This is a genomic window from Methanolobus sp. (genome assembly GCF_016278385.1).
Lineage (GTDB): Archaea > Halobacteriota > Methanosarcinia > Methanosarcinales > Methanosarcinaceae > Methanolobus.
Window position 1 is genome coordinate 1 of the sequence record NZ_JADQBY010000011.1, and the last position, 56859, is coordinate 56859.

The 56859-nt window shown below is 38.3% G+C and carries 62 protein-coding genes and 2 pseudogenes; 33 read left to right on the forward strand and 31 right to left on the reverse strand.

The window, feature by feature from the left end; all coding sequences use genetic code 11:
- Nucleotides 1–35: 35 nt before the first annotated feature.
- On the reverse strand, nucleotides 36–692 hold the full coding sequence (locus tag QZZ23_RS04800; protein WP_292467319.1) for an HAD family phosphatase: 657 nt from the start codon (nucleotides 690–692) through the stop codon (nucleotides 36–38).
- A gap of 97 nt (nucleotides 693–789) precedes the next feature.
- On the opposite strand from QZZ23_RS04800, the gene QZZ23_RS04805 reads away from it, so the two are divergent.
- Entirely contained in the window at nucleotides 790–1008 is a 219-nt protein-coding gene (locus tag QZZ23_RS04805) for a hypothetical protein (protein ID WP_292467321.1), read from the forward strand.
- Here the strand turns inward: QZZ23_RS04805 and QZZ23_RS04810 are convergent.
- Complete coding sequence (locus tag QZZ23_RS04810) at nucleotides 1005–1901, reverse strand: hypothetical protein (protein WP_292467323.1); 897 nt, start codon at nucleotides 1899–1901, stop codon at nucleotides 1005–1007. The genes QZZ23_RS04805 and QZZ23_RS04810 overlap by 4 nt on opposite strands.
- Nucleotides 1902–2230: 329 nt before the next feature.
- Here QZZ23_RS04810 and mbhE point away from each other — a divergent pair, with 329 nt between their 5' ends.
- From mbhE to QZZ23_RS04905, 19 genes are all read left to right on the forward strand, one after another.
- Nucleotides 2231–4600, forward strand: a complete 2370-nt coding sequence (gene mbhE, locus QZZ23_RS04815) for a hydrogen gas-evolving membrane-bound hydrogenase subunit E (RefSeq protein ID WP_292467325.1) — start codon at nucleotides 2231–2233, stop codon at nucleotides 4598–4600.
- Nucleotides 4597–5013 carry a monovalent cation/H+ antiporter subunit B gene (locus QZZ23_RS04820; RefSeq protein WP_292467327.1) on the forward strand — a complete coding sequence of 139 codons (417 nt, stop codon included), beginning with the start codon at nucleotides 4597–4599 and terminating at the stop codon, nucleotides 5011–5013. Before mbhE ends, QZZ23_RS04820 begins: the two co-directional genes overlap by 4 nt.
- Entirely contained in the window at nucleotides 5010–5438 is a 429-nt protein-coding gene (locus tag QZZ23_RS04825) for an NADH-quinone oxidoreductase subunit K (RefSeq protein ID WP_292467329.1), read from the forward strand. Before QZZ23_RS04820 ends, QZZ23_RS04825 begins: the two co-directional genes overlap by 4 nt.
- Nucleotides 5435–6976 (forward strand): NADH-quinone oxidoreductase subunit M, encoded by a 1542-nt coding sequence (locus QZZ23_RS04830; protein ID WP_292467331.1) that lies wholly within the window; start codon nucleotides 5435–5437, stop codon nucleotides 6974–6976. The genes QZZ23_RS04825 and QZZ23_RS04830 overlap by 4 nt, the downstream gene beginning before the upstream one ends.
- Nucleotides 6973–7467, forward strand: coding sequence for a Na+/H+ antiporter subunit E (locus QZZ23_RS04835; protein WP_292467333.1), 495 nt, complete (start codon nucleotides 6973–6975; stop codon nucleotides 7465–7467). The genes QZZ23_RS04830 and QZZ23_RS04835 overlap by 4 nt, the downstream gene beginning before the upstream one ends.
- On the forward strand, nucleotides 7464–7724 hold the full coding sequence (locus tag QZZ23_RS04840; RefSeq protein ID WP_292467335.1) for a cation:proton antiporter: 261 nt from the start codon (nucleotides 7464–7466) through the stop codon (nucleotides 7722–7724). The genes QZZ23_RS04835 and QZZ23_RS04840 overlap by 4 nt, the downstream gene beginning before the upstream one ends.
- Nucleotides 7725–7735: 11 nt before the next feature.
- Entirely contained in the window at nucleotides 7736–8092 is a 357-nt protein-coding gene (gene mnhG / locus QZZ23_RS04845) for a monovalent cation/H(+) antiporter subunit G (protein WP_292467428.1), read from the forward strand.
- A 451-nt stretch (nucleotides 8093–8543) separates the two neighbouring features.
- The gene (locus QZZ23_RS04850; RefSeq protein ID WP_292467338.1) at nucleotides 8544–9596 is read left to right on the forward strand and encodes an L-threonylcarbamoyladenylate synthase; all 1053 of its coding nucleotides are present in this window, start codon (nucleotides 8544–8546) and stop codon (nucleotides 9594–9596) included.
- A 7-nt stretch (nucleotides 9597–9603) separates the two neighbouring features.
- A complete protein-coding gene (locus QZZ23_RS04855) occupies nucleotides 9604–9831 on the forward strand; it encodes a hypothetical protein (protein WP_292467340.1) in 228 nt (75 codons plus the stop codon).
- 266 nt (nucleotides 9832–10097) lie between these two features.
- The gene (tnpB, locus tag QZZ23_RS04860; protein WP_292467343.1) at nucleotides 10098–11210 is read left to right on the forward strand and encodes an IS200/IS605 family element RNA-guided endonuclease TnpB; all 1113 of its coding nucleotides are present in this window, start codon (nucleotides 10098–10100) and stop codon (nucleotides 11208–11210) included.
- A gap of 231 nt (nucleotides 11211–11441) precedes the next feature.
- Entirely contained in the window at nucleotides 11442–12188 is a 747-nt protein-coding gene (locus QZZ23_RS04865; RefSeq protein ID WP_292467345.1) for an ABC transporter ATP-binding protein, read from the forward strand.
- Nucleotides 12167–13390, forward strand: a complete 1224-nt coding sequence (locus tag QZZ23_RS04870; protein WP_292467347.1) for a SufD family Fe-S cluster assembly protein — start codon at nucleotides 12167–12169, stop codon at nucleotides 13388–13390. Before QZZ23_RS04865 ends, QZZ23_RS04870 begins: the two co-directional genes overlap by 22 nt.
- Before the next feature lie 56 nt (nucleotides 13391–13446).
- Entirely contained in the window at nucleotides 13447–14328 is an 882-nt protein-coding gene (locus tag QZZ23_RS04875) for a hypothetical protein (RefSeq protein WP_292467348.1), read from the forward strand.
- A gap of 278 nt (nucleotides 14329–14606) precedes the next feature.
- Nucleotides 14607–14963, forward strand: coding sequence for a 50S ribosomal protein L7Ae (gene rpl7ae, locus QZZ23_RS04880; RefSeq protein WP_292467350.1), 357 nt, complete (start codon nucleotides 14607–14609; stop codon nucleotides 14961–14963).
- Between the two features lie 22 nt (nucleotides 14964–14985).
- Nucleotides 14986–15201 (forward strand): 30S ribosomal protein S28e, encoded by a 216-nt coding sequence (locus tag QZZ23_RS04885; protein ID WP_094228185.1) that lies wholly within the window; start codon nucleotides 14986–14988, stop codon nucleotides 15199–15201.
- A gap of 10 nt (nucleotides 15202–15211) precedes the next feature.
- Nucleotides 15212–15400, forward strand: a complete 189-nt coding sequence (locus QZZ23_RS04890; protein WP_292467353.1) for a 50S ribosomal protein L24e — start codon at nucleotides 15212–15214, stop codon at nucleotides 15398–15400.
- Nucleotides 15401–15413: 13 nt separating this feature from the next.
- Nucleotides 15414–15863 carry a nucleoside-diphosphate kinase gene (gene ndk / locus QZZ23_RS04895; RefSeq protein WP_292467355.1) on the forward strand — a complete coding sequence of 150 codons (450 nt, stop codon included), beginning with the start codon at nucleotides 15414–15416 and terminating at the stop codon, nucleotides 15861–15863.
- 101 nt (nucleotides 15864–15964) lie between these two features.
- Nucleotides 15965–17740 carry a translation initiation factor IF-2 gene (infB, locus tag QZZ23_RS04900; RefSeq protein ID WP_292467356.1) on the forward strand — a complete coding sequence of 592 codons (1776 nt, stop codon included), beginning with the start codon at nucleotides 15965–15967 and terminating at the stop codon, nucleotides 17738–17740.
- A gap of 71 nt (nucleotides 17741–17811) precedes the next feature.
- Complete coding sequence (locus QZZ23_RS04905) at nucleotides 17812–18231, forward strand: 30S ribosomal protein S6e (protein ID WP_292467357.1); 420 nt, start codon at nucleotides 17812–17814, stop codon at nucleotides 18229–18231.
- A 24-nt stretch (nucleotides 18232–18255) separates the two neighbouring features.
- On the opposite strand, the gene QZZ23_RS04910 is transcribed toward QZZ23_RS04905, so the two are convergent.
- From QZZ23_RS04910 to QZZ23_RS04935, 6 genes are all read right to left on the reverse strand, one after another.
- Nucleotides 18256–18456, reverse strand: coding sequence for a hypothetical protein (locus QZZ23_RS04910; RefSeq protein ID WP_292467359.1), 201 nt, complete (start codon nucleotides 18454–18456; stop codon nucleotides 18256–18258).
- A gap of 168 nt (nucleotides 18457–18624) precedes the next feature.
- Entirely contained in the window at nucleotides 18625–19074 is a 450-nt protein-coding gene (locus tag QZZ23_RS04915; protein ID WP_366931317.1) for a transposase, read from the reverse strand.
- Entirely contained in the window at nucleotides 19071–19439 is a 369-nt protein-coding gene (locus QZZ23_RS04920; protein WP_292467360.1) for a transposase, read from the reverse strand. Before QZZ23_RS04920 ends, QZZ23_RS04915 begins: the two co-directional genes overlap by 4 nt.
- A gap of 75 nt (nucleotides 19440–19514) precedes the next feature.
- A complete protein-coding gene (locus tag QZZ23_RS04925; RefSeq protein ID WP_292467361.1) occupies nucleotides 19515–20777 on the reverse strand; it encodes a hypothetical protein in 1263 nt (420 codons plus the stop codon).
- Nucleotides 20778–20889: 112 nt separating this feature from the next.
- Nucleotides 20890–21537, reverse strand: a complete 648-nt coding sequence (locus QZZ23_RS04930) for a zinc ribbon domain-containing protein (protein ID WP_292467362.1) — start codon at nucleotides 21535–21537, stop codon at nucleotides 20890–20892.
- 234 nt (nucleotides 21538–21771) lie between these two features.
- On the reverse strand, nucleotides 21772–22500 hold the full coding sequence (locus tag QZZ23_RS04935) for a hypothetical protein (RefSeq protein ID WP_292467364.1): 729 nt from the start codon (nucleotides 22498–22500) through the stop codon (nucleotides 21772–21774).
- A 174-nt stretch (nucleotides 22501–22674) separates the two neighbouring features.
- Between QZZ23_RS04935 and tnpB (QZZ23_RS04940) the strand changes: the two are divergent.
- From tnpB (QZZ23_RS04940) to QZZ23_RS04950, 3 genes and pseudogenes are all read left to right on the forward strand, one after another.
- A pseudogene (gene tnpB / locus QZZ23_RS04940) lies at nucleotides 22675–23793 on the forward strand (IS200/IS605 family element RNA-guided endonuclease TnpB).
- A gap of 384 nt (nucleotides 23794–24177) precedes the next feature.
- Nucleotides 24178–24627, forward strand: a complete 450-nt coding sequence (locus QZZ23_RS04945; RefSeq protein WP_292467366.1) for a hypothetical protein — start codon at nucleotides 24178–24180, stop codon at nucleotides 24625–24627.
- 16 nt (nucleotides 24628–24643) lie between these two features.
- Nucleotides 24644–24925 (forward strand): TOBE domain-containing protein, encoded by a 282-nt coding sequence (locus QZZ23_RS04950; RefSeq protein WP_292467368.1) that lies wholly within the window; start codon nucleotides 24644–24646, stop codon nucleotides 24923–24925.
- On the opposite strand, the gene QZZ23_RS04955 is transcribed toward QZZ23_RS04950, so the two are convergent.
- Together QZZ23_RS04955 and QZZ23_RS04960 are read right to left on the reverse strand one after the other, a co-directional pair.
- Nucleotides 24922–25329: a pyridoxamine 5'-phosphate oxidase family protein gene (locus QZZ23_RS04955; RefSeq protein ID WP_292467370.1), complete on the reverse strand. Its 408-nt coding sequence runs from the start codon at nucleotides 25327–25329 to the stop codon at nucleotides 24922–24924. The genes QZZ23_RS04950 and QZZ23_RS04955 overlap by 4 nt on opposite strands.
- Before the next feature lie 283 nt (nucleotides 25330–25612).
- Nucleotides 25613–27031 carry a transposase gene (locus tag QZZ23_RS04960; protein ID WP_292467432.1) on the reverse strand — a complete coding sequence of 473 codons (1419 nt, stop codon included), beginning with the start codon at nucleotides 27029–27031 and terminating at the stop codon, nucleotides 25613–25615.
- Between the two features lie 70 nt (nucleotides 27032–27101).
- On the opposite strand from QZZ23_RS04960, the gene QZZ23_RS04965 reads away from it, so the two are divergent.
- Complete coding sequence (locus QZZ23_RS04965) at nucleotides 27102–27254, forward strand: hypothetical protein (RefSeq protein WP_292467372.1); 153 nt, start codon at nucleotides 27102–27104, stop codon at nucleotides 27252–27254.
- Nucleotides 27255–28133: 879 nt separating this feature from the next.
- Nucleotides 28134–28361 carry a hypothetical protein gene (locus QZZ23_RS04970; protein ID WP_292467434.1) on the forward strand — a complete coding sequence of 76 codons (228 nt, stop codon included), beginning with the start codon at nucleotides 28134–28136 and terminating at the stop codon, nucleotides 28359–28361.
- Nucleotides 28362–28495: 134 nt separating this feature from the next.
- Here the strand turns inward: QZZ23_RS04970 and QZZ23_RS04980 are convergent, their stop codons facing one another.
- Nucleotides 28496–28981 (reverse strand): hypothetical protein, encoded by a 486-nt coding sequence (locus QZZ23_RS04980; RefSeq protein WP_292467374.1) that lies wholly within the window; start codon nucleotides 28979–28981, stop codon nucleotides 28496–28498.
- Between the two features lie 87 nt (nucleotides 28982–29068).
- Here QZZ23_RS04980 and QZZ23_RS04985 point away from each other — a divergent pair, with 87 nt between their 5' ends.
- The 3 genes from QZZ23_RS04985 to QZZ23_RS04995 all read left to right on the forward strand — a co-directional run bounded on the left by QZZ23_RS04985 (nucleotide 29069) and on the right by QZZ23_RS04995 (nucleotide 30391).
- Nucleotides 29069–29296 (forward strand): hypothetical protein, encoded by a 228-nt coding sequence (locus tag QZZ23_RS04985; RefSeq protein WP_292467376.1) that lies wholly within the window; start codon nucleotides 29069–29071, stop codon nucleotides 29294–29296.
- Nucleotides 29297–29562: 266 nt separating this feature from the next.
- Nucleotides 29563–30045, forward strand: coding sequence for a hypothetical protein (locus QZZ23_RS04990; protein ID WP_292467378.1), 483 nt, complete (start codon nucleotides 29563–29565; stop codon nucleotides 30043–30045).
- Nucleotides 30046–30049: 4 nt separating this feature from the next.
- Nucleotides 30050–30391 (forward strand): hypothetical protein, encoded by a 342-nt coding sequence (locus QZZ23_RS04995; RefSeq protein ID WP_292467380.1) that lies wholly within the window; start codon nucleotides 30050–30052, stop codon nucleotides 30389–30391.
- Between the two features lie 396 nt (nucleotides 30392–30787).
- On the opposite strand, the gene QZZ23_RS05000 is transcribed toward QZZ23_RS04995, so the two are convergent.
- On the reverse strand, nucleotides 30788–31426 hold the full coding sequence (locus tag QZZ23_RS05000) for a hypothetical protein (protein WP_292467381.1): 639 nt from the start codon (nucleotides 31424–31426) through the stop codon (nucleotides 30788–30790).
- 627 nt (nucleotides 31427–32053) lie between these two features.
- Nucleotides 32054–32350: a hypothetical protein gene (locus tag QZZ23_RS05005; protein WP_292467383.1), complete on the reverse strand. Its 297-nt coding sequence runs from the start codon at nucleotides 32348–32350 to the stop codon at nucleotides 32054–32056.
- Nucleotides 32351–32841: 491 nt separating this feature from the next.
- Here QZZ23_RS05005 and QZZ23_RS05010 point away from each other — a divergent pair, with 491 nt between their 5' ends.
- Nucleotides 32842–33582, forward strand: coding sequence for an STING domain-containing protein (locus QZZ23_RS05010; RefSeq protein WP_292467385.1), 741 nt, complete (start codon nucleotides 32842–32844; stop codon nucleotides 33580–33582).
- 272 nt (nucleotides 33583–33854) lie between these two features.
- Here the strand turns inward: QZZ23_RS05010 and QZZ23_RS05015 are convergent, their stop codons facing one another.
- The 13 genes from QZZ23_RS05015 to gyrB form a co-directional block, all read right to left on the reverse strand.
- Nucleotides 33855–34493 (reverse strand): DUF998 domain-containing protein, encoded by a 639-nt coding sequence (locus QZZ23_RS05015; RefSeq protein ID WP_292467387.1) that lies wholly within the window; start codon nucleotides 34491–34493, stop codon nucleotides 33855–33857.
- Between the two features lie 254 nt (nucleotides 34494–34747).
- Nucleotides 34748–36199 carry a hypothetical protein gene (locus QZZ23_RS05020; RefSeq protein WP_292467389.1) on the reverse strand — a complete coding sequence of 484 codons (1452 nt, stop codon included), beginning with the start codon at nucleotides 36197–36199 and terminating at the stop codon, nucleotides 34748–34750.
- 1455 nt (nucleotides 36200–37654) lie between these two features.
- A complete protein-coding gene (locus QZZ23_RS05025) occupies nucleotides 37655–39904 on the reverse strand; it encodes a bifunctional DNA primase/polymerase (protein ID WP_292467391.1) in 2250 nt (749 codons plus the stop codon).
- On the reverse strand, nucleotides 39901–40176 hold the full coding sequence (locus QZZ23_RS05030) for a hypothetical protein (protein ID WP_292467393.1): 276 nt from the start codon (nucleotides 40174–40176) through the stop codon (nucleotides 39901–39903). The genes QZZ23_RS05025 and QZZ23_RS05030 overlap by 4 nt, the downstream gene beginning before the upstream one ends.
- A gap of 1 nt (nucleotide 40177) precedes the next feature.
- Entirely contained in the window at nucleotides 40178–40627 is a 450-nt protein-coding gene (locus QZZ23_RS05035) for a hypothetical protein (protein ID WP_292467395.1), read from the reverse strand.
- Nucleotides 40620–40820: a hypothetical protein gene (locus QZZ23_RS05040; protein ID WP_292467397.1), complete on the reverse strand. Its 201-nt coding sequence runs from the start codon at nucleotides 40818–40820 to the stop codon at nucleotides 40620–40622. The genes QZZ23_RS05035 and QZZ23_RS05040 overlap by 8 nt, the downstream gene beginning before the upstream one ends.
- A gap of 164 nt (nucleotides 40821–40984) precedes the next feature.
- Nucleotides 40985–41110 (reverse strand): hypothetical protein, encoded by a 126-nt coding sequence (locus tag QZZ23_RS05045; protein ID WP_292467399.1) that lies wholly within the window; start codon nucleotides 41108–41110, stop codon nucleotides 40985–40987.
- Nucleotides 41111–41152: 42 nt separating this feature from the next.
- Nucleotides 41153–41287: a hypothetical protein gene (locus QZZ23_RS05050; RefSeq protein WP_292467401.1), complete on the reverse strand. Its 135-nt coding sequence runs from the start codon at nucleotides 41285–41287 to the stop codon at nucleotides 41153–41155.
- A 361-nt stretch (nucleotides 41288–41648) separates the two neighbouring features.
- Complete coding sequence (locus tag QZZ23_RS05055; protein ID WP_292467403.1) at nucleotides 41649–42920, reverse strand: tyrosine-type recombinase/integrase; 1272 nt, start codon at nucleotides 42918–42920, stop codon at nucleotides 41649–41651.
- A gap of 449 nt (nucleotides 42921–43369) precedes the next feature.
- A complete protein-coding gene (pdxT, locus tag QZZ23_RS05060) occupies nucleotides 43370–43963 on the reverse strand; it encodes a pyridoxal 5'-phosphate synthase glutaminase subunit PdxT (protein WP_292467405.1) in 594 nt (197 codons plus the stop codon).
- A gap of 51 nt (nucleotides 43964–44014) precedes the next feature.
- Nucleotides 44015–44911: a pyridoxal 5'-phosphate synthase lyase subunit PdxS gene (pdxS, locus tag QZZ23_RS05065; RefSeq protein WP_292467407.1), complete on the reverse strand. Its 897-nt coding sequence runs from the start codon at nucleotides 44909–44911 to the stop codon at nucleotides 44015–44017.
- An 84-nt stretch (nucleotides 44912–44995) separates the two neighbouring features.
- A complete protein-coding gene (gyrA, locus tag QZZ23_RS05070; protein ID WP_292467409.1) occupies nucleotides 44996–47509 on the reverse strand; it encodes a DNA gyrase subunit A in 2514 nt (837 codons plus the stop codon).
- An 11-nt stretch (nucleotides 47510–47520) separates the two neighbouring features.
- Nucleotides 47521–49425, reverse strand: coding sequence for a DNA topoisomerase (ATP-hydrolyzing) subunit B (gene gyrB / locus QZZ23_RS05075; RefSeq protein ID WP_292467411.1), 1905 nt, complete (start codon nucleotides 49423–49425; stop codon nucleotides 47521–47523).
- Nucleotides 49426–49870: 445 nt separating this feature from the next.
- Here gyrB and QZZ23_RS05080 point away from each other — a divergent pair, with 445 nt between their 5' ends.
- Nucleotides 49871–50527, forward strand: coding sequence for a hypothetical protein (locus QZZ23_RS05080; RefSeq protein ID WP_292467413.1), 657 nt, complete (start codon nucleotides 49871–49873; stop codon nucleotides 50525–50527).
- 219 nt (nucleotides 50528–50746) lie between these two features.
- Here QZZ23_RS05080 and QZZ23_RS05085 read toward each other — a convergent pair.
- Nucleotides 50747–51124, reverse strand: a pseudogene (locus QZZ23_RS05085) (transposase); the annotation flags it as partial.
- Nucleotides 51125–51349: 225 nt separating this feature from the next.
- On the opposite strand from QZZ23_RS05085, the gene QZZ23_RS05090 reads away from it, so the two are divergent.
- Nucleotides 51350–52195 carry a hypothetical protein gene (locus tag QZZ23_RS05090; protein ID WP_292467415.1) on the forward strand — a complete coding sequence of 282 codons (846 nt, stop codon included), beginning with the start codon at nucleotides 51350–51352 and terminating at the stop codon, nucleotides 52193–52195.
- 99 nt (nucleotides 52196–52294) lie between these two features.
- Here the strand turns inward: QZZ23_RS05090 and QZZ23_RS05095 are convergent, their stop codons facing one another.
- Both QZZ23_RS05095 and QZZ23_RS05100 read right to left on the reverse strand, forming a co-directional pair.
- Nucleotides 52295–53185 carry a hypothetical protein gene (locus QZZ23_RS05095; RefSeq protein WP_292467417.1) on the reverse strand — a complete coding sequence of 297 codons (891 nt, stop codon included), beginning with the start codon at nucleotides 53183–53185 and terminating at the stop codon, nucleotides 52295–52297.
- Nucleotides 53186–53283: 98 nt separating this feature from the next.
- Nucleotides 53284–53973: a Yip1 family protein gene (locus tag QZZ23_RS05100; RefSeq protein ID WP_292467419.1), complete on the reverse strand. Its 690-nt coding sequence runs from the start codon at nucleotides 53971–53973 to the stop codon at nucleotides 53284–53286.
- A gap of 235 nt (nucleotides 53974–54208) precedes the next feature.
- Here QZZ23_RS05100 and QZZ23_RS05105 point away from each other — a divergent pair, with 235 nt between their 5' ends.
- Complete coding sequence (locus QZZ23_RS05105; RefSeq protein ID WP_292467421.1) at nucleotides 54209–54694, forward strand: hypothetical protein; 486 nt, start codon at nucleotides 54209–54211, stop codon at nucleotides 54692–54694.
- Nucleotides 54695–54712: 18 nt separating this feature from the next.
- Here the strand turns inward: QZZ23_RS05105 and QZZ23_RS05110 are convergent, their stop codons facing one another.
- Nucleotides 54713–55363, reverse strand: coding sequence for a YggS family pyridoxal phosphate-dependent enzyme (locus QZZ23_RS05110; protein WP_292467423.1), 651 nt, complete (start codon nucleotides 55361–55363; stop codon nucleotides 54713–54715).
- 355 nt (nucleotides 55364–55718) lie between these two features.
- Between QZZ23_RS05110 and QZZ23_RS05115 the strand changes: the two genes are divergently transcribed.
- Nucleotides 55719–55910 (forward strand): TRAM domain-containing protein, encoded by a 192-nt coding sequence (locus QZZ23_RS05115; protein ID WP_292467425.1) that lies wholly within the window; start codon nucleotides 55719–55721, stop codon nucleotides 55908–55910.
- A 509-nt stretch (nucleotides 55911–56419) separates the two neighbouring features.
- Here QZZ23_RS05115 and QZZ23_RS05120 read toward each other — a convergent pair.
- Nucleotides 56420–56859: PKD domain-containing protein (locus QZZ23_RS05120; protein WP_292467426.1), on the reverse strand; the 440-nt coding region annotated here is incomplete at its 5' end.

Genomic DNA, 56859 nt, shown 5'->3' on the forward strand with positions numbered 1-56859 from the left:
TGGGAAGGGGAATGAAGCAGGAAGCCACGAAGTCTTTAGCTTCGGGGTAGTTCACCAAGTTTAATCAGGTAGTCCATTAGTTCTGGATGGTCTTTGAACACAATGTCTGCTTCCCGAAGTTTTGATGCATCAATGTAGGTGGGTATTCCCACACAAAAAAGACCGGCATTCTTGGCGGATTGAACTCCAAGAGGTGCATTCTCAACAACCAGACATTCGTTTTTTTCAAGAGCAAGCTTCTGAACTGCTCTATTGTATGGTTCCGGGTCAGGTTTGCCGTTCTGTACATCCTCGCCGGAGATGATGGCATCAAAAATTTCCGGATAGAACTTATCCATTAATGAGGTGACAATTGTTCTGTCAGCACCGGATGCAACGGCAAGTTTGAATTTACCCTTTAGGATATTAAGACACTCGTACATACCTTCAAAAATTTCTGCACGGTTATTCTTGAGGAAATGTTCCCTTTTCTTTTCCAGTATCGTGTCGTATATGTCCTGCTCTGGATTCCTGCCAGCTTTTTCAAAAAAGATATTTATGACTCCTACGTGGTTTGATCCTTCGATCTCATAGATCTCTTCCTCTGTGACTTCAATGCCAAAATCTTTAAAAACCTCAACCCATGCCTTTGCATGATATGGCATTGAGTTGACGAGCACTCCGTCAGAGTCAAAAATGATTCCTTTGAACATATGGCATTCTTACAGGTATTTTCTGATAAACATTGTGGACAAAGCAGCCAATTAGTGATATCGACAATGATTTATTCCAGTATATCGATTTTTAATTATGGACTCAAAAGATGATAAAGGTTCATTCAGGGTATGTCTTAACTGCGGATATCAGCGTGGTTTCCATGTTCATTTTAAGGAAATATCCGGTGGAAAAGCAAGGCTTGGACTCATATGCCCGAGTTGCGGGCAAAGTTACGATATAGGGTGGCTTACTGCAAACATCACGGAAATGCAACCTAAAATGGAAGATAGATATGGCGAACTGGACCATTAGATATTTTCCAGTTTCTCCATTTTTCTTTTGATACTTGAAGCATTATCGCTGTGCTTTTTAAGGATGCTTTCGAACTCATCCTTGCTGAGCTTGTTCTTTTTGTAGTCTTCTTCGATCTTTGCAATGACTGCAAGTTCTGCCTCGTATCTGTCCCTGAGTTCATCCATGTCCTCTGAATTTCCTTTCCTGTAGTATATGATTGCAGTGGCTATGATAATGACAACCAGTATTCCGGAGATTATGAATGGATTGATTGTGGTTTTAGAGGTCTCATGGTAGTTTTCCTCTTCAAGAGTGACCATGAATTCTGTGAACTGCGGGGCTGACCAGATATAGGATGTCTGGTTTGATTCACTCATGGATTCATCAGCTATGATGGGAGTACCGTCTGCTGAAGTAACAGCAGGCACTTCGTTTTCTCCATGATTGACAATGATTATGAGCCTTGAAACGGGATAACCGAAGACATTTTCTTCCCTGAGGACCTTGTTGAATGTAGTGACTTCTTCATGGCTGTGTACTGAATATCTGATTCCGTAAAGCAAAGGCATATTAGTGGAATTTGAAATATCTGGTGAGTTGAAGTAAAGTAAATTGCCATTCCTTGAGTAATTAACAGCCGTGCTGGCCACGGTTGCCATCATGTCTGTTGTTTGGAATTGCATAATATCAGCATTTTCAGGTATCCATAAAGCAAGTTCTTCACTTTTATTTTGCGAATCTGTTGAGTAAACTAAGGCTTCACCTGCAACAATGTAGTTATTCTCGTCGAATGATAATTCAATCAGGTGACTGTATTCTGAGATACCTGCCTGATGTGCGGGGGTAAGAACTGAAGATGAATTATTTGTAATATCCGGAGTATCTGACATTGCCAGGACAGGGTTCTGCAAAAAGAAACAGCAAATGCATAGTACCAGAAATGCAGGAATATATCTTAATATGTGACTTTTTGTCTTCATATCGTTGAAAGTTGTTTGCTTTTTCATTCTATCAAAGAAATAACTGTATAGCAAATAATAATATGCATTATATATCTCTTTATTCTGTTCGTTTTTCTGGAATTATTGTTGGCGTATATTTCTTTATATATAAGTGTTTTGTATTTTTGTGCAATCTTTCTTTTTATAAAAATAACATCAATATAATGCCGGAATAATCCTTCATAAATAATAATTCACATTAACAAACATTATATATAGGAACTTAAATTTAAGGTGACATGGATTCGTTTACAGCAATTACTCTAGCGGTTTTTTTGCCATTCATTTTGGCCGGTATATTGCCTGCCGTTGAAAAACTTCTAAAGGATAAAATAGGATGGTACGCGTCCGCAGTTGCATTTCTGAGTTTATTATTGGTTGCTCAGGCTGCACCGGAAATAATACACGGGGGAACTATTCAGAAATCCATTGAATGGATTCCTTCATTGGGTATAAACTTCTCTTTCTACGTTGATGGCCTGAGTGTCATGTTCGGTTTCATTGTATCTGGAATTGGTGTGATAATCATGTCATATTCCAACGGGTACATGTCAAAGAAAGAGGACCTTCCCAGATACTACCAGCAACTCCTCTTCTTCATGGGATCCATGCTTGGTATGGTATTCTCAGCAAACACAATTCAGTTATTCATTTTCTGGGAACTTACAAGTATCACATCATTCATGCTTATCGGGTACTGGCGAAACAGGCCCATGTCAGTATACGGTGCAACAAAATCATTGCTTATAACCGCAACAGGCGGTTTATTCATGCTCGCCGGATTTCTGGTGTTGCATGCTATTACCGGCACCTTTGACATTCCCACTATAATGCATAGCGAATCCATAAAAGAAATATTACATGGTCATGATCTCTTCCTGGCTGCACTTATTCTCATATTCATAGGTGCTGCTTCTAAATCAGCACAGGGTCCTTTCTACATTTGGCTTCCAAATGCTATGGAAGCTCCAACGCCGGTCAGTGCTTTCCTGCACTCTGCAACAATGGTCAAGGCCGGTATTTATCTAATTGCAAGGATACACCCCATATTCTCAGGTACTGAAGCCTGGTTCATCCTTGTAAGTGGTATTGGCATATTCACAATGCTTCTGGCAGGTTTCCTTGCGTTCAGGCAGACTGATATCAAGGGAATACTTGCATATTCCACCATAAGTCAGCTTGCTTATCTTATGACAATGTACGGTTACACTACACATCACGAACCTGGAATTGGTGTGGCTGCTGCAACTTTCCATCTTCTAAACCATGCAACCTTCAAGGCCTGTCTTTTCCTTGTAGCGGGTATAGTGGCACATGAAACTGCCACAAGGGACATCACGAAGATGGGTGGTTTACGCAAGGAGATGCCCATCACTTTTATCGTAGCTGTCATCGGAGCACTCTCTATGGCAGGAATACCGCCTTTGAACGGTTTCTTAAGTAAGGAGATGTTCTACGAGTCATCCGTTGAAATGGGACACCTTCTTGGAGGACCATGGAGTATACTCATCCCGGCACTTGCAGTGCTTGGCGGTGTGTTCACATTTGCTTATTCAATTAAACTTATAGACGGTATATTCCTTGGAAAGAGACCTTCAAAGGGATTACCTGACCATATACATGACCCTTCTATGATAATGCTTGCACCTGCTATTTTTCTAGCAGGCCTTATAATATTGTTCGGACTTGTACCTTCAATTCCGGTACATTATTTCGTTGGTCCTACAGTTTCAGGTATCCTTCTTGAGGAAACACATCTGCACGTTAAGCTCTGGCATGGAATTACCACACCATTGATAATGACAATCGTTACCTTTGCACTAGGTATCCTGACATACACACAGTATAGTAAGATAGCAGACTGGCAGGACAGGTTCAATGCAAGATTCCCATGGATAAGTGTCAACTACTATTATGATGCAACCGTGGAGAACGCAAAAAACATAACATCCAAATTCTCTAACAGGATGCAACCAGGTCCTGTGAAGAACTATGTGGTAGCACTCTTGTTACTTTTCATTGCAATGTTTGCAATACCTGTAATTTTGCTGGCATCAAGTCTGGTACCACATAACCTGAATTTCGATGTCCCTCTATACGAAAGTATCATCTTCTTATTCATGATAGTTTCAGCACTTGGAGCTGCATTACTCCCAAGGTACATACCTGCAATAATATCTCTTTCAGGCCTGGGCTACCTTGTAGCTCTCCTATTTATATATCTGCAGGCACCAGACCTTGCTCTAACACAGGTGCTGGTAGAAACACTTTCAACTATAATCTTCCTGCTGGCTATAGTAAAGATCCCACAGAAGTTCAGGGAGCATGTCCCGAGTACAACACTTGTCAGGGACCTTCTAATATCCGTGACAATAGCCGCAATAATATTCATTATGCTGATAAACGCAACACCGGGAATAGTCCCACCATTCGAGTCCCTTTCACATTACTTCGTCGAGAAGAGCCTTTCACTTGCAGGAGGTCACAACATTGTGAATGTAATAATTGTGGACTTCAGAGGATATGATACACTTGGTGAGATATCAGTTCTCTGTCTTGCAGCATTTGGTGTTTATAACCTGATTAACAGCAGGGGTGATGACGAATGACAACTCTGATTACAAAAACAATAACAAAGATATGTTTGCCTTTGGTCATCCTTTTTTCAATATCTCTCTTACTTGCGGGACACAACAACCCGGGAGGAGGATTCATTGGCGGTGTCCTGTTTGCCTCAGTGATAGCACTGACATATGTGGCATATGGTCTGGATTATATCAAATCATTCTTCGATCCCGATTGGGGTAACTGGTTTGGATTCGGCTTGCTGCTGGCTTCAGTCACAGCTTTTGGAGCAATTGCCTTTTCGCATAACTTCTTCAGGAGTGCAGTGGAATTTGTCCACCTGCCATTCTTCGGAGAGATCGAGCTGGTATCGGCAGGATTATTCGATATTGGTGTCTACTTCGTGGTAATTGGTGGACTGCTTTCCATTTTCAAAAACGTAGGTGATGATAAATGAACAATACACTGCTTTCCCTTACCATAGCTATACTGTTTGGTATCGGTACATTCCTCATCCTTCGTCGTGATATCGTCAGGCTGATCATAGGGTTGGGTGTACTTTCACACGCTGTCAACCTTCTGATTGTCTCAACAGGGGTATTTGACGGGACAAAGGTCCCTATCATTACAGATGATGGGGGACATGGGGCTGCTGAAGTAACCGGTACCATCTTTACTGATTCATTGTCACAGGGTATCCTTGCACCTGTGGTCGAAGCCGGTCATCAGGTACAGTATGTTGATCCTCTTGTACAGGCACTGGTACTCACGGCCATTGTTATCAGTCTGGCAACAACTGCGTTTATACTGATACTTGCATACCGTATTTATGAGGAATATGGAACAACTGATATCAGGGAACTCAGGAGGCTCTGGGGATGATATCGCTGGAAACTCACCTTCCCATAATACTGATAGCAACGCCCATACTTATGGCTTCTATCATGGTGCTTTTAAGAAAGTATCCTGGAATCCAGAAAGTGCTGAGTGTTTCTGTTTCATTCATACTCGCAATATTAAGTGTATTCTTGTTACTGCAGGTCTGGTCTGGAGGTATACAGGCCTATGAAGTAGGAGAATGGGGCAAATATGGTATCATACTGGTTGCCGACCTGCTGAGTTCTGGAATGGTTGTATTGACATCGTTTGTATCATTTCTGGCACTCGTATACTCACTTGATTATATAGAAGAGAAGTCACTGAACGCATCATATTATCCGCTATTTAGTCTGCTTGTGGCAGGACTAAATGGTTCTTTCCTCACAGGTGACATATTCAATCTCTTCGTATTCTTTGAGATTCTCTTGCTCTCATCCTGCGGACTTGTAATAGCCAACGAGAAAGGTGGAGTTACAAAAAGCTCTGACAAGATGGAAGCCACATTCAAGTATCTTGTACTGAACATGGTAAGCTCTATTGTGATGCTTATTGCAGTAGCTTCTCTTTATGCCACAACAGGTACATTGAACATGGCAGACATCTCTGTTAAGCTAAGCGCAATGAGTGCAGCAGGAACACTTCCATGGCATGTGTTCGCGATTGCCCTGATGTTTGTCGTGGTATTCGGTAACAAGGCTGCAATTTTCCCGCTTCACTACTGGCTTCCTGATGTGCACCCAACCGCACCGTCTCCGATAAGCGCAATGCTTAGTGGTGTGCTGATAAAGGTAGGTGCGTACGGAATGCTCAGGGTATTCTTCCTTATATTTATTGACACGCTTTACATATTTAAGCCAGTGATTATTTATCTTGCACTAGCAACTATCGTTGTAGGAGCAATATCAGCTGTGGCACAGACTGATGTAAAACGTCTTCTGGCTTATTCAAGTGTCAGTCAGATAGGATATGTTTTCCTGGGTATCGGTTTTGGTAGTGTATATGGTCTCACAGCAGCGCTTGTATATCTTGTTAATCACGCAATCGCAAAGTCAATGCTTTTCCTGATCTCCGGTGGAATAATACATCACGCAGGTACAAGGGATATGAGAAAGATGGGTGGAATGGTTGACAGTGCACCATTTATGTCGCTTATGTTCCTTACCGGTGCAATGTCCATTGCAGGACTGCCTCCAATGGGTGGGTTCATAGCCAAATTACAGCTCTTTGATGCGGGTATCAGTGAGCAATATTACTTTGCGATAGCTATTGCACTTATATTTGCAGTATTCACTTTGTTCTACATGTTCAGGGCAATGCTGCTTATGTTCTGGGGCGAGAAAAGAGATGTTAGTGAATATGGGGAATATTCCTCACATGGTAATTCCCTGATGATAGCTCTTCCAATTTTCGTTCTTGCATTATTGATCGTTGTTTTCGGACTTTATGCAGAACCCCTGGTTTCCCTTGCAAATGCAACAGCAAACCAGATACTAGATCCACAGGCGTATATTGATGCTGTAATGACGAGGGTGGTAAGATGAAGAGATATATTGCCTATTCAGCTATACTCGGTCTTGTATGGTGTTTTGTTCACGGTACTGTAAATGTGAACAACTTCGTGCTGGGAGTTATCATTGCACCATTCATTATCAGGCCTTTCAAGACCCTGTTCCCCTTTGACCAGGATTTCTCCTTTGTTAATGCGATAAAGAAGATACCGGCACAGATCACGTTCCTGTACGTGCTTATCAAGGAGATCATAAAGGCAAACGTTATGGTGGCAAAGATAGTATTGCAGCCAAAGATAGACATCAAACCGGGTATTATTGCAGTACCAATAGACTCCAAGACAGATCTTGGTATTACTGCTATTGCAAACACAATTACCCTTACACCCGGAACACTGACCATCGATGTATCTGATGACAGGTCTATCCTATACGTACACGCTATAGATGCAACTGATCCGGAAGGTGTAGCCCAGTCCATAAAGGATGACCTGGAAAAATACACAATGGAGGCATTCGAATGAACCTGCTTGAATATTCACTTATCTTCATGGTGATCACTTTTATACCCTGTATCTACAGGGTTATTAAAGGACCAACCATTCCTGACAGGGTCGTGGCCCTGGATGCAATGACAACAGTCATTGTTGTCATGCTCGGTATCTACTCATTTGTAAAAGAGTCAGTTTTCTTCATGGATGTGGCACTTGTTCTTGCTATTATATCCTTCGTTGGAACGGTCACAATTGCAAAGTATCTTGATGAAGGGGTGGTATTTTGAGTACAGTTTCAATGGCTCTGGAAATGCTGAGCAACGGTATTCTTATTATAGGACTTTTCTTTGTGTTCCTTGCAATGCTTGGACTTGCACGTCTTCCTGATGTGTATAACAGGTTGCATGCAACCACTAAGATAGGAACACTGGGTGCATTTAGTGTCATGCTCAGTATACTGCTTAAAGTGGGCTTTTCCCCCATGGGTGTAAAGGCAATTACGGTGGCACTTTTCATTCTGATCACATCTCCTGTGGCAGCTCATATGATAAGTCGTGCAGCTCACCGTCATGGGGTAGGTCTCTGCAAGGAGTCTGTAATTGATGAATATGGTAAAGCATGCTCAGCTGCGTGCTCAGTAGATGAGGATGAGTAAATTTAATAATATAGGTTCCAGTGAGGGTACTGGGACTACTCTTTTTTATAAAATTAGATTAAAATCACATCGCAGCGATATGTTTAGTCGTGTGCTACAATATGTTTTCCCATTAACCAGAATTCCGACTTCCTTTATTGTAAACGTGAGCGGGCAGGGGAGTGGGGGTTAGTGTGGGAGTGGGGTTAAAAATAGGCCCGCTCACAGCGTGAATAGAAGAAATAATCATATATAAGTATTGTCTTTATCGGAGTATCAGTCTAAATATGTGTCGTATCAGGATAAAATATAAATCCATCTAACTTCATTGTCATATTAAAATTATATGTATTGATGTCATATGTGAACAAAAAAACTTATGAGCTTAATCATCTAATATGGCTTTACTCTATTGTATTGTCTGTAAAAAACACACTTTTAATACAATATCAGTTTTTAATACAACAGGGTTATGAATAAAAACACAAGAGTATTTCATGTAAACGGAAAAGCTCATGAAGAGCAGATACGTGAAGCTGCCCGGATATTGAAGGAAGGTGGGCTTGTTGCTTTCCCGACTGAAACAGTCTATGGGCTTGGGGCTGATGCTCTTAATGAAAAAGCTGTAATGCAGATATTTGAGGCAAAGGGCAGGCCTGCTGATAATCCGCTTATAGTTCATGTAGATTCCAGGGAAAATTGCATGAAGCTTGTCAGAAACATACCAGAAAAAGCATTATTACTGATGGATGAATTCTGGCCAGGTCCTCTGACTATAATAATGAAAAGAAAGGAAATAGTTCCCGATGTTACTACGGGAGGACTGGATACTGTAGCGGTCAGAATTCCTGAGAATAGTGTTGCCATAGCATTAATAAAATATTCAGGGAAACCTATTGCTGCTCCCAGTGCTAATCTATCAGGAAAACCTAGTCCTACAACTGCAGGTCATGTATTACGTGATCTTTCCGGAAGGATCGATGCAATCATTGACGGCGGGGACGTTACCATTGGGCTTGAATCTACAGTTATTGACATGACTTCTGAAGTTCCTGCAATATTAAGGCCTGGGAAAGTAAGTAAAGAAGAGATTGAGGGTTGCATTGGGGAAGTAAAAATAGGGTATGATGACAAAGTTCACCCGGAAAGTGAAACTGTCCGCTCTCCCGGGATGAAATATACTCATTATTCTCCTGAATCTAATGTTGTTCTGGTTGAAGGAGAACATGATCCAGTAGTTTCCAGAACAAAAGAACTGATTGCTGATTTTAATCTGAGAAATGCTAAAATAGGACTCTTGCTTACAGAAGAAAGTAGATCCAGCTTTCCGGGAATTTTATCATATTCCCTTGGTAATAAAAATGAACCTGAGCAGGCAGCAAAGAATTTATTTTTTGGACTTCGATATCTTGATGAACAAAAAGTTGATATTATAATTGTAGATGGCTCTTTCAGGAAGGATGGGATCGGAATGGCTGTTTTTAACAGGGTACGTAAGGCTGCTGATATGATAATTAAGGTATAGTGATTTTATGAGTAATAACAAGAAACAGATCATCCACGAAAGGCAAAAGAATATTGCTATTATCCGCCGCAACAAACAACTGCTCAAGGTCAATGTATTGATTCTCAGTATAGGTCTTGCACTTTCTTACCTGGGATATGATGGCATAGGAGAACCTGTAATATGGCTAGGTATCATCATATTTGGTTACACGACGTTTACAAGTATGGTGGCTAAAAAGCAGTTAAAACAATAATTATAAACTAAAATTGTGTAATTTTGACTAATATGATTTACTAAACAATATTAAGCAAACGAGTTTAGGAAATTGCCATGTAACTGGGTTTATCATGTTGGAGTAAGAAGACCACCGTTTTCAAACTCCCATTAAATCTGAGATTTAATGGGAGTTTCATTTCTTCGAAATGAAACAGGTGGATGAATTACGTCTATTCTACAAAATATGTTTTTGTTTAACTTAACACAAGCCATACATGATGTTAAGCACATATAAAAGTGTGTATGTCAAAAGCCTACAAATATAGAATGCATCCTACAAAAGAGCAGGAAGAAATGTTCTTTCAACACTTCGGTTCATGTAGGTTTGTCTATAATTGGGTTTTAGAGCAGAAAATAAAAACCTATGAACAGGACGGAAAATCAGTATCTAGGTTCACTTTGAATACTATGATAACAAAGTTGAAAGAAGAACACGAATGGTTGAAGGATATTAATTCACAATCATTGCAGGGTGCTACACTTAACCTTGAAAATGCATTCACTAAGTTTTTCAGAGAGAAGAAAGGATTTCCAAAATTCAAATCACGTAGGAATCCAGTACAATCCTTTTCAGTTCCACAATTCTATAAAATGAATTACGATAATAACAAAGTAAAATTACCTAAAATTGGATGGATAAATACAAAAATACATCGTAGATTTACTGGAATCGGAAAAACTGCCAATGTATCCAGAACACCGACTGGAAAATTCTATATAAGTATTCTTGTTGATGATGAACAGGAGCTGCCTGTTAAACCCATCTTTAACGAAAAAGTGACTGTTGGTATTGATGTAGGTATCAAAGACTTTGCAGTTCTCTCCAACGGGGAGAAAATAGAGAATCCTAAATATCTCAGACATTCAACGAAAAGCCTTGCATTTCTTCAAAGAAGATTATCAAAAAAACAAAAAGGTTCAAAGAACAAGGCAAAGGCTAGATTCGCAGTATCAAAACTTCATGAGAAAATAAGTAATCAACGACATGATTTTCAACATACGTTATCCACTAAGCTCATAAGCGAGAATCAAGCGGTAGCATTGGAAACTTTAAACATTAGCGGTATGTTAAAAAATCATTGTCTTGCACAAAGCATAGTAGATGCTTCATGGAGTTCTTTCGTAAATAAACTTGAATATAAAGTCGAATGGTATGGAAAAACCATTCTTCGTATTGGTCAATTTGAGCCATCTACAAAAATCTGTAATGTGTGCGGATTTCATAACGGAAAATTAACACTTGCAGACAGAGAATGGAAATGTCCTGATTGTAATACCAATCATAACAGAGATATTAATGCCGCTATCAATATCAAAAAATTTGCTCTTAATAAGCAAAACTTAATCGGAATTTAGCACCGTAGGAACTACGGAAAGAGCTTGTGGACTTACTGACAGTGGTTAGGAGAATGAAGCAGGAAGCCACCCTATTCATAGGATGGTAGTTCACATCTTTACATGGTATTGAATTTAATGCTATTTTTTCAAATCTCAATAACTTTTTAACCGATAACCCATATAATAAAGCAAGATTTTCATGAACTTTAAGTGTCATGGATGTTGATATCATAAAAAGGAGGCCATATTATGCTGGAGATCAATAATCTAACAGTTGAAATCGGCGGCCGAAGGATACTGAAAGGTGTCGACCTTAATGTCGAAGCCGGTTACACTAATGTTCTTTTCGGACCAAACGGAGCAGGTAAATCTGCACTTCTGATGACCTTGATGGGTTTTAGCGGTTATAATGTTGTAGAAGGAGAAATTATTTTCAAAGGAGAAGACATAACCAACATGTCGGTCTATGAAAGGGCGCAGATGGGTATGGGTATCATGACGCAGAGACCTCCTAATATGAGCGGTGTCAAACTTTATGACCTCCTGAATGTGATTTCAAATGACATGAAAGATACGGAAGTTCTTGCTGAAACCCTGGATATGGTCAGGTTCTTTGAAAGGGATGTCAATGTAGGTTTCTCCGGTGGGGAGATCAAGAGATCAGAGCTTCTCCAGCTTTCTGCACAGAATCCGGATTTTATTCTTCTTGATGAACCAGAGTCTGGTGTTGACCTTGTAAGCATTGAACAGATTGGTAATACCATCAATGAACTCCTGCAGAAAGACTGTAAATGTGCAGGCGACAGGTGTAAAAATGGCAAATCTGCATTGGTTATCACACATACAGGTCAGGTCATGGACTATATCCAGGCTGATAGAGGATACATTCTATGTAACGGAACAGTCATGTGTTCAGGAAACCCCCGTGAAATGCTGACAGAGATAAAGGAACAGGGATATGAGGAGTGTATCAAATGCAAGCTGATGAAGATATGAGGAAGAGGGCAGAAGCAGCTCTTAAGAAGACTGCCGAATACGGTGAGGATTTCGATCTTGATGAATACGGGCTTGCATCTGAGGAAGCAGAACAAACTGCTGATCTCGAAGAACTCAGCGAAGAAGATCAGAGAACACTCCTGAATGTGGGATTCACACCTTCCGAAGATAACAGGGCTGGCAGTTTCATTATGCTTAACAATGCTGTTACGCATTCATCCCTGCGTGACAAGGATGTTGTGGAACTGATGTCTCTGCGTGATGCTATGAAAACTCATGAATGGGTTAAGGATTATTCATGGAAGCTTGTGAAGCCTGATACGGATAAGTATACTGCAATGAGTTATCTGCAGGATGCAAACGGTTATTTCATCAGGGCTCCTGCAGGCAAGAAATCAAAGATGCCTGTGCAGACATGCCTGCTCATAGGTTCAAAGGATGTATCCCAAACTGTTCACAATATTGTTATTGTTGAAGAGGGAGCTGAACTTGATGTTATTACAGGTTGCTCTACAAAACATGGTATCGAAAAGGGTCTTCATCTTGGTATCTCCGAAATGTATGTGAAAAAGGGTGCAACACTTAATTTCACAATGATACACAACTGGGGTGAAGAGATAGGCGTCAGACCAAGAACTGTTGTCCATGTGGAAGAAGGTGGCTCATACATCAGTAACTATATAACCCTGAAACCGGTGAAATCAGTTCAGGCATATCCGACCGTTCTCCTTGAAGGCAAGGGTGCCTTTACAAGGTTGAATACTATAGCTGTGGCACATCCGGGTTCAGAGCTTGACCTTGGAAGCAGGGTGATATTTAATGCAGAGGACACTAAGGCTGAGCTTATATCCAGGACAATTACCACAGGTGGCAAGGCTATTGCCCGTGGTGAGATGATAGGCAACGCAAATAATGCCAAAGGACATCTTGAATGCCACGGACTTGTGCTTGGTGGCGGAATGCAGAGGGCCATTCCTATTCTAGAGGCAAATGTTGAGGATATCGAACTGTCACACGAGGCTGCTGTGGGAAGAATTGCACGGGAGCAGATCGAATATCTAATGGCAAGAGGTCTTGCTGAAGAAGATGCTGTGGGCATGATTGTAAGAGGCTTCCTTGATGTTGGTATACAGGGCATTCCAGATGAGCTGAAAGCTGATATCGATGCTACAATTGCAAAGATTGGAGAGAATGCGATCTGATATTAATCTCAAATTTTATTTATTTTAATAACAAACAATTATCTGAGGGAGAATGAATGAATCAAAAATATGCAGCAATATTTCTTGTTGTTATTATGTTAATGTCTGTTTTTTCATACTTCGTTGCCAGCTTTATAGGAGATTCCAACAACGATGATGTAAATAATGGTACACAAGACATGACTGACCTGCAGACACAACTGGCAAACGCACCAAAATTTGATACGATTGCAGGAACACACTTTAATTCCACTATGAGCTCTGTTTCAGACGGACTTGCGTTCAGTCCGGATGGTATGGAATATGCTATATACAATGATTATTCTAGGACGTACGGGACACCGCTTCAGGATTATAATGTGAGTGACCTGTACATGTATTACAATACAATGACAGTCAGCAGGTTCTCAGCATATAACATCACAGGTAATTATGGATTTGAAGCACACATGTTAAACCCTGAGGTTGTGAACTTTAATTATACAATAACTGATTCTTACAATGGTTACTCTCTTATGTTCAGGGGTACAGGCATTTATAGTGTAATTGGAACTCCAGCACTTATAAGTGACAGGGATACTATTGAGGATGTTATAGATGTTGCATCAGGCACAAGTCCTGCATCGGATGATTTCACTGAAATACTGAGTTATGTGGATTCAGGAGCTGAATACCAGATAGTGACCTCTACAGATCCACTTGCAGACCAGCATTACATAGAGTACAGAAATATGGATGATGGGAACTACTCCAGGACTGAGATATTCCTTAATCCACAGGACAGTACGGTTGCTACTATTTCAGGACTTGAAGCTAATAGTACTGAAAGAGGTCTGACCTACAATACCAGTACATTTGAAGATGGAAAGATTGTAAAGGTTGTTGTCACAACCAATACAACAAATTTCATAAATCTTGTAACAGAACAGTACTATTAAATAAGAGATGAGATACGCTCTCATCTTTTTTGTTTTTCCTGCCACAAGGTTTATACCTGAACAGGTTATTGAATGACTCCAATTGCGTATTCTGCAATATCTTATAGATGCAAATACAGTAATTTACAGCCGTTACTTTGGCATATAACTTTGTGTCAGTGAATTTATTGATAAACATTGTTACAATCGTAATTGGTCAAATTAGCCGGTGTTTCCGGCATACAATGAATAATGAAAAACCATGAGTACACAGCCATGGTTTCGAAGGAGAAAATAATATGGCAGCTAAATTTGATGTTCCAGAAGAACTCGTTAATAAAGCACTCGAGAGTGTTGAACTTGCAAGAGACACAGGCAAATTGAAGAAGGGAATCAATGAAGTGACAAAAGCTATAGAGAGAGGCATTACAAAGCTTGCAGTAATTGCAGAAGATGTCGATCCTGCTGAAGTCATTGCACACATTGCACCTCTCTGTGAAGAGAAGAACACTGCATACATTTATGTGAAGGAGCAGAAAGAGCTCGGTGCAGCTTGTGGAATCGGTGTTGCTTGCTCAGCTGTCGCTATTATTGACGCTGGTAAGGGCGGAGAACTTGTTGAAGACATTGCACAGAAAGTAAGTGCACTTAAATAATTCAGATACGTGAGGTATCGCTATGGCAGATGAAGATACAGGCTATGCGGCTGAGGTCATCGATGTTATCGGTAATACCGGTATGCATGGTGAAGCCAGCCAGATCCAGTGCCGCGTGCTTGAAGGGCGCGATAAGGGCCGTATAATCACCCGTAATTGTGTTGGTCCTATAAGAATCGGTGACATCATGATGTTGATCGAAACTTCCAGAGAGGCCAAGAAACTTACTACCAGATGAGGTGACTAGAATGGAACAAAGGAAATGTTCTTTTTGCGGTGAATTCCTTGAGCCAGGAACAGGTAAGCTCTTTGTAAAGAAAGATGGTTCTACCTATTATTTCTGCTCATCAAAATGTGAAAGCAATTTCAAACTTGGAAGATTACCAAGGCGTACAGTCTGGACCGAACAGGGCAGAATATACTTGAAGAAAGCATAATTGGGTGTTCTCAATGGAACAGACATATATTATGATCAAACCCGACGCATTACAGCGTAGTTTGATGGGCGAGATCATTTCAAGAATAGAGAAACGTGGTCTCAAGATCGCAGCCATGAGACTTGGTGTCATGAGTGAGGAGAGTGCAAAAGAGCACTACAAAGAACATGCTGAAAGGCCTTTCTTTGCTTCACTTATTGAGTATGTGACATCCGGTCCATCAGTATCCCTGGTTGTGGAAGGAAAGAATTCTATTGCTATTATGCGTGCAGTGAACGGTGCAACAAATCCTGTAGATGCCCTTCCGGGTACCATTAGGGGTGACTTTGCAATCGAGACTGGCAGGAATGTAGTACATGCTTCCGATTCAACAGAATCCGCACAGCGTGAGATAGCTATCCACTTCAAGGATTCAGAAATAGTTAACTATTCAAAGATCGATGAGGTATGTCTCTACGAGTAAGTAGGGACATTCGGGATATTTGTAATTGATTACAAATATCCTGGTATCCTTTACCACAAATTATTTTCCAATCAGTTAAATATCTCTGAAGAGGCTTGTGCATGGCTGTAAATGAAGATCTACGTACACCAATAGTTTCTGTGATGGGACATGTCGATCACGGAAAAACGACTTTGCTTGATATGATCAGGGGAAGTGCTGTTGCCGAAGGAGAGGCAGGTGCCATTACTCAGCACATAGGTGCAACTGAGGTTCCGATTGACAATATTGTCAGTAAATGTGGGGATCCGTCGCTTAAAGATAGGTTTATTGTCCCGGGGCTTTTGTTCATTGACACGCCCGGACATCATGCATTCACTTCCCTGAGAAGCAGGGGTGGCGCACTTGCAGACCTTGCTATTGTGATAGTTGACGTCAATGAGGGATTTATGCCTCAGACGATTGAAAGCCTTCACATACTTAAGAGATTCAAGACTCCTTTTGTAGTTGTTGCAAATAAGATCGACAGGATACACGGTTGGGAGCCCCATAAGAATTCACCTTTCATTGCTACGTACAACAAGCAGAGTGAACGTGTCAGGAATGATCTTGACAACAAATTCTATGAAATTGTTGGCGAACTGTACAATCTTGGATTCAATTCTGAAAGATATGACCGGGTCAATGACTTCCAGCGCAATATAGGTGTTATCCCGATTAGTGCGGTAACTGGCGAGGGTGTTGCTGATGTTCTCATGGTCCTTCTCGGACTTGCTCAAAAATTCCTGGAGGGAAGCCTGCATTATACTGCAAAGAGCCCCGGGGTAGGTACAGTTCTTGAAGTGAAAGAGGAGAAAGGTCTTGGAACAACTATTGATACTATACTTTATGATGGAACCATCAAAAAAGGTGACATTATAGTTGTGGGAAGTCTTGGCGACCCTATCCAGACAAAAATAAGGGCACTATTGAAACCACGTCCGCTTTCAGAGATCAAAGCTGAGGAAAGATTCCAGCAGGTATCTGAAGTCACAGCTGCGGTTGGTGTGAAGATATCGGCTCCGAATCTTGAAGGTGCACTTGCAGGAGCTCCTGTAAGGGTTGTAAGCCCGGAGACCATCGACGCTATTACTGCAGAAGTAAAAAGCGAGATTGCAGATGTCCAGATAGATACCGATTCTGTTGGTGTCACAATTAAAGCTGATACCATAGGCTCTCTTGAAGCTCTTGTAAATGAGCTCAAAAAAGAAGAGATCCCTATAAGAAAAGCACATGTAGGTGACGTCAGCCACAGGGATATTGTGGAAGTTTCAGCAATTGAGGATCCATTCTATTCGGTCATTATCGGATTCAACGTAAAGGTTCTCCCTGATGCAAAAGAAAAGCTCCAGACTGCCGAAGTAACACTTTTCAGGAACGATGTGATATATCGTCTGATAGATGATTACAAGGACTGGGCAAAAAAGCAGAAGGAACTTGCGGAGAAGGAGATATCCGACACCATTATCAAACCAGGAAGATTCCAGATCATGCCTGATTGTATATTCCGCCAAAGCAAGCCAGCTGTTGTTGGTGTTAAGATCGTTAGCGGAACGGTGAGGACCAACGTAGATGTGGTAAACACAAATGGTGAAGTCGTTGGTAAGGTCAAAGGTCTCCAGCTGCGGGGTGAGAACATCTCTGAGGCAAAGATTGGCATGGAAGTTGCAATGGCTCTTGAAGGACCAACGGTTGGAAGGCAGATAAAGGAAGAGGATACACTTTTTGTGAATGTCCCGGAAAGACATGCAAAGAGGATAGAACATGATATTTACGACTCAATGACGGCAGATGAATTAGAAGCACTTGATGCGTTCCTTGCCATTAAAAGAAGGGACAATCCTTTCTGGGCAAAATAATGCGAATGCATAATTCATTTTGGCAGATCATAACAAACAGGAACAATAAAAACCAATAAGGAGGAAAATATATGGCAGACTTTAAAGTAGTGGTTGCAGATCCTAAGACAAAATCATACCAGTTTGATGTCGCAGGCGCTGAAGCCAACAAGTTCATTGGGAAATCAATCGGGGAAACCATAGATGGGTCAACCGTCGGTTTAGCAGGATATACTCTGAAAATAACCGGAGGAAGCGACAAGAGCGGACTGGTCATGAGACCAGATCTCCCTGGGCCAAGAAGGCAGAGAATACTTGTTGCAGCCGGAATAGGCTATTCACCGGTAGCAAAAGGAGTACGCCGCAGAAAGATGATGCGCGGGAAAGAAATCGCACCAGACATCGTCCAGATAAACACTGTTGTTACAGAATATGGTGCTAAGACCATAGAAAAGATCCTTGGCGGCGACGAAGAGCCAGCTGAGGAAGTTGAAGCAGCAGCAGAAGAGTGAGTTTCTCACTCTCTGATTACTTTTTTACTTATTTTTGATTCCTGGATATCGGGATGTCCTGAATCCCACATCGATTATCTTCTTCATGGATAGCATCGTGACGATGAATTTTTGTGTTCCCTCTGTATCAAGACCTGCCATTTCAGCTACATCCGATGCATTGAAAGTTTTATCCTGTTCGATAAGAGGGATTATCTCGTTCTCAAGAGGTACATATGTTTCCATATCATGCCATATACTGAGCCTGTCAGCATTTTTCGCATAAGTTCTCTGAATGAGTTTTTGAACTGAATTATAAACGTCATCCAGCTTTGATTATGCATTTAAATCCATTTTGAGTGTAACATCTATAATTATCAATTAGATGTTTTATGATTTAACAATGAGCCTATTTCAAAACGTCTCTTGAATCTTTTTCCAACACAACATAAAACATGCAATATCTAATAGCCCCTTGAAAACCACGTTAAGTCTTTCATATCTACTTGTTATTCTTCTAAATCCCATCTTCAGCCAGGCAAAGAATCGTTCTATAGTTCCTCTTTTACGATATGAATCATACTCAAATCTAGTAGGTCTTCCTCTTTTTGGATTTTTCTGATTCCTGATATTAACAGGAATGTTACTTTTGATCGCCCTTTGTCTCAAGTATTTCCTGATTTGCCTATCGTCATAAGCAGAATCTGCAAGTACTTCCAATGGTCTTGTTCTTGGTTTTCCAGTAGTTTTGACCTTGATACTTTCCATGACCTCAACAAAATGTTGTCTGTCATGTGTCTTTCCAGAAGCTATTTGGATGGTCAAAGGAAAACCTTCACAACTTACACAAACATGTATTTTTATTCCATTCCTTTTTTTGTGACCATTGTATGCGGAATCTTGTCCCCTTTTTTAGTTTCAATGAAGCTGCTATCAACACATACAATATCCATAGAGAACTTACCTTTCTGGTAAGCGGAATCCCGAAGGGATTCCATAATCTCATTCCACACTCCTTCTTCTGACCATCTTTTCAGCCTTCTCCATGCAGTTGCCTGAGAACCATAAATAGCTGGCATATCTCCCCATCTGCAACCAGTTATTAGAACAAAGAGAATGCCATTGATGACCTTACGGTCATCAGCTCTCTTCCTTCCAGTTATTGGTTGTGGTGGTAAATGTAGTCGAATAAATTTCCATTGTTCATCAGAAAGTTCCCTGAATTCCATTAATATCCCCATAATAAAATTCGACGAAGTAGTATTTATAGTTTTGATATAGGTTCAATTAGTAAGCAGTACTTTTCAGGCAACGCCGTGTGTTCCAAGATCAATAGGTTCTTTCTGGAAAACGACATCATTAACTTCAAAGGAATAATTGAGGTTCCCAAGATCTATCCTGCCGGAGTTAACTGGTTTTATAACAAGGGATACATATCCGGATGAATAAGGCTGGATGGCAGGGATACAAACATTTGGCTTATGGCATTCTATAAAGGAAGTGAAACAGCTATTGAAACAAACGTTGGATATAACTTCACTAGATTTGTTCCCTACATGGATGCCTATTGTGTTTCCTACTTCGCTGTATAGTATCTCTGGCATATTGATTTTGATATCGATTTCAGGTATCTGTATATAGTGTTCACCAAAAGCTACATCTCCTATCATACAACTGTTTCCTTCTATCTCAAACATCACATCAAAATGTCCAAGGTCAGGCATACCTCCAATAGTTGGTGTAACTTCATGTAGTACCTCATAAGATGATCCCGGCAACAGTGTCGTTGTCTCGGAAAATGCTGTGTCGTAGTTAAAACCTTTTGCAAAAAAGCATTTTACATGAAGTTTATCCAGATTTCTATTTGAATAGTTTTTCATTCGTATTGATAATGCAGAACTGTGACCGAATTTAAAAGGTTCATGGAGTTCAAAATCCAGGGCCAGATATGAATGAACACTATTGACATTTCCAAAAAAGATCGGTGGTTTCTGGTGTTCGTGGTTACTTATCTCAAAGTAAAGTTCATAGTAACCCATGGATAAACTTCCTGCTACAAGTGGAACAAAAGAAAAAGAAGCAGTTAAAGAAGACACGGGTTCAAGGGAACCAAGATTTAAAACCGGCTTATCACAGCGTATTGTTGCAGGGAATACTGCTCTTATCCATATATTTTCAATTGGTTTTTCTGTAGGATTATTCAATCTTAAATAGAGAAAGTTACTGAATCCCATTTCAGCAGGTTCGGTAAATTTATACTCGATATTTACAGAGTCAACAAGTTGCATTTCTTTTACTCTTCTTCTTTCAATGCCGACGTTTTTCTCATAGGTCCAGAAAACATGTATAGGAGCATAAAGAAGAATGATATATACTGGTGCACTGGCAATGTATATCGGGTCAGGTCTTTCGCTGACGGAAAGTATGCGGGTCACAGCAAAAAAAGAAGTGACCACTATCCATAAAAAAACATAAAACTGAAAAAACAGTCCGCTTCTGCCGCCTGCCTCATTCTGCAGGGAGTAGACAATTGCTTTTACAATACCATCCAGAGGTCCCAGTTTCATATGACCCACCTTCAAAGGGATATCTAATTAGTTATAATTATCTTATGCAATTCAGGTTATAAATATATTAGTTATAATATTAACTATTCGATTACTTATAATATTAATTAATTTATAATGTTTGTGTAACTTTTGTACCGCATTCACTACAGAAATTTACACCCATGGTCAGTTTAGTACCACATGAAGGACAAAAATTAGTCATGGATTCTGTTCTCTGTATAGAATCCTTGATCGTTACATTTACAATCTGGTTCAAATCACTTTTTCCCCTGGTATTCGTTTTCAGTTCTGTGGAAAGTTCATGCCCAAATTCGGTAAGCATGCTAACAAGTGATTCTGTAGTCTGTAAAGCACCAAAAAGCTCAATACTGTCTGTATCTTTAGAAATTGTAATATTCAGCACAATATCATGGGAATTAACTTTTGCCTTACCGCGATACCAGGTTTCATAATTTTTGCCGTCTTTGGTTTTCAAAGTTCTTATATGTTTGATATCATGCCGCTGCACCATTTCATGGCAAATATTCATAAGGGTTTCAGCATCAAGATAGGAGTTAATCCGATAAACCTTACTGTCTCTGAAAGGGAGCGATGCCACAAGTTCCCGAAGGATACCAATATTTATATCAGAATCAGTTTTCAATATTGGGAATGCCACTTCGATTCTTTTAGGCTTCATTTCAGTGTTCAGAAGTTTTCCCTGTGCATCCTTGTAGAATACCCTACACTTTATCTCTGAGGATTTTGAACACAACATGGGATCAAAATAAACCATGAAGGATCTTGAATTATTGCCATGTATGTTCCCCATCACAGAAGGATATTTTTTATAGAATATGCTGGTTCGAATCGGTCTATCCTGAAAAGATGCTCATCAAAATCAAATTCTTATGCCACGTCATTAATCATCATGGATGAGGAATTATTCTATCAGGAAAATCATGGTAACCTGAATATTGAGAATTCCTATAGGGCCTGCGTATTAGAATAACTAATTAAAACCAGAGATTATCTTTTTAATATCCGTTGCATTTTTGCCAGGTATCGGAACATTTACAGTGTAGCTTCTAGGTCCTGTCCGATCAATGAAATCATAGGTTATCGCCAGATGGTGATACGGTTCTTCTTTAAACTCTGCGGAATTGAATTTTGACAGAGGAAAGTCCCATGTATGAAATTCTTTATTCAAAAGAACTCCTTTCTCAAGCAAAATAACCTCTCCGACACTTTTTCTTTTGAGATAGAACAGGATTGAAGGAAAGATGTACCCCATAAAAAAATAAAGCCCATATAAACCTAACATAACCATAAACATGAAAAATTTACCTTCAGGTATAAGCAAGATAAACGGAATAAATATTATTGCAGTTATCACTGATAGAACAATAGCTATTAAAATTCCCTGATTGCTCCGATAATCCTCTTCATGTGATAAATAATCCGACCATTCTTCGTTCGTGTATTTCCAATGGACAATCATCTTTTTCCGATTGATAGCCTCATCCAGAACTTTTATGTTTTTCATAGTTGTCTTTATAAAAAATAATGAAGTCAGCACAACAGTCATAGACACTAAAATAAACATACCATCATATGAGTTTATATCAAAAGTAATATAGCTTTGTAAACCAAGAACTATAAAAAAGAAATCTGCAAAAATCCACCTAAACAAAGTTACTCTTTGAGGATTTTTAATTTTTGGAATTGCGTCTTGTTCCATACTATTAAAGATGATTTCTTTTATGGTTTAAAAAGCAACCTGTTTTTAACTTGTAAGCCGAGAAGTCTCCTTTCGTAAGATGGGAGATGAAAGGCGTACTATCCGCATATAACATGTGTATAATCTTATGATTTTACAAAAACTAGATATATTGTTAAAACATACTAACTACTAATGCTTAAAGCTTACAAATATCGTTTATATCCAAATAAAGAGCAACAAGAGCTTTTTATGAAACATATTGGCGCATGTAGGTTTACGTATAATTGGGCTTTAGATTACAAAATTAGAGCCTATGAAACAGAAAAAAAGCATTTATCTAGGTTTGATTTACAAGAAATGTTAGTTCATGATTTGAAAAAAGAACATGTGTGGTTGAATGATGTAAACTCACAATCACTGTTAAATTCACTTATCAATCTTGAATCTGCATTTACACGGTTTTTTAGAGAGAAAAAGGGTTTTCCAAACTTCAAATCTAAAAAGAATCCTTTACAATCATTCCAGATACCACAACATTATACTGTGGATTTTGAAACAAATACTATTAAACTTCCAAAAATAAAACAACCAATAAAAGCAAAATTACATAGGAAGTTTGAAGGCACCCTTAAAACCGCCACAGTATCCCGAAATTCAACAGGAAAGTTCTATATCAGTATTCTTGTAGATGATGGTAAATAATTACTCAATAAAACATCATTCGATGAAAATTCTACATTAGGTATAGATGTTGGTCTTACTCATTTTGCCATATCATCAAATGGTGAAAAAATAGATAATCCAAAATATCTAAAAAACAGTATGCAACGTCTAAATATCTTACAAAAAAGAATGAGTAAGAAACAAAAAGGTTCAAAGAATAGGGCAAAGGCTAGATTAGCAGTATCAAAACTTCATGAAAAAATAAGTAATCAGAGAGTAGACTTTTTGCACAAAACATCTTCTAAAATTATAAGCGAAAATCAAGCAGTTGCAATAGAATCTCTCAACATATCAGATATGCTTAAAAATCATTGCCTAGCTCAATCAATTAGTGATGTTTCGTGGAATACATTCTTCAATCAATTAACATATAAAGCCGAATGGTACGGAAAAACCCTATTGAAAATAGGTCAATTCGAGCCATCTACTAAAATTTGCAATAATTGTGGTTTTCATAATAAAGAGTTGACCTTAAAAGATAGAGAATGGAAATGTCCTGAATGTAATATCACTCACGATAGAGATATAAATGCATCAATCAATATCAAAAAGTTTGCACTTCAAAATCAAAATCTAATTATTATTTGACACCTTCGGAACGAGGGGAAGAGCTTGTGGACTTGTGAACGATGGTTCAAAGAATGAAGCAAGAAGCTCCATGCGTAAGCGTGGAGTAGTTCACAGAACTAACACAATAAATAGTACCATCACTATGCAGGATAGTGTTATCCGGCGTTCTATATGTGATGCCAAAAGGAAATGTCCTCAGTGTGGAAGGGAAACAGAAGGCACTGAAAGTTCTGTATTAATTGCGGGCAGAAATTTGACTGGGTTTTATATGTGTGCTATCAGCCTTTTTTTCATTATTCAAAACATCCATGCAAATATTTAAGTATAATTGTAAGGAAGTAGTATTCCGTGCATACTGCAAGAATGCATATTCTTTATTGTATCAACAAAAGAGGTTACCAGATGAGACTGGAATTTATGGAAAAAAAGTCGAGATTTGATGAATTTGAACAAGAATACCGGGACTCAAAGGCATACTTTCGCAGAGCAAGACAGTTCCAGTCAGAAGGACAAGACCACAATGTGGTATTCAATGTGGCCTCACTTGCACTTGAACGCTATCTTGTTGCTTTAGCATATTTACATGATATGGAGCCATATAATCATAATTATACCTGTCTAATGGATACTGTGGAAATGGTCATTGATGTACCGGAGGAGCTAAATAAAGAGATCAGATCCCTGGATGAGATATTTGGTATTTGTTCCATTGACGATTATTATCATGGTGAACCTGAGCACAAAGATACAGATCGAATTCTATCAATGTGTGATGCAGTTGAGGAATTGTTTGATCAGGAAATGATTTCATCGACCAGTGAATCTTTGAAGGTAATGGAAGCTGAGTTATAAGATCAGAAGATATCATTTGCCGGAAGATATCCTTATATCAAAAGATTCTATTGATTCAAGTGCCAGGAATTCATTTAGCGGTGTACTTGCTGAAGTTACTAGAATAAAATCAACTGTCAAGCTGATAATCGATACTGGGATACCTTTCCATGTTGTGCTTACAAAAAGAGCCCATGATGATATGGGGCTTTTCCCTGGTTCTGAAATATATCTTACCTTCAAAGCATCAGCAACGCATACTGTCCAAAATGATGCCAGGCAAGGATCAAAAAAATTAAAAAAGGATGAAGCTACTTAAAGTAACTTCTTTCCGGCATTAGGTCCGGGGCCACATTCAAAGATATCTGTTATCTTCATTTTGACAAGGAACTTTGCAGGGAAATGCTCACCCTTTGCTTTTACTATTTTACGCATCTCATCAAAGTCCTCTCCACGGTCAATGATCCTGATGTTTCCTTTGATCTGGAAGCATCCCTTTATCTCGGGTCCCCATACGTAAAGAGCACCGTTTGGATTTTCCCTGAGATTTTCGATTGTCTTAAGGAAGAAGTTATCTACGATCCAGATCGTCTCTGCGTCTTCCTGAAGGAAGCACATACCGATTGGGATTACATTTGGAACACCATCTTTTGATGCTGTTGCGAATGGGAATATCTTCATCTTTGCGAATTCTTCTTTCATCTCATCTGATAATTTAACCATTGATGTCACCTCATAATAACTAAAAGCACAGGATAATCGGAGCCAATGGAGTTTAAAGCTTTTCGTTTAATATTGAAAGACGGGATGCGGATGAGATAAGAAAGAGATATTAGGTATTTCTCATTTAGAATGGAAGAGCATGGGGTTTTCAAAGTTTACTCTGCATCCCAAGTTTGACAGTTTTCACTTTTAGTTAAAGAGAATGTCTTCTCTTTCAATCCAATTTTCTCGTTTTTTTGTCAGGAAAACCTATTTGACAGTTCACCCAATTTCATGCAAAATTCTACGATTTCACCCATTTTTGCCTTAAAATCAGTGTGTTTATGGCATCAAAATTGGCGTAAATGTACTTTTTAGACCTACTTTTCATGAAATCCACGGTAACTGTCAAATTCAATAAGCTTTTTTTAATGAATTTTGTAGACTTATGCTTGAGTTCATTGAACTCATATCGCATCAGCGATATGAACAGTTGTGCAATGAACCCAATGATTACAGCTCCATAAACACTAGCATCAGACCACACTCTTAACGGTTTAATCTCAATCTCATTCTTCAGGGAATTGATAATCTTCTCTACCGAGTCTTTTTTCCTGTATATTTGAAGAGCTTCCTTGAGTGTCAAATTCTTACTGGATTTCAGGCAGAAAAATCCTTCTCTGCCTGTTATAAGATGTTCTTCGAGAAGTTTTATGGCTTCTTGCTCATCAAGATCCGTCAGTTTTGTCTGCAGGGAATAAACAACATCAACAAGGACATTATTGATCCTGAACTTTTTAGGCAGCTTCTTGTTCTTGTCAATCGATTTCTGTATCTCCTTTGCTTCCTCTACCTGCCTCATTATCTTCCTTGATCTTGATTCAAGTTGTTCCATCTGGAGCTTTTCAGAAAAGTAGAAGTAATTGACACTACTTGGTTTAACGATTTTCAGACCATAGATACCATCTTCTGGATCAACAATCTCAAGAGAATAGTTCCAGAAGTTTGCGATTATCTTGTCATCACTCTTGTTGAGCTTTCTTGCAGTCAAATACTGCATATCATCTGCCCTTATCATGGCAGTATTCCCTATGCTGTGAGCTCCTTTATCAAAAACAACCAGTGACCCCTGCTGAAGCCTCTTGTTAACCTGTTGATACGTCTTCATGAAGTGTTTTTGATCATGTAAATTCCCGTGTTCAACAGTAATGCCAATAGGGACATTGATGGGATCTGCAAGTTCAGTAATGCCTAAGGTGATCTGTTTCTTGTCTGGTCTGTGATCTCTGCTATATCCATATTTGCCTAATGGCGATTTATCACCATAAAGGACAATACTGGTCCAGTCTATGTTGATATTGGTATGCTCAAAATCATATCGGGTAAACAATCTGTCCTGGATATCGGAAATAATCGTTTCACGATTATTTCCCAGGATTTCAAGAACCCTGTAAAGTGTCCTTTCACTGAATTCTTCAAGATTGAAAATATCAAGCACTTCGTCACGATTGATCCATTCATGAGCTTTATTTATGCTGAAATTATCTGTAAGCTTGTAGCTTACAAGAGCTTTCAGCAAGTCGTTGATATCAAATCCATTCTTTTTGTGTTTGCCAAAAACAGTGGAAAAGTCAAGGACATCATAAAGTCCATTTACAGCCAGAATAGTTCCGATAGTAATATAAACCTTATTGTATGCTTTCTTTTTTTTTAAACCTTGAATTCGCCTCACAGCGGTTAAATAGTAGTAATTAGAGTATTTTAATTAATGTTTAAATTAATACGGTGACAAAATGTCAAAACTGCAATACTCAAAAAATCAATACACTTTGACTATCCCGAAAGATATAGTTGAGCTCGAAGGCTGGTCAAAAGGTCAAGAGATAAAGTTCAGACGCATCTCTGCAAAAGGTGAAGAGTATATTGCGCTGATACCTGTTGAGTAGTTGTGCTTGAACCTGTACATTGAGGGTTCAGGAGGGCTTGAGGGCAGGGCTTTCTTTGGTGGTTTGATGGTAGTGTATGGTTTGAACTATTAGTCGCTTGTAGGGTATGTGAGATTTCTAAATCTAAAAAAGACACGTAATGTATTGTTTTTCATTTATTTTTTAAATATTTCGGGCTGAGTCTATGAAAATAATTCTTTTCTTTTTTGGGCCAAACTTGTTGACTAGTTACTGGTTATAAATTATGCTTCCATTCCATGTGATTTTTCAGACTTTTTTCTGACACTAATACAAAGCCACAAATACTACATGTATATCCAATCTTATGAACCATTGCCAGATGGTTTTTTTGATCTAGTTGTTTTAAGAATTTCTTTGAACAATGGGGGCAAGGAACTCTTTTAGGTAGTGGATTCACATTTTTTGCATTAGGAGTATCCTTAGTAACAATGGTAGTCTTTCGATTACATCCTCTACAAAAAGAACCGTATCCGTAATCTACAACATCTTGGCTGTCACAATATTTGCAATGTTTTCCCATTATATCCCTTTGACCGAATGCTTTGAAAGGCTTTATTAAGCTTTTTCTTTACAAAAAGATTTTGATTTTGTATTGAATTCTATGAATTCAAGAAGACTGGTTAAGATTAGTTCTAAAGGTACGACTTAGATTAAGCTCATTAATACTTTTCAGGGTCACAGGAGGGCTTGAGGCAGGGTTTTCTTAGACTCGTTAAGATGTTTGTCTTAGATTTTCAACCCTTTGTAGGGCTTCTACAGGGGTGCAGGGTGTGGAAAGAGATGTTTGTAATCTAATCTACACATCACTTTCACCTTACTTGGCTTATTCAGTTATATGCTGAAGACTAACTATTGTTCATGAACACAACCGAACATGATAATACATTTTTCGTTGATAACTGGAAACCACGTTTGAAGAAGTCAACCCGTGAGAAAAGCAAACAAGCTACTTGGGTTAAAGCAAGTAAACAGCTTATTCAAAAAACTGATGTACCTGTACAGAAGCCTTCAAAATGTCTGACCTGCGATAAGCTTAATGTATGTCAGCTCGTTGAACAGGGATGCACTGATATCTGCAGATACTAATACAAAGTACCTTTTGCATTATATGAAGAAGAATGCTGAAGCTGATAAGCCATTTACTCTAAACTCTCACGTAAGGGAAAGGTTGGATATGTGGGAAGGATGTTGATATTTTATCGAACTTCCCAGTTTATATTTTAAGCATTTGAGTCTCTCCATAGCAGTGTTTCTTTGAGTTTGCTCTGGAATAATTGAGGATAAGCTTCAGAAACAGAAATTAAATGAACCGTTTCAGGATATCTGGGGTCTTCTCCGATACCCAAACAGATGTATACTTTTTTTCCACTAGTTTTTTCCACTTCTTTATACCTATCCAATTGCCACGGTTTACAAATCTCACAAACAAGCTGACCCCTAGTATTTTTGAAAAGCCCGTTTCGATATTTAGCTTCTATCCAGAATTCCTCTTTAGTTCTTTTATCTCTAAAAAGAAAATCAGGGTTCATGCTCCGTTCTTCAAATCTTTCCTTATTTGAATCAAAATCTTGTGTCATTTCTACAAGATCAAATAGCATATCTGTAAATATCTCTTTAGAAACAAAGTTTTCAAATCTTCCACCTTTTATTTCAGGTCTTTTACTTTTCCCAGTTACATCTTCTAATAATTCACCAAAAAATCCCATGTTTTTCACCTACGTTTTTAAATCACTAAATTAATATTTAATTTAATAGTATATTATTTTGACGATACAACATAATTTTCTACTGATTTGTGGAAAGAAGCCAATAACATAGATGAGCAGGCTCTTGATGTGAAGAAGGCTCAGGAGTTCATCAACAAACAAGAGATAATGAGCAATATTCTCCAAATGTCACAATCTGAAGCGGAAGCTCTCGGAGTTTCTAGGAGCAGGTTTCAGGGGATGAAGAAGAGGATTAAGGAAAATGGGGATTTGAATTTGAATACTCCGGCAGTTAAAAGATTAATTCCTAGTTAACAGAACAAACTTTAACTGCTCAAAGATACTTTTGATAATGGATAAAAAACTATACCCAATATCTGAAAGGTGATTTTATTTCAAAGACTGAGAACTCATACATTTGTCCTGTTTGTGGTTATGCTGGTTTAAATGAACCACCTTATGACGAATACGAGAATCCATCTTATGAAATATGTTCTTGTTGTGGATTTGAATTTGGTTTTGATGACCTAAGCTGTAAAAAGACATATGAAGAGTATCGTAATGAATGGATAAAAGAGGGTATGAAGTGGTTTAATCCTAGCAAAAAACCAGATAATTGGGACTATACAAAGCAATTTTCAAATATTGAAAGAGCTATTTTGATAGCTAATACAAATATTATTCAAATGATTAAGCAGTATAGGGATTTAACTATTTCACTTGAAGAGTTATCTAAGGTTATTGAGGTGAATTCTTTTGCTCCGCCTGATTATTCCTATTCAGTGATTGTTTGTAAAGAACATGTAATAAATATTTTAGAGAAATACAAGCTAAATAAAACTTCAGAATTAGAGTTAGCAAGATGGGCTAAATTCATCATGTTTTCTGAATGGTATGATTACTGTGAAGAAAACTCAGAGTTAATTGCAAGCGTGTTAGCAGAATTAGAAGCTCCTTTGTTATGGAGCAACTATACTGATGGAGACAATGGAGAACTTGCAGAATTTATGGGTAAACTATCATCTGAAAAAGTAGAAATGTACATAAAAGCTTTTGAAGAATAATAACATGGGCGATTCAATGTTTGAGGATATAGATTTCAAATCAAAAAGTCGTATGTACGACCCACAAAAGATTATTCCTGGAAGGAAACTCGAAGAACAAGAATTGGATGAGGATATTTTTCAAGTGAACTATGATATTGGAGATATCCACTATACAATTGATGTGGGGTGGTATCCTTCCCATAGACTTAATGGTTCTTTCATGATTGTAATTGTCAAGAATTGTGATTGGGATAATTATCTCTATGAGAAAAGGACTAGAGACTATAATCAATTACACAAATACATGGAAGAGTGTGTTACTATTGTTAAGCAATTGTTAGAACCAACTGGATATTTTGACTAGAAAAATAGATTAATTCTTTTTTTGAATTGGTAATCTAAAATCACTTAGTTTTTTGAAAGTTCCGTTTTTTCTTGTTAACTATATCCCGACTCTGTCGTGCGATGGGTGTGATTTGAACTGAATTTGAATCTCTGACAGATTTCTGGCATAACAATACATCTCTTCATATCTATTCTGTTTTCAAGAATCCCTATGTTGAGAAGTATTGTTAGTTAAAGGTTCTAATACATCTACATCAAATAGACCCTACCAAGAAGCTTCTTATCATTCTGACAGCGTTTCAACACGTAACATGAAGACCAAGATGCTCGGACAATCCACACCCTGCCTGTTCGGTGCTTGCGCTTCCTGAATACAATACTGTTCTGCAAGATGCCACTATAAAAAAAGAAAAGGTCAAAATTCATAAATGCTCAGCATCTTGTCATATTTTCCAGTTATCCCGGCATACAAGAGCTCAATTTCATCATCGGTATATTCTTCATTCTCCAATCTGGATATAACTTCTTTGCTGACAACAAGCGGCATAATCTCCGAATTGTAATAAGACTCGATGATAAAATCCCTCATTGCTGTAATGCTAGGATTTGACATGTCATCGTCAAATTCAACTGCTTGTGGATACTTTGCCCCAATTGCAGCAAAATCCCCCTGAGTAAATTCATACCCATTCGACCTCTTGCATTTTTCCACCATCGATGCCAACTCAGGATTCACTTTTATGCAGCAACCATTCAGCCGACAATCATTACAATTTTCATCGGTCTCAGGTGTCCCTGCAGTCAGACACATTGCAACTCGAATCCTGTTCTTCATGCTCATCATTGAACCATAATCCTCATTATCAAATTCAGCAATCTGCGGGTATTTATCCTTAATAATTGCCATATCATCAAGACTCAAAAGATCCCCTGCGTTCTCCACCATCAATGCTAATTTCGGTTTAACCGTCAAGCAACGGTCATTATCCCTGCACATTAAGCATTCTTCATTTGTCCCAATTACTTCCGAAGAAATACATTGCACGATTCTCATTCTTTCAGTTGAATTATTCTTGTTTTCCATGTTATCTTTGTCCTTTATTTTAAATCACATTTACTTACTAATAAGCCGGAGCATACCGATATATGCACAATATACTATGCATTCAACATTTATAAAGGTTTTAGCCAAAATCAGCATGCAGCGCCTGCATTATAAAAAAGTCCCCTGAGTATATGTCCGCTGTAAAATGGTCACTTGAACCACATATTTATAACAAAATTTAAGCAGTATTAATTAGCAACACCCACAGGTCCTGCTGGTTGCATGCCTGATTACGAAAACCCACAACAACACACTGGCAGGGAGTGTGGGGAAAGCGGTACTTTCTTTCTACCCTGACCTGCTCTTTCGAGAATCCCCTGCCTCGAACCTTTAATCAAGTCGAGGTATATCTATGTCTTAACCAAATGAACCCTACAGCAAAGCTCCTCAACATTCTGACAGCACCTCAATATAAAGAATGAAGACCTTGATGCAATCTACACGATGTCAATTTTTAAATCTCTGTAGTTACTGTCACCTTATTTGAACCCCTTCATTTCGAGTGCAATTGTGCATAAATAAATATATTTGTTAAAATAAATAAAATAAAGACCATTAAAACATGAAAGATGCGTATCATTTCCGCACGCTGAGATTATAATTCGGATAAATCCCCTCAAGAAGCTCTTCAAATAGAGTAAGTTCATTATTGTTCAATGGAATACCATATCTCCGCTTCCTATCTGCAACCCAAGCTGAAAGTCGTTCCTGAAGCTCTGGTTCATATTCATTCTCCTTAATAAAATGCAAGCAATCACGCACAAAATATCGCTGTTCTGTTCTGGAAAAACTCTTCAGCGTCACTTGCTCTTCAGGATTATGTCTACAATTACGGTCAATAATATCTTTGAAATCTCGAAGTCTTGTTTGCATAGCATAAGCTCCCTTGTTAGTGTTGTTTAAATATTCCAGCGACATTGCATATAAGCTTATGCGGCTCTTGCCATCGATATTATTGTATGTGCTCAGCCTGAATACTTTTATGTTGCTTAACAAACGTTGTCTATTTGAAATCTATTCTGTAAGAAGTTCAGTAAAACACTATTGATTCAAGTGAATTTGCCAGTGATTATTGTAGTTATTACTGATTAGTATGGAGGAGGAAAGAAAGAAAGAAAGAAAGAAAGAAAGAAAATTCTCTGCTTTGCTATAGGCTCAACAATTAAGTCCCAAAGTGTCTATAAATAGATTTTTGAAATAAGCACACTAAATATAGTTATCCAAATATATTATTAATGAATGATTTTGTGCAAAACATTTAATCGTTCGTAAAGTGTGTATATTTAATTATTTCAACATTTCCCTTCATTTTAATTAGAAGCATTTATATTATTTTATGTAATGGATTCATTTGTGATTATTCAATGAAAATGTCCTTATTTGGTATTATTTCTCCTGTTACCCTGCTGAAGGTCAGTTCATTAGATGAACTGATTTTTGTGTTTTTTCCGACCGTTATTGGTTATTTCAGTGGAATTTCAATATTCTTTCCCATTCCCCTAGGTTGGAAGTATCTTATCTTTGTAATTATTTTCATACCACTTTTTGTGATATTTATGTGGTGTAGGAAACGAAATTATGAACGAGCAATTGCTGAAGCTCTTGAAACAGGATATTTCATGAACTTCATAGAGGGGACAGCTTCATTTATCAGCTCAAGAAAAATACAAAATAAATCTATAGTTATTAATTCTGCAGATGGTAAATCCATAACCGTAGACAGCGATAAAATCAATGTAAAAGTAATTCTGCCAGAATCCCTTTCAAAATTGAATGATACAATAGCAGTAGTAGAAGAATTGACTAATCGAGGTAGCCTCGAGAACGGTACGTGGATACTTTATGAGAAAAATATAGGTGAGAAGTTAACTATCTACGATTATCCTCGAACAATGACATCAATGGGTAAATATCTTAAAGACATGCCAGGGAAATATGATGAGCTGAAATCCAAAACACTGCACAAGTATTTCAATGCAAGATTTAAAGATGACTGGGATACTGCAGCAGAAACAATTAGCAAAAACACCTTTATGATTATCAAAGTGCCTCCGAATTTTACAAAAGACGAACTTATGTCTCAACTAATTAAATTGGTGCCATAAGAGTCTGATAATCTATCGTTTTTGGGCATCACAAATTACAAGTAATGATTTATTCTCGATTTTCTTTTTATTCCTTTTTAGTATGTAGATATCTTTATTTGAACAACAAATATAGCCTTGACAGGTACGTAAAGCTTCTATTTTTTATTTAATCGAGGATTTCTAAAGAGCCCTATAGACCCTACTACTAAAATAGAATAAGGTATCTCTAATTAATATTACGTTTATGGTCAAGTGACATACATTCTTTATCCCTCTGGATTCATAATCGTTTACTTTTCTAATTTTAATGTATTATAACCAATTAACCCCATCCAAATCAATCCACTGAGAACTGCTAACCACTCTAAAAGTGGCATATGCACTCCCACTGTAGAAGCTAAAATAAAGAGGAAATTAATCATAATTGTTATTAAAGCATAGTACCAAACAAATTTAAGATAGTGTAGATGGGTCTTTAGTGCAATATTTGTGAGAATCATAAAAATGAAAAATAGGATAAAAAAGATTGATGCCCAAAAATAATGGATTGCACCATAATCTTCTGAAAATATGCCTACCATAATAAGAGCAAGCGCCATTAACAACCCACAAAATTGTGAAAAGAGAAGAATATTATTTTGTTTACAACTAGGAGTCTTCCATTTTTCTAGGCCGATAGTTGATATTATAATGGCCATTCCTACAAAAATGCACCCAATATCAAAGTAAATATGCCCAGCTGGGTTTTTATTTGAACTTCCTAAATCGCTAATCCAATTATTAAATATTGAATATGATCCATTGTATAGCATTGATGAAGCAAGTGCACTCATGAATGAAATAACGATGATTATAAAGCTCCCCATGCTAGTCAAAGGCATTTTTTTAGTATTCAAGAGTCTCATTAAGCATCCCATTCCATAAATCATATAAAACTCTTTTTTAGAGTCGTATTGACAATTCCAGCTTATCCCAAAAAGGTTCGACTTTTTTAATCAATCAATTATATCAGGGTATCATGAAAATATTTTAGGTTAGTATCCGAAGATATTAACGCTTAGTTATGTCGGTTTATCTTCACATAATTTGATTATTATAACTAAGTGAAACTATAAAAATGGCTAGGTGATGAAGATTTAACAGAACCCTAAATCATTATATTCATGAAAGACATGTCTATGCCTTATGTATTCTTATTCAATGAAATCAGCTGGAAGAACAAGCTAAAGACAGGTATCCCGTAAGTTATAATGCTTGGTATGGAAATTACATTACTTGATAGTATCGGCAAATATTCAGAGAAGTAGGGTATAAAAATCAATAGAAACAAAGGTACGATACATGATATAAAGAGTTTCATAATAATTCCCATGTTGAGAGGTAATATGGGGAGTTTGTTATTACGCGTGTAAACCTGTTTTCTCCCCTCTAGCTCTATTTGGATACTTTCAAAATCGGTTGAGCCAAGTTTTCCTGCCTCACTCAATAGTCTAGATTCCAATTCGTTAATCGAGTGTTCAATTTGATATAATAGTTCTTGTTTAATCTTCCTCCATTTACTCATTTGTTGATGTACTTTTTGTACAGGCCATATGAAAAATAGTACAAGTGGAAAAATACCTAATATGATAAATAATAGTGAAAACTCGAAAACAAAGTAGTATGGCACAGGGTAATCACATTGAACTGTCGTAAGAGCTCCTAGAAGCAAACCGAAACTTAAATAAATTATCGGTATATCGGCAATAATTAGGCTCCATAGGCACAGATTGCCTATGGGAGAGAGTCCACCTGCCATATCTGGATGTCCAAGTTTTGGTTCTATTTCGAATTCATTCATCATTTTGGATATATATATAGAGGATATAAGCATCCTCCAAATCATAAGTCCAATAGCAAAAGAAATTAATGAAACTGGCAATTCATTTAACATGTGCCAATTATTCTGAATAAATGTTTGCCACGCTACCCTCTGATCCAAATTCATAAGTAAGTAACTAAATTCTCTTCCAAGTTCAGGGTTACGTAAAGTACTCAATGGATTCCAGAGAAACGTCAGCCCGAGAACAAATAAACCCATGCCATATTGTGGCCAGTGAGTTAACCACTTTTGCATATTTGACATAAACCCACTGAATCTTTCTTCAACCGATACAAAACCTTTGATATTCATATCGTTTAGATTTAAACCCAAACTAAGGACCCAGACGATATTCTTTATAACTTTATTGTAAATCCTTGAAATCCATTTATTATTTGAATCAGGAATAGAAACCCCTACAATAATCTTTCGATACCATAAGATACGAAAAGTTTCTGGTATTTTTTCTACAAATTTGCGCTGAGTATAGAGACACAGGCCAGCTGAACAGTAACCAGATATAATTATTGGCAACCATTCATTAATATAACTCTCTTCTTCATATAATTCTATATGTTGTGTAATAAAGATAAGGATTGCAATGAAAAAACAAAGACCTGGCAAACAGTACAGAATATATTTCAAAAGGGTGCTTTTGATGGGTTTCAAATCATCAAAAATTTCAGGCACTATTTTTCCACGTGGTGTATCTTCTTTATTATTCGGTCCCTTTTTGTCTTCAAACTTAACACCTCGGGCCCATATTATAGTCATTCTAAAATACCGTTTATATTTATTTAATCTTTGTATTTAAGGTAACGTATCTAAAATGCTGTAAAATATGATAGTTCTGTGTTTTATTAGGACAATTCCTAATATTGGTAATGTTCCCATATCCTGTCATTCTGTCCATCTGATTATAACCGAAATTAATTTGAAGAACCTAGCAATAAATGTTTCTATTTTATTCAAGCAATGTATATTAAACGTATATTATTTGGACCAGTATTATCCTTTTTAGAAATCTCAAAAGAACCCTATAGTGCTCTGTATGAGTGCCTTTATAACGCATTTTGGCAAACCAGCACTTTTCTTTTTACCCTGACCTGCCTTCTCTACAATGCCCTGTGTCGGGTTATTTCATCAGGTCAATACATAATTCATCTGCGTGAAATTGCCCCTACCAAGAAGCTCTTCAGAATTCTGACAGTATCAGCAGCATGCAAGATGAAGGTCAGATAACAGGTCAGACAATCCACAACCCTGCCTGACGTTTGCTATGCGATGTATTTTTTGGTATTTGATATTTTAGGAGAGGGGGTGACTGCGCTTCGGTGCACCGAGTCAAAGACTGTGCACGCTGAGGCGCAGCCGAAGCGCAGTCACTAACATTACGTTGGGTTAAAAAGGGTGAGTAGCTTGATAATAATTAGTAATACTGCTCCGTTTTGGATATAAATCCAGTTTTAATAGCTTCATCCGCAGGTGCCTGCCTGTGTTTGGAGGTGGATTTGGATTGGATTTGGAAGCTAAATTATTGGATAATATAAAGGTCGGGACGTGTTATTGGGTCTAAAAACGCTAAAAGCCCCCTTCCAGTCCACGCGTCCTCGGAGAGTACGCTCCTTCTCAGCATACGAAGTAAGTAGGATAAATGTATAATACGTAGCGGGAAGCGTTATTGTACTGGCAGCGATACCAAAAACATATATGGTAGAACGACGGAATTATAATTTACAGGTTCGAGAGCAGCCTTCCTTTATAATGCGGTAAAAAATATTGTCTCTGCGAAATGTCAAAAAATGTATTCTTTCCATACTCGAACCTGCATGATTTTCAATAACCATCAACACTCAATGCCCTCAGAATGCCCGACATTGAACGATTAAGAAGCAGTTAAGGTGTTTCTACCTTTGAAATCTAATAAAGCTTCCAATTATCAGCATCAATGTACCTTTTAATAAGCAACTCACAGGCAGGGACTGTGGATGAAGACGATTTTAAAGTATTTCACTAAATTCACTGAATTCCCCGATTTCACCTATTCTCTCAAAGAATCAAAAATCATCTTAATAAAGATAATAAAAGTACGTATATGTATAGGATATAATTTATTACATTTAATTTATATTATTTGTTTGTTTATTATGCTTCTCTTTTGCAAGAGAACTGGTGAATTTGGTGAATCGAGTGAATCGAGTGAAAATAAAAAAAGTGAGAAGATTGTAGTCACAACTTCTCAATTGCGGAATCTTTTTTGAGCACATAGTACTTTGCACCAGTTTTCTTCTCAGTATATTCTTCGATAACACCTGATTCTTTCAAAGTCGATATTACTCTATTAAAGTCATCGGACAATAGTTTGGAACTTTTGAGAAGCATAGAATGCTGGCAAGTCCCTCCTTTTCTCCTCAATACATTCACTACCTTTTCGACCTTATTGCGCTGTTCATCCTCCTGTAATTGCTCAAGAGTTTCTATGCATGTTGGGAAAAAGTACTCCTTAACAATCCTACAAGCTTCCTTCATGGTATCAAGAGTGATGGTGAAGTTTGGATGTGGTGCTTTTCCTATCTCGATAAGCATGCACAATTTAAGGATATGGTCGACATTGCGGCCCCATGCAGAAGCCATATCATCTTCGTTTAATTTGATGATTTTCTCCTGCATTTCCTTATCAACTTTATCGAGGTATTCCATAGCATCGGGGTTTACTTTGACACCAATCTCCTTTCTAATATTGCCAATTATTTCATATATGTGCCTGTAGGCTTTTGAGACATCTGCGTGTGCTTTGACATCTATTATTTCTTCGAGTGCAAGGGGCATTCGGTCTTTTTTGTATTGTGGATGACAATATAGATGCCGGAACCCATACCCGGTTCTGAAATTGGCTACAGTCATGCATGAAGAATAATTATGACCTGTTGTACCGGAGAGGCGTGTGACATATGGATCTTTAACAACATCATCATCCTTTTTGTCGTCATCTTTAGATTTCCGACTGCTGCTCGCAAGGGTCTTGCGTACAGATTGGCAATCATATATTGAATTCTCAAGCTCATATATTCCATCATTGTAACTTTTGTTGTATTTCTGTAAGAGACCTACAACTTCATCTCGTACAAAATTAGATATTGGCTTTGATTGCAACAGGTTTAGGTATCCTTCTAACGAATAGTCGTCATTGAAGAGCTTTTCTTCAGTGATCAATTCCCAGAAACTCTTTGCCTTGTTGATGGATGTACTTTTTCTGGAAATTGTAGATAGTCCAAATAGCATGATGTACAGGTTTGGATATATCACTCCTTGCTTAAGCTTCAAACTGACTTTTTTCCTACATGCTGCTGAAAGCAACCACATAGCACACATTATATTGTAGTCTTCGTATGCATCAGTTATTCCACTCATGTAGCGACAGTACTTGCTTATAAAGTGGTCATCTGGTAGGTTAATTTCCAACTTTCGACTCCGTGACTTTGTACCCTTTGCACGTATGTCCTCAAGTGACATCGTATTCGTTTCACAAGAAGAGTTAGGTGGCAATGTCGTGGGCTTCTCACCGTCCTTGTGGAATTGTGCGAGTACGGAGTCGGCCTTGATGGCTTCAGTTGTTGCAGGTGTTGGCTTGATATGACTGAGTTCAGTAAGCGACTGATTTTCATTGTAGTCTTCTTCAAAGGCCAGCATGCAGACCAAGAGCATTTCCTCGTGAGTTGCACCATTGACCTTCAATTCTGCCATCAAATGAAGCATCCGTTGCCGACTTTCCATCCCCCGGAATACTTTTAAATCGTGGTATTGGGGATGTTTGTCGTCGATGAATACAGCATTGAAGAAACCACTGAAGGTAGGCCTGCACTTATTCAATGTCAGCTTGAGCTTATTGAATGTTGCTAGTATCTGATTCAATCTCTCAATGACAAGCTCGGGTATTTCAGGCCTGTTTGCGATGTTACCTTCCATAACATATTGTTCACCTGATACGTGGACCGATGGTGCAAGTACTACATTGCCACCTTTAGATAACATATCAAAGCCAAGTGGCTTACAGTGCTTGAGCTTGAATTTGGGATTGAACTTAAAGAATTCATGCCACCGACCAGATGTCCGACTTTGCTGTACAAAGTTTGATTTGTCAATACCACTTAAGATGGTATCCCAAATTCCTTTGACATACCAGTCGATATCTATTACCATCAGGTTTGAGGCTAATCCGCACACAGCCCCGAGGTTGCAGTCTCTCTCGATTAAGTAGTCTTTGATTTCTGCATCGGTCATGGGTTCCGTCAGCTTTTGCCATCCTGGCTTGAGAGGTCTTTTGCCGGGGCTTGGGCCCCCAGCTGTTGGCGACGATAGCGGATGTGTGACGATACCAGTTTCTCTGTAGAGTATTGCTGCATCAACAATTGGATTTGAGGGCATTAGATGCCCTCCCATTCCGTAATCAATGACTCTTTCAGTCTCAATTCTGCTCATGCAATCACCTCCTTGTTCTGTGCAGCTTTCAACATTGCGTTAGCAGCTTTTATGATAGGCAAATCCCTGAAGTAGGTCTCAGAGGATTCTTCATTTGAGATGCCTTGAAGGGGTGCGATTGCTACCTTTGAGTTATCAGTCTTATCACCTGTGATTAGGTCAGAATACGGTGCAGAAAGGCTTATATGCTGGCAGGAGGACTCATGTATGCAGGTACATGGTTCAGCTATATGTTCCTTATAATAAGGGGAACGAGGGTCTGATGATTTCATTTCAGACCCCCTTCTTTAGCTGATCAAATTGTTCATAACACTTGAGTCTTTCTTCAAAGGCCCCACGTTCTTGATTTGTCAGTTTGTCACCGTAGTAATGTAACAGTGCTCTGATGTCTTCCTTACCTAATATCGACGTTTCGAAGGACTTGTATACATCTTGAGAATCTGGTTCTGTTTCGACATATGTTTCGTTCAAAATGTATCCCACGATACGAGTGGACATTGTGATATCTTTTATATCAACGTTCTTCAATAGTTCAGCAATGCTGTCATTCTCATCTTTTTTATTAATCAATTTAATTAATACTGACAGATTATCAGTGGGACCTTGTGGATTTATTTTTATCTCACTGAATAGAACTATGGCCAGATTTCTTGTTGTTTCGGATGACCACATAAGGTCTAAGGGATCATCATATGAGTTTGAATTTATCTCAAATTCAGTCATTATTATCACCTTCTCTTTTATATATTAATGTTGTGTGCGCATGTTCGTGCATATCATTTGCCTCCCCAGTTTTGAGTATACCGTTGGCTAATGCCCGTTTGGTTATGTCTGTGGAATCTTTCCACTTCGCTACGATGCTTGGATTTTCGGGGTCAATTTTGAGACCACCGGCTATCTGTAATGTATTTTTCATATTGTGCTCCGAATGAGCCACACCAACAAATCAAAAGAAGCCTTTAAATATAATCTGCAACATAAATACAATTGTTCAATCTTGTTTCATGCGCAGGCGACTTCGTTTGCTTTGCGTGTGATTCATTTATCTTTTGTGTTTATAATCGGTACTTGAGATCAGTTTCAGATGTCGAAACCTTTCTGTCTTGCAATCTCGACAACAGTTTTACCTGTTCGTTCTGATTCGTTAATTATTTCTTTATAGCGCCTTTGCGCTTCTCCTTCTATATATTTGTCCAGTTCACTCATGTTCCTCCATGAGTCGTTGAGGGCTTTCTTGGAGGGATTTATTTATTGTGGGGGTGTATTCTTCATCTGTTCGTGCAGTAGTTCACTTATGAATTTGGAACGATTGTGTCTACCACGGGCATTTTCAAGCCATTCAAATATTTCTGGTTCAAATGCTATAGAACGTGCATATCTCATGATTTTTATTTCACCTCTTTTATTGTGATTATAAGACATTAATACCTTTTAGTATATAAACATGTGGTCAAATGTAGTCAAAAAATCAGCACCTAGCGGAATCATCTAACATTTTTTTCTATTAACTTTGGTATATATCCAAATTGTATAGGGTACGAAGATTTTGTCTTTCAAATGTGGTAAAACAGGAAGAAGAGAAGTTACGCTAATTAATGGTTTTTTTTATATCAGATGACCGAATTAACAGTTAAGGCCTATATTTTCGAGTAGCTGCGAAACTTTAATATTTATTTAATATTTATCTAATGTTTTCATAGTCTCCAAACTCAACACACACTTTGATTAAAAATAAAATTTAGAGCTATTTTATATTTTTCTTTAATAGCTCTGCAACTTTGTCATTTATCGCAGATTCAATGAGGCTTTTCATGTCTCCGAGTTCTGCTTTTATTTCTGCATTTTCAGATTTGAGTTCGGAAAGCTCGTGCCTTTCGACAATGGTTTTTGCGGTTTCAGCTCTTAAGATGTCGTTTTCGTTCTTTATCACTGTGTATTCGGGAGATTCGGAGATGTCAAGCTCTTTTTTAATCGTGATGAAGGGAATGTACTTTTGATATATTTTCTTGAGCTTTTCGGGGTCTCCTTCGAAGTATGCGGCTTTTGAACCGTCAAGCTGGTGACCCATCATGTACTCAATGAGGTCGCTGTCCATTCCTTCATTTTTCAAAGAGGTATTGAAATACTTTCGCATGTTATGGCTGCGTAGGGGGTTAAAGATTCCTGGGCCTGCCCTTGCCCCTAGGTCTGCACTAATGCGGTTGTAGAGAAGAGTGATATTTTCCGATGTCAGTCTTCTTATTGATTCATTCTGTGACAGTAGATACTCTTTTTTGACCTTGTTTTGGATAAAAAGATAACTGCCGGGTGTAACCTTACGCTTTTCATATTCTAAAAGGTCGCATTTTTCACTCCCTGCAGGTGGTCTGTCTCGCCATTCAAGATAATTTAAAACGGCCTTGCTGGCTTCTGGTGATATGAAGGTAATGAAATCGATACCAACCTTACGCCTGCGCATATCAAAGGTCGTTATTCCGGTTTTAGAGTCGTAACCTTCATTGAACTGGGCAACTTTTAGGCTGGCTATTTCGCTTGCCCCCATTCCAGAAGATAAACCGATGAGCATAACCGCTTTGTCTCGAATGCTGGCGATGTCAAGGGCTGCACGGATAAGGTCTTTGTCTGGACGTTTCAGGTTCTCTTTCAGGGGTTTGACATTGCTCCCGCTTCGAGGTTGCTTTGGGGTGTCTATGTAAAAATAGTTGTAAAATGAAATGATTTTTCCGACGTGCTTCTTTATTGTGCTAGGTGCGAGTGGGTTCGCAACTTTGTTGTTCTGCTTCTGCAAGTAATCACGGAACCCAGGTATTCTAACAAATACTGCCCGGTCTGTCATGAGTTTTCCGGCTTTTATATCTCGGTTACCTTCATCGATGAGCTCGCTAGGTGTTAATTCTGTGAACTTAGTGTAGTGTGCAAGTGCTGATAGATACCCTTGTCTGGTACTCTTGGCAGGGTTAATCAAAGAAAAAAGCTTAATAACTACCGGGTCTTTTTCTATATCTATAGTATTCATTTTTATTCTTTCCTGTAGTATATAAGAACTACTACAATAAGGTATTAACTCCGATAGGAAAGCATATATTGTCATTAGGAATAATGTCGTATGTTCTTAGTTTTGTCTGCATTTTAGTCGATTCAAACAGAATTAAGAACACATTTATTACTTTTGACTGTCAAACTTGGGCTGCATTATGTGAAAAAATGCAAAGGGGGGTAAACCGTTTAGTCTGAATGCTCATATTAAGAAAAGGTTAGAAATGTGGGAAGGGTATTGAAACTGAATGAAAAAAATAAAAAATTAATATACTAACAACTTTGTTTATAGTGTATGCTTCCAAAAGATAAGGATTATTGGGGAGCTTTAATCTTATACGGTAAAAAGCAATATTACCTCAAAAATCAATCAGAAAAAATAAACACCATCAACTAAACAAAGAAAAAATAAAGATTCCGGCATTGATTTCAGAAAAGTTTATCAAGGAAATACTGATGAACTCTTAGGTCATGGGTAAGTTCCGGATGGAATGCCAGTGCAAGAACATTTCCTTGTTCTGCTGCCACTATCATATCGTCTATTTTAGCAAGGACTCCAACATCCTTCCCGGCTTCCACGATTCCCGGTGCCCTGATGAATACTGCATTATAAGGTGTGTCCAGAAATGAGAGTTCAAGTTCTATCTCAAAAGAATCGCGCTGTCTTCCGAATGCATTCCTGTTGACCTTTGTATCCATGAGTCCCAGAAGATGCTGGTGTGTCTTTGCTACCTGCTCGTCACCTGCGGATGCGAGCAAGATAAGGCCTGCACAGGTGCCCATAATGGGTTTACCGGATGCGTTCATGTCACGGATCTCATCTGCAATGCCTTCACGTATGAGCAGTTTTCCGAGAGTCGTGCTCTCTCCGCCGGGAAGTACGAGTGCATCACATTCAGGGACGATACCATTGTGTTTGATGGTAACTATCTCAGCTTCCGCTCCACGCTCATCAAGTGCTCTTTCGAGGGCTTCTACATGTTCGGAGACATCTCCCTGGATAGCAATAACACCAATTTTCATAAAAATCACGTTTTAAATTAAATGAAATAAAAAAGAATAGTTTGGATGGGGTTACCATCCACGGTTCTGTAAAATATCTCCTTCAGCGATGGAGTCAACACTGATACCTTTCATACCTGCGCCAATACCCTTTGATACCTCTGCAAGCACTTTTGGATTATCATAGTTGTTAACAGCTTCGACAATAGCCTTTGCCATCAGTTCTGGATTCTCTGACTTAAATATTCCTGAGCCTACAAAGACACCATCTGCACCCATGCGCATCATAAGAGCTGCATCTGCTGGTGTTGCAACACCGCCTGCTGCAAAGTTAACAACAGGAATACGCTGCATTTCTGCGGTTTCCATCACAAGTTCTATTGGAGCTTCGATCTCACGTGCAACAGCGATGAGTTCTTCCTTGGTCATGCCTTTTAGCATGCGAATTTCGCCACTGATCTGCTTCATATGCTTGACAGCTTCACTGACATCACCAGTTCCAGCTTCACCCTTTGTGCGTATCATTGCGGCACCTTCGTTGATTCTGCGAAGTGCTTCACCAAGATTTCTTGCACCACAAACAAATGGCACGGTGAACTCAGTCTTGTCAATGTGGTAACTATTATCAGCAGGTGTGAGTACTTCGGACTCATCCACCATGTCAACACCAAGAGCTTCTAAGATCTCAGCTTCTACAAAGTGGCCGATACGTGCTTTTCCCATGACCGGGATCGTAACAGCAGCAATTATATCTGCAACTATCTGGGGATCTGCCATTCTGGCAACTCCGCCTTCCTTTCTGATGTCAGCAGGTACAGCCTGGAGTGCCATAACAGCAACAGCTCCAGCCTCTTCTGCAATCTTTGCCTGTTCAGGGTTCACGACGTCCATAATTACGCCACCTTTCTGCATCTTTGCAAAGCCGCGTTTGATAAGCTCTGTACCGTGTCTTAATTTTTCAAGTTCCATAATATCATCCTGAATTAGTTCTATGATTTTAATGCCTAGCTACTCAGACTACTAGATATAGTTAATGCTTAAAAGCATTTACATCTACTCTTCTTCAGCTTTCAATTTCGCTACGCCAACAACCTTGTCGTTGGCACGCACGTTCATTATCTTTACTCCCTGTGTGTTCCTTCCCTGGACACGAACATCCTTCACAGGAATGCGAATGATGATGCCTTCTGAACTGGTGAGGATTATGTCGTCATCTTCGTGGACCGCTTTAACATTGATGACGGGTCCGTTACGCAGGCTTGTGACTATGGTTATTACACCTCTTCCGCCTCTGTGCATTGACCTGTATTCATCGAATTCTGTCCTCTTACCAAAACCATTCTCGGTTACTGTGAGCAATGAGGCGCTTTCATCCACAATATCAAGACTAACTACCATATCACCTGCTTCCAGATTCATTCCGCGGACACCTCTGGCACTTCGTCCCATTACACGCACTTCATCCTCAGAGAATCGTATTGCTTTACCGTGTTTTGAGACCATGACCATATCTTTGGAACCGTCAGTCAGTGCTACATTCACAAGCTCATCCTCCTCAAGAAGACCGATGGCTATTATACCCTTCTTGCGTGGGTTGCTGAAATCGGAAAGCTGGCTCTTTTTTACCGTACCTGTGCGTGTGGCCATGAAGAGGTACTCATCCTCTTTGAACTTACTCACAGGTATCATGGCTGTTACCAGTTCACCTTCATTGAGTTCAAGCAGGTTTACGATAGCTTTTCCACGGGACTGTCTGCTGCCTTCCGGTATCTCATACACTTTTCGCCAGTGTACACGGCCTCTATTGGTGAAGAACATTATGTAATTATGTGTTGAGGCAACAAAGATATCCACCACGAAATCCTCTTCCTTTGTATCCATACCAATTACGCCTTTTCCGCCCCGATGCTGCTGGGAGTATGTATCAACAGGAAGTCTCTTGATATATCCGCTGTTGGTGATAGTCAGGACCATATCTTCTACAGGTATCAGATCCTCATTTTCCAGTTCCTCAACAGAGGATTTGATGGCAGTTCTGCGCTTGTCTCCGAAGCGTTCTTTCAGGTCTTCCAGTTCATCCCTGATAATGCCATATTTCTTTTCATCGCTTTCGATGATATCTTTTAATTCGGCAATGCGCTTGATAAGTTCATTGTATTCATCATCTATCTTCTGTCTTTCAAGACCTGTGAGCTTTTGCAGGCGCATATCAAGAATAGCCTTTGCCTGTAGTTCATCAAGCCCGAATTTCGATATGAGTCCTTCTCTTGCATCTTCAACAGTTTTGGAAGAACGTATTAGTGATATGACCTCATCAAGGTGATCAAGAGCGATTTTCAGACCTTTCAGTATATGGGCCCGGTCCTCTGCCTTTTTAAGCATGAACAGGGTGCGCTTCTGTATAACATCTACACGGTGTCCCAGATATATTTTCAACATTTGTTTCAGGTTCAATTCCCGTGGAACATCATCAACAAGTGCAAGATTGATTATACCGAAGGTTGTCTGCATCTGGGTGTGTTTGTAGAGCTGGTTTAGTACTACATTTGCATTGGTACCACGGCTCAGTTCTACAACAACACGTATTCCTTCACGGTCAGATTCATCACGCAGGTCTGTTACACCAATAACTCTCTTTTCCCTGACAAGAGCTGCTATATCCTCAATGAGTTTTGCTTTGTTAACCTGATAAGGGAGTTCCGTAACAATTATGCGGTACTTGTCCTTTTTCATCTCATCTATTTCAGCAACAGCCCGAATCTGTACTTTTCCACGCCCTGTCTCATAAGCCGACCTTATTCCATGGGTGCCCATTATGACACCAGCGGTGGGGAAATCCGGGCCTTTGATTGCGGTCATCATCTGAGGAATTGTTACTTCGGGGTCATCAATGAGCATTAAAGTTGCGTTGATTACTTCAGTAAGGTTGTGGGGTGCCATATTGGTGGCCATACCCACAGCAATACCTGTGGAACCATTGATTAGAAGATTTGGAAGTTTCGCCGGAAGTACAGTAGGCTCCTGAAGAGAACCATCATAATTGGGGCGTGTGGAAACAGTCTCCTTATCGATATCCAGGAGCATCTCGTCGCATATCTTGTCCATGCGAACTTCAGTGTAACGCATGGCTGCAGCGGAGTCACCATCAATTGAACCGAAGTTACCCTGTCCGTCTATGAATGGATACCTCAAAGAGAACTCCTGAACCATCCTGACAAGGGAATCATAAACCGCAGTATCACCATGCGGGTGGTACTTACCAAGAACGTCTCCCACTACACGGGCTGATTTCTTGTATGCTTTGTCATAGGTGATACCTGCCTCTTTCATGGCATAGAGTATCCTGCGGTGAACAGGTTTCAGTCCATCCCTTGCATCAGGTAATGCACGACTCACGATTACACTCATCGCATAGTCCATGAATGATTTCTTCATCTCATCTTCAATGAGAATAGGAACTATCTTTTCACCTGTTTCAGTAGGCTGGATGTCAAAAGGAACCTCATCTTCGGACGTGTTTGATGGATCGTTATCCTGAACATTTTCATTATCAATATTATCTGCCATTTATCCTCACCTCATACATCCAGGTTAGCGACATCTTTTGCATGTGTCGTGATAAAATGCTTACGTGGGGCTACTTCATCTCCCATCAGGATTGTGAATATCTCATCTGCAGCAACCGCATCTTCCATTGTGACCTGCAGCAGTGTTCTTGTATCGGGGTTCATTGTTGTTTCCCATAGCTGTTCAGGGTTCATTTCTCCAAGACCCTTGTAACGCTGGAGAGTTACATTTTTGTCTCCAATCTCCTCCAGCTTTACAGCCAGTTCACGATCAGAGTATACATAATAGTCTCCCTTGCCTTTCTTTACACGATAGAGTGGGGGCTGTGCTATATACACATAACCGGCATCTATCATGGGCTTCATGTACCTGAAGAATAGTGTAAGTATAAGTGTCCTTATGTGTGCTCCATCAACATCGGCATCAGTCATGATGATCACTTTGTGGTAACGTGCCTTCTCAATATCATATTCGTCACCAATACTTGTTCCCATGGCTGTGATAAATGAGATGATCTCATTGTTCTTGAGGATCTTTGTCAGACGGGATTTCTCAACATTGAGGATCTTACCCCTGAGTGGAAGAATGGCCTGGTATTTTCGGTCCCTTCCCTGTTTAGCTGAACCTCCTGCAGAGTCTCCTTCCACAAGATATAGTTCACTAAGTGACGGATCCTTTTCCGAACAGTCTGCAAGCTTACCAGGGAGTGTGCCTACATCAAGGGCGCTCTTTCTTCGGGTAAGTTCCCTCGCTTTCTTTGCAGCTTCCCTTGCACGCTGTGCGTCCAGTGCCTTTTGCAGGATAGCAGTGGCAACTTTTGGATTCTCTTCCATAAATTCAGAAAGTCCTTCTGAAACCATGGATTCCACAATTCCTTTTACATCACTATTACCAAGTTTTGTCTTGGTCTGTCCTTCAAATTGTGGTTCTGTCAGTTTGACACTTATAATGGCGGTCAGTCCTTCACGGATATCCTCGCCGGAGAGTTTCAGATCGCCTTTGGCAAGATTATTCTTCTTTATATAGTCGTTAGCAACTCTGGTAAGCGCTGCCTTAAATCCTACAAGGTGTGTGCCGCCTTCATGAGTATTTATGTTATTGACAAATGAGTAAACGTATTCAGCATAGTTATCCGTATACTGCATTGAGATCTCGACTATAGTATCGTCCTTTGTCCGTTCAAAGTATATGGGAGACTCATGCAGTACGTTCCTGTTGCTGTTAAGGTGCTTTACAAAAGATACAATGCCGCCTTCGTATTCGAAAACCTCTCCTATGGACTCTTCAGTTCTATCGTCTACTATGCTTATCCTTATGCCTCTGTTTAAGAATGCAAGTTCACGAAGCCTTGTCACCAGAGTATCATATGTAAATCTGGTAGTCTCGAATATCTTTGAATCCGGCATGAAGGTGGATTTTGTTCCGGTACCATCAGCCTCACTAATCTCAAGAACGTCATCCACCGGGGTTCCGCGCTGATAACGCTGGTAATATGTCTTACCATCACGCTTAACCTCAACTTCCATCCACTCGGAGAGTGCGTTTACAACAGATACACCCACTCCATGAAGACCACCGGATACCTTGTAGGTGTCCTTGTCAAATTTACCGCCTGCATGGAGAATGGTCATAACGACTTCAAGTGCTGATTTTTTGTACTTGGCGTGGATTCCTACCGGAATACCTCTTCCATTATCCTCAACAGTTATAGTTCCGTCATGATTTATCGCTACGTCTATCTGTGTACAGTATCCGGCCAGTGCCTCATCAATACTGTTGTCAACTACTTCATACACAAGATGGTGAAGGCCCCTGCCATCAATACTTCCGATGTACATGCTCGGTCGTTTGCGAACAGCTTCAAGTCCTTCGAGTACTTGGATATTGCTTGCATCATAAGCCTGTTTTTCACTCATTTAAATACAGCTCCGTGAAAAAATTCATAATCCTCAATGATAATGTTTAATCGATACATCTCTAAAACGTATACTCAGTCATCCTTCAAAATACAGTCAAAGAAATATTTATTTTGAATCTCTCGGTTCTTATTTTAATCTAAATCGTATGGGCCTTTATTATGCATTCATGCTTATTAAATGTTTATATAATTTTGTTTAAAAAAGTGTAAGAATAAAACATTTGCAGTCTTATATAGTGGTAAAAAATCCCAAATCGAGTGCTAAATATCTTTAAAAGTATGAGCTTGCAAAAGCAGTAAAGTATGAAAAAAGTAAAATAACTGACTTTTCAGGTCTGAATTATTTATTTAAAAAACGGGTAGATTTGTTTCTTGCAATGAAGTTATTACACAAATTATTTAAATACCATATGCATAGTCTATGCACATCCGGAAGTTGATATATGATAAAAAAATCCAAGTTACTAATATCACTTGCTATTCTTCTTTTATTCATCACTCCTGCGTATGCAGATATAATGACTTCTGGAATAAAATCCATAAATCAATGTGTGAAAATCGATAATATGGATGAGTTTCCCGATATCGTCCTTGTTGGATATATCACAGGTCCGGTTATCCAGATCGAGAATCCTTATGTCATTCAATCTGATCAATGTCTGACACAATACTATAAGGCAAACGAGTTAACGATATATGCTATTGAAAAAGACTATTTTGATAGCGTGGGCATTGAGCACATTGATTTTGAGTCTGAATTATATGTTAAGGCATATAAGATGGAAAAAAACCTGGATTCACGTACGATTAGCCTGACCAATACATTAACTGCAGAAGAGATACATTATTCGATTGCCGGTTTTAATGATGAGGGACTTGTACTCTATGAATCAGAAAGGATAACAAGCTATGTTGCTGATATTCAAAAAGTGGAAAAATTTGAGAAACCCGAAATACCAGATCTCAGATTAACAATCAATGATTCTTCAACAGATGAAGAAGTAATTGAACCCGTTACTGGTGAGCAGGAAGAAACCAACGAATTCTTTGTGGATTCAATAGTATTGTTTTTCAACCGCTTATTTGGCACAAGATATTGATAGTTGCCTAATGATGTATGAACACCCTTTTTTAGTGTCTTTGATCCTGACCGTAATCATCGAAACCATAGTATAGTACATGCCGAGCAGATATTATTAAGATATGCCATGAAAGCATTGGCAGTATTATTATAGTCTTTTCCGGGGTTTTTGCTTCATATTTGACACTTCCACATCTCTGGTTTCTACTACATATGTTCATTGGCTATAATTATTTGTTTATAATAATTGGGGACTTTGGGGCTCTGTAGAAATCCTCATTTTGACAACAAGTATAACCTTGACATACCTGTCAAGGTTATGTACAAGTAGCTTGAATTTGACTTCTTTCAGTTGATTCCAATACTCTTTTGCCCTTATTTCTTCACTATATTTCCTTTTCAGAACCGAAAACATCGTTTCAACCAGATTTCTATTATGATACAATTTTCTGTTAAATTCCCGTTCCATTTTTCTACGGTACTTTCCTTTGATCATTTTCCTCTTTCTTAGTCTCAAAGGAATCATAGCTATAGCTTTCAATTGATCTCTTGTTATCGAATGTATTTCTTCTGAATCGTAGCCTTTGTCCATGACATAATACTTGGATCGGCTCTGTAGAAAACATATTGAAATCACTATGTATAGCTAAAATTCAACAAAAATAATCACCATTCAGAACAACATACAGAAGTTTTATTGACTTGCATTATTGTTTGAATTTGGAGGATTTCTACAGAGCCGTTTTTTGCTTCATTAAAAAATGCTAGTAATTATAGGGATAAATGGTTTGATCAAACAAAATAGAAAACTTATTATTCTCATTTTGGCATATTACTTATTGTGGAAAATTTAAACTTAGAGGTAATTGAGCCAAGAATGCTGGTACTGACAGGTGAGAAGTCTTTTGAGGAGATGAAAGAGCTTGCCTGGAACAAAAAGACCGCAGCATTTGGTGGAATTAAGAATTTATTATCCAGACCAAAAGCCGAGGATATTAGTATAATTCATGCGGAAAAACAGTACAAACCTTTCTGGCATATTGTATGCTCAAGCAATTTTGAGTATCGACGGATGACTGATTTTTTGGTACAAATTAATGATCCTGCTGTGCAAAAAGTCATTATCTTCAATGAGGAAATGGAAATTGACAAGACACGGAATGTAAAACTTCACGGTATTGAACATTGTCTGGAATCAAGTACTAAAGAAATATTTATAGATGCTTATGCGGAAAATGAAGAGGATTTCTCCCGATATCTTTCCATGGAAAAACGTGAAATATCTCAGACCGAAGAACTAAATACCGGAGATAATATCGTAGTTCCGGTAAAAATGAAGGCTGCCTACATTGTCAGGAAACTGCTAAGCGACATGATGAAGCCTATTGATGCAGATGAAGTGCTGGACGAGACGGTGAGGATCGAGATTTTAGATCTGTATTTCAGACCTATCTACGCATTTGAATATTCATGGCTGCCAAAGAATAAACAGAATGTTCTGGAATTTGATGGTATTACTGGTGAGTTCTATTCTGGTAAAGTACTCAGGGAAAAGATGGCAGAGATATTCACTGAAGAAACACTGTTTGAAATTGGAGGGGAAGTTGCAGGAACTCTAATTCCAGGAGCAAGCATACCAGTGAAGATTTTGCAGGAATCCCGAAAAAGAAAAAGCAATAGTAAATAAAATTTCTTATTTAATTCTCTAGCAAAAACGGACTGTATATTAAAAAAGATAACAATGGTTCTTTTCGCAAGAACCATTTCTATGTTTTCATTGTATTGTTTATTCTAATTCTTCAAGTGCAAGCTCTATTTCTTCCTGTGCTTTGCTTTCTTTGCCATCGTCCATGTAACCACAAGCCAGAGCGAAGTGATCAGAAATAGTAACGAGATCATCATACACACTGGCATTTTCTATTGCAGAGATAGATATTTCACTATATTTGGAGTCTTGCAATTCAATGAGAATATCTCTTGAGCTGGTGAGATTTGAGCCAGCTTCATAAAATCTCGATTCAGCCTGTTCCCATTCTTTGTTTTCCATGTGATCAAGTGCTTTAAAATAACTCTCAAGACCAGTGATCTGATAATCCATAGTAAGCTGTAGATCCTGTAATTCTGAAACTATATCCAGATTATTATACATTGTTTCTCTGTCATATATCAGAACTGGTTTGAGTTCCAAAGGCACTACATCCATATCAATATCATCAGATAATTTTTTTGCATTCTCCAAATTTGGACTTGCACTGCTAACTGCATTACTAAATAATGTCAGCTCTTCATGTGCCTTATCATAATCTTCAATATAGATGTATGACTCTGCTTTGGAAAGGTGCTCATAACAGTCTGCGAGATGCTCTTGGGATTCAATGCTTTCAATATAGTAATTGCAGATTATTATGTTTGTTTCAATTATCTTTTTCTTTTCCTCATCTTCTGTAGTTATGTTTTCCAGTATTTCCTGAGCATCTTCATAACTTACCTTTGAAGCATAGAGTCTGTTCTTAGCATCGGTAGGATAATTAAAATCAATATCTTCAATGAGTTCCTCTCCAGAAGTCATCAATGAAGTCGCAAGTATAATCTCCTCCTTAGCAACGCTTTTTTGCTCGGTACACCCTGATGCGGATAGAATTAAAACTAAAAGTACCAATATAATACGTTTTTTCATTATTACCACCTGTTTTTTTTGCATAAAGCAATGTTTTTTAGATAGGTTAATGTTTAATCTGATTTGTAGTATAAAAATTTGTTGTTTTCATTCCAATTTTAATAGTAGTTATATATCTCCATTAAATATAACAAAAGAGAAAGCCAGTTGTAGATGGAATACATTGCTACCGGAATAACAATGGCAATTACAGAATTTTTAAGTGAAATGTTCCTGGAATGCTTTAACCCGTAGATCCATATGTATATGGTAAGTAGAGACATTATTGTGGAAAAGACAAATAAGACCACAGTTAAAGGCAGGTTAGCAAAGATAAATTCATTTAAAAAGATTCTCATAAATTCATTTCTTGAAGATGAAGATTTTTCAACTAAAAAAATAAAATCAATACCTGAAAAGACGTAGTACAGATAAATAGATGAAATGAATGCATCTATTATATAAGGTATAAATCCATAGGAAAAAAATTCCATAACTCGTTTGAAACTTCCTTTTCCATGGAATAGGCAGGAAAGCACATAAAAAGTACCACTAACAAAAAGCCACATGATAAAAATACCTACAAAGCCAATAACGGTTCCAATTATTATGGCACCAATAAAAATAGGTATCACATCATCTGGCATATCATCTGGTACTGTACCCATAAAAAGTGATAAAGCTACCACAATTTTCAATAATCCCACAAGCCAGACAAATCCCATGATCATAAGGGGTATTTTGAAATCAATCTCTTCATTCATTTTTCTTTTGAAGAAACTATCGGGATTGGTGACTATTTCCAGCATATACTATCAGTCCGTTTTTAAAATAAAATAAAGCTATATCAAATTGATTTACTTTACTATCTTAACTATTCATAAAGTTTGCATCTATTTAAAATTTATTATTTGATCTGTTTTTTGCCTTAAATAGTTATGATTCCCCTGAAATTATAAAATGAATTCCTAATACAGGTACAAATAAATACTACGAAACTAAAGTTTCAATAAAAGCGTTGATAATTAAGCAGTTGAATCTCAAATGGAGATAAATAATAGTAAGCATGAGCAAAACGTATCAAAAAGCATTGCTTTTCGGATTTTTATTTTTATTGGTGTGATACTGGCAATAATGCTTCTTTCAGGTCAGACATATTCATTAATGGACTATGATCAGGCAGTATCAATGGGCTTGCAGGAATCTGTAGAAGAAGTCAGTGAAGTTGGTGTTGCCTGGGCCAAAGGATTTGCATTGGCAGACACCCTGTTATATCTCCCATTATTATTACTTGGAATAGGAGGATTGCTGAAAAGGAAAGCGTGGGGTCTGTATTCCATGGTAGGAGCAATGGCAATTACTGCTTACTGGCCAATTGTCAGTCTGGCGACTGTTTTTATCGGAAGGGACACTTTAAACCTAAATCCGGATAAATATGTTTCATATTCAATAATCCTTCCTTTGATTGCACTATATGGTTTATGGGGGATATGGTATCTTTATCAGAGCAGAGATGAATTAGTAAATTGACCTAATGACAGGTCAGCTTCAGTATCCCCTATCTCCGAATATTGCAGAACCAATGCGGACCATGGTAGCTCCTTCTTCAATGGCAACTTGATAGTCACCTGACATTCCCATGGATAATTCCTGAATATTGATGTTACCAGCATTTTCCTGCTGGAGCTCATCAAACAAAGTTTTCATTTTCCTAAAGTACAGGCGTGCCTCTTCAGGTGATACATAAGGAGGGATGCACATAAGTCCTGTCACCTGGATATTTTCGAGTGTCTGAACCTTTTTTATTGTCTGCTTTATTTCATCAAGTCCAAAACCGTATTTCTGTGGTTCACTACCGATATTTATCTGAACATAAACATCCAGGACCTTTCCGGCCTCTCTGGCTTTCTGGTCTATCTCATGCGCCAGTTTTAGAGAATCAACAGACTGGATCAGGTCAAAAAGCTCTACTACTTTTTTGGTTTTATTTGTCTGTAGATGTCCTATAAAATGTTTCTTGCAGGGAAGAAGATAGTCACATTTATCCTCAAATTCCTGGATCCTGTTCTCTCCTATAATTGTGGCTCCGGCTCTGATGGCTTCGTTTATCCTCTCAGGGTCTACTGTCTTAGTTACACAGATGAGTTTAGTTCCTTTAAGCTCTTTAAGGATCGAGTTTATATTAGCTTCGACTGACATTTGTGTTCACAATGATATGTTTGTTCAAAATATTACTTTTTATTTGTCTTTAACGTTAGACTATAACTTAAAAGAATTATATTTGATATAAAAAGCTCGTTTGATTTGTTAAGTTGTTGTTAAAATACAGCGATAAAGTATAATTTGATGAAAACCACGCCTGATATCGTAGGGGAAGTAATATATAGATACGTTACATAATAAGGTTGCTTTTAGAGGCTGAAACTAATTTGATAATTATAGGTTTAGATGGTATTACCTTAACTGTTTTTACTGTTTTTTCGTATCTTTAACTAAAAAAGGTTGTGTTTCTTTAAGCTGATTCTTAAAGGACGTGAAATATTTGTTTAACAACATGGATTCAAATGCTCCAGTAGAAGCTGGAGAAAGTTATGACGTAACAATCGAAGATATTGCAAGAGAAGGCGACGGAATCGCAAGAGTAAGCGGATTTGTAGTCTTTGTCCCCGAAACAAAGGTCGGCGACGAAGTTACCATTAAAGTTACAAAAGTAATGCGTAAGTTCGCATTTGGCGAAGTAGCTTAATTCTTACAATAATAAATCTTAAATAACTATTATGGAAAATCAAGATTTTGTTTTTCCATTCTTATTTTTCTTTGACATATATTCATCATTGTTTTTTCTTGCATCAGAATGCTAAGGTTAATAATCACTTTAGTCTGAGACATAATATTAAAAGAAGGCATTCAATGCTTAAACCATTGAACAAAATAATATGCAAAAGAGTTGATCAATTTCTCTGCTGCTTTTCTGATATTTCTTCAATTAGAATTATCCAGTGAACCCTTTCTGATACTTACAGTATTTCATAACTAAATGGCTTTATTAGCTGTTTTTCAAGCAAAGTAAGCAAATCAAAAAGCATACAATGTTCCAAACTAAAACTAATAAACATAATATATGGTTCCAATAGCAAAAAAGTGTTCTTTATTTTTTGCTTAAGGCCCTGAAAATAAAAAAAGACAGAGGGCTTTTGAATTGTGCCCTCATTTGTTTTCTAACAGTTTTAATCTAGTTACTCTACGCAAATCTCTTCATCTCTTAATTACCAGAGTAGATCTATCTCCAGTCCATTTACCATCATTGTCTTCGACAAGTAACCAAATGGTGTGAGTGCCAGCAGAAAGCTTGGATGTACTGAAACTGGCAGAACTGGTAGAATCGCCCAACCAGCCATCACGATCGGACTTCCAGATATATTTGACAATTTTGCCATCAGGATCAGAACCGGTTCCTTTAAAGGAGACTGAACTACCAACAGTTGCAGGGCTCGGAGAGATGGAAGTTATACTGACTACAGGTCTTTGATTTGAAGCTGTAGGAGTTGTTTCTGTAGGAGTTGTTTCTGTAGAAGTTGTTGCTCCACTTATGGTTAAAGTTGAGGATACTTCTTTAGACCATGCCCCATCATTGTCCTTTACGCTGAAGTAAATGGTATGTGTCCCTGCAGCAAGGGTTGAAGAACTAAAACTTG

Bases quoted from the DNA above. Each gene is read 5' to 3' on its own strand.
- QZZ23_RS04800 (WP_292467319.1), bottom strand. From the start codon at position 692: ATGTTCAAAGGAATCATTTTTGACTCTGACGGAGTGCTCGTCAACTCA.
- QZZ23_RS04805 (WP_292467321.1), top strand. From the start codon at position 790: ATGGACTCAAAAGATGATAAAGGTTCATTCAGGGTATGTCTTAACTGC.
- mbhE (WP_292467325.1), top strand. From the start codon at position 2,231: ATGGATTCGTTTACAGCAATTACTCTAGCGGTTTTTTTGCCATTCATT.
- QZZ23_RS04820 (WP_292467327.1), top strand. From the start codon at position 4,597: ATGACAACTCTGATTACAAAAACAATAACAAAGATATGTTTGCCTTTG.
- QZZ23_RS04825 (WP_292467329.1), top strand. From the start codon at position 5,010: ATGAACAATACACTGCTTTCCCTTACCATAGCTATACTGTTTGGTATC.
- QZZ23_RS04830 (WP_292467331.1), top strand. From the start codon at position 5,435: ATGATATCGCTGGAAACTCACCTTCCCATAATACTGATAGCAACGCCC.
- QZZ23_RS04835 (WP_292467333.1), top strand. From the start codon at position 6,973: ATGAAGAGATATATTGCCTATTCAGCTATACTCGGTCTTGTATGGTGT.
- QZZ23_RS04840 (WP_292467335.1), top strand. From the start codon at position 7,464: ATGAACCTGCTTGAATATTCACTTATCTTCATGGTGATCACTTTTATA.
- mnhG (WP_292467428.1), top strand. From the start codon at position 7,736: ATGGCTCTGGAAATGCTGAGCAACGGTATTCTTATTATAGGACTTTTC.
- QZZ23_RS04850 (WP_292467338.1), top strand. From the start codon at position 8,544: ATGAATAAAAACACAAGAGTATTTCATGTAAACGGAAAAGCTCATGAA.
- QZZ23_RS04855 (WP_292467340.1), top strand. From the start codon at position 9,604: ATGAGTAATAACAAGAAACAGATCATCCACGAAAGGCAAAAGAATATT.
- tnpB (WP_292467343.1), top strand. From the start codon at position 10,098: ATGTCAAAAGCCTACAAATATAGAATGCATCCTACAAAAGAGCAGGAA.
- QZZ23_RS04865 (WP_292467345.1), top strand. From the start codon at position 11,442: ATGCTGGAGATCAATAATCTAACAGTTGAAATCGGCGGCCGAAGGATA.
- QZZ23_RS04870 (WP_292467347.1), top strand. From the start codon at position 12,167: ATGCAAGCTGATGAAGATATGAGGAAGAGGGCAGAAGCAGCTCTTAAG.
- QZZ23_RS04875 (WP_292467348.1), top strand. From the start codon at position 13,447: ATGAATCAAAAATATGCAGCAATATTTCTTGTTGTTATTATGTTAATG.
- rpl7ae (WP_292467350.1), top strand. From the start codon at position 14,607: ATGGCAGCTAAATTTGATGTTCCAGAAGAACTCGTTAATAAAGCACTC.
- QZZ23_RS04885 (WP_094228185.1), top strand. From the start codon at position 14,986: ATGGCAGATGAAGATACAGGCTATGCGGCTGAGGTCATCGATGTTATC.
- QZZ23_RS04890 (WP_292467353.1), top strand. From the start codon at position 15,212: ATGGAACAAAGGAAATGTTCTTTTTGCGGTGAATTCCTTGAGCCAGGA.
- ndk (WP_292467355.1), top strand. From the start codon at position 15,414: ATGGAACAGACATATATTATGATCAAACCCGACGCATTACAGCGTAGT.
- infB (WP_292467356.1), top strand. From the start codon at position 15,965: ATGGCTGTAAATGAAGATCTACGTACACCAATAGTTTCTGTGATGGGA.
- QZZ23_RS04905 (WP_292467357.1), top strand. From the start codon at position 17,812: ATGGCAGACTTTAAAGTAGTGGTTGCAGATCCTAAGACAAAATCATAC.
- QZZ23_RS04910 (WP_292467359.1), bottom strand. From the start codon at position 18,456: ATGGAAACATATGTACCTCTTGAGAACGAGATAATCCCTCTTATCGAA.
- QZZ23_RS04920 (WP_292467360.1), bottom strand. From the start codon at position 19,439: ATGGAATTCAGGGAACTTTCTGATGAACAATGGAAATTTATTCGACTA.
- QZZ23_RS04925 (WP_292467361.1), bottom strand. From the start codon at position 20,777: ATGAAACTGGGACCTCTGGATGGTATTGTAAAAGCAATTGTCTACTCC.
- QZZ23_RS04930 (WP_292467362.1), bottom strand. From the start codon at position 21,537: ATGTTGTGTTCAAAATCCTCAGAGATAAAGTGTAGGGTATTCTACAAG.
- QZZ23_RS04935 (WP_292467364.1), bottom strand. From the start codon at position 22,500: ATGGAACAAGACGCAATTCCAAAAATTAAAAATCCTCAAAGAGTAACT.
- QZZ23_RS04945 (WP_292467366.1), top strand. From the start codon at position 24,178: ATGAGACTGGAATTTATGGAAAAAAAGTCGAGATTTGATGAATTTGAA.
- QZZ23_RS04955 (WP_292467370.1), bottom strand. From the start codon at position 25,329: ATGGTTAAATTATCAGATGAGATGAAAGAAGAATTCGCAAAGATGAAG.
- QZZ23_RS04965 (WP_292467372.1), top strand. From the start codon at position 27,102: ATGTCAAAACTGCAATACTCAAAAAATCAATACACTTTGACTATCCCG.
- QZZ23_RS04970 (WP_292467434.1), top strand. From the start codon at position 28,134: ATGAACACAACCGAACATGATAATACATTTTTCGTTGATAACTGGAAA.
- QZZ23_RS04980 (WP_292467374.1), bottom strand. From the start codon at position 28,981: ATGGGATTTTTTGGTGAATTATTAGAAGATGTAACTGGGAAAAGTAAA.
- QZZ23_RS04990 (WP_292467378.1), top strand. From the start codon at position 29,563: ATGAAGTGGTTTAATCCTAGCAAAAAACCAGATAATTGGGACTATACA.
- QZZ23_RS04995 (WP_292467380.1), top strand. From the start codon at position 30,050: ATGGGCGATTCAATGTTTGAGGATATAGATTTCAAATCAAAAAGTCGT.
- QZZ23_RS05000 (WP_292467381.1), bottom strand. From the start codon at position 31,426: ATGAGAATCGTGCAATGTATTTCTTCGGAAGTAATTGGGACAAATGAA.
- QZZ23_RS05005 (WP_292467383.1), bottom strand. From the start codon at position 32,350: ATGCAAACAAGACTTCGAGATTTCAAAGATATTATTGACCGTAATTGT.
- QZZ23_RS05010 (WP_292467385.1), top strand. From the start codon at position 32,842: ATGAAAATGTCCTTATTTGGTATTATTTCTCCTGTTACCCTGCTGAAG.
- QZZ23_RS05015 (WP_292467387.1), bottom strand. From the start codon at position 34,493: ATGATTTATGGAATGGGATGCTTAATGAGACTCTTGAATACTAAAAAA.
- QZZ23_RS05020 (WP_292467389.1), bottom strand. From the start codon at position 36,199: ATGACTATAATATGGGCCCGAGGTGTTAAGTTTGAAGACAAAAAGGGA.
- QZZ23_RS05025 (WP_292467391.1), bottom strand. From the start codon at position 39,904: ATGAGCAGAATTGAGACTGAAAGAGTCATTGATTACGGAATGGGAGGG.
- QZZ23_RS05030 (WP_292467393.1), bottom strand. From the start codon at position 40,176: ATGAAATCATCAGACCCTCGTTCCCCTTATTATAAGGAACATATAGCT.
- QZZ23_RS05035 (WP_292467395.1), bottom strand. From the start codon at position 40,627: ATGACTGAATTTGAGATAAATTCAAACTCATATGATGATCCCTTAGAC.
- QZZ23_RS05040 (WP_292467397.1), bottom strand. From the start codon at position 40,820: ATGAAAAATACATTACAGATAGCCGGTGGTCTCAAAATTGACCCCGAA.
- QZZ23_RS05045 (WP_292467399.1), bottom strand. From the start codon at position 41,110: ATGAGTGAACTGGACAAATATATAGAAGGAGAAGCGCAAAGGCGCTAT.
- QZZ23_RS05050 (WP_292467401.1), bottom strand. From the start codon at position 41,287: ATGAGATATGCACGTTCTATAGCATTTGAACCAGAAATATTTGAATGG.
- QZZ23_RS05055 (WP_292467403.1), bottom strand. From the start codon at position 42,920: ATGAATACTATAGATATAGAAAAAGACCCGGTAGTTATTAAGCTTTTT.
- pdxT (WP_292467405.1), bottom strand. From the start codon at position 43,963: ATGAAAATTGGTGTTATTGCTATCCAGGGAGATGTCTCCGAACATGTA.
- pdxS (WP_292467407.1), bottom strand. From the start codon at position 44,911: ATGGAACTTGAAAAATTAAGACACGGTACAGAGCTTATCAAACGCGGC.
- gyrA (WP_292467409.1), bottom strand. From the start codon at position 47,509: ATGGCAGATAATATTGATAATGAAAATGTTCAGGATAACGATCCATCA.
- gyrB (WP_292467411.1), bottom strand. From the start codon at position 49,425: ATGAGTGAAAAACAGGCTTATGATGCAAGCAATATCCAAGTACTCGAA.
- QZZ23_RS05080 (WP_292467413.1), top strand. From the start codon at position 49,871: ATGATAAAAAAATCCAAGTTACTAATATCACTTGCTATTCTTCTTTTA.
- QZZ23_RS05095 (WP_292467417.1), bottom strand. From the start codon at position 53,185: ATGAAAAAACGTATTATATTGGTACTTTTAGTTTTAATTCTATCCGCA.
- QZZ23_RS05100 (WP_292467419.1), bottom strand. From the start codon at position 53,973: ATGCTGGAAATAGTCACCAATCCCGATAGTTTCTTCAAAAGAAAAATG.
- QZZ23_RS05105 (WP_292467421.1), top strand. From the start codon at position 54,209: ATGGAGATAAATAATAGTAAGCATGAGCAAAACGTATCAAAAAGCATT.
- QZZ23_RS05110 (WP_292467423.1), bottom strand. From the start codon at position 55,363: ATGTCAGTCGAAGCTAATATAAACTCGATCCTTAAAGAGCTTAAAGGA.
- QZZ23_RS05115 (WP_292467425.1), top strand. From the start codon at position 55,719: ATGGATTCAAATGCTCCAGTAGAAGCTGGAGAAAGTTATGACGTAACA.